The organism is Aeromicrobium sp. Leaf291 (genome assembly GCF_001423365.1).
GTDB lineage: Bacteria > Actinomycetota > Actinomycetes > Propionibacteriales > Nocardioidaceae > Aeromicrobium.
In genome coordinates this window covers 1-56979 of the sequence record NZ_LMNM01000002.1, presented here as the reverse complement: position 1 = coordinate 56979, position 56979 = coordinate 1, and the positions used below count along the sequence as shown (strand labels likewise).

Below are 56979 nucleotides of genomic sequence, written 5' to 3'. Positions count from 1 at the left end.
CGGGTCGGGCACCGAGCCCGCCTCGAGACCGAGGGCCACCCTGAGCGCCTCGTCGAGGTTCTGGCCGAAGCCGACCTCCTCGCCGAAGGACGCCGCCACGAACTGCAGCACCGGGTAGGTGCCCTCGCTCGCCTGGCGCCGGATGTAGACCGGCTGGACGTAGAGCATCGCGTCGCCGACCGGCAGCGTGAGCAGGTTGCCGTTCAGGACCGTCGCGTCGGACTGGCGGAACTGCAGCAGCGCCTGCGTCACGCCACGGTCGGAGCTGAACTGGTTGGCGATCTGGCTCGGGCCCGGCACCTGCGTGTCGGACGGTAGCTGCAGGATCTGCATCGTGCCGTAGTCGTCGCTGGTCGCCTCGGAGTTGACCGACATGAACGCCGCCAGGTTCTGCCTGCTGTTGGGCAGGTAGACGCTCGTCAACGAGAACGCGGGGTCCTCCGTGCCGGGGCGCGTCGTGGTGAGGAAGTACGGCGGCTGCTGCGCGCGCGTCTGGCCCGACGGCGTGGCCGGGTCCTCCGGCACGCGCCAGCGCTCGCCGTCCTCGTAGAAGGTCTGCGCGTCGGTCACGTGGTAGCGCTCGAGCACGTTGCGCTGGACCTTGAACAGGTCCACCGGGTAGCGCAGGTGCTCCAGCAGGCCCTCGCTGATCTCGGACTTCGGCTCCACGACACCGGGGAAGACCTTCATCCAGGTCTTGAGCACCGGGTCCTTCGCGTCCCACTGGTACAGCTTCACGGAGCCGTCGTAGGCGTCGACGACGGCCTTCACGGAGTTGCGCATGTAGTTCACGTTGTCCGTCGGCAGCGCCGCCTGCGCCGACCCCTGCGTGAGGGTGTCGTCGGTGGCCGTCCGCAGCGAGCGCCGCTCGCTGTAGGGGTAGCTGTTGCTCGTCGTGTAGGCGTCGACGATCCACACCACGCGGCCGTCGACGACGGCCGGGTAGGTGTCGCCGTCGACCGTCAGCCACGGCGCGACCTTCTCGACCCGGTCACGCGGGTGACGGTCGTAGAGGATCTTGGAGTTCTCGTTGACGCGGTTCGACAGCACGATGTTCGGCTCGGCGAACTTGAACGCGTACAGCGCCTTGCGGAACAGGTTGCCGACCGGCACGCCACCCTCGCCGTCGTACGTGTTCTGCGTGGCGTTCTCGGCTCCGTCGTCCTCGCCGGCCCCACCGCCGCGCGGGATGTCGACCTCGATCGGGTCGGCACCGTCAGGTCGTCCGACGATGGAGTACGACGGCGAGTTCTCGCCGAAGTAGATGCGCGGCGGCACCTCGGTCTCGATCTCGCCGACCGGCGGGATGTCCTTCTGCACCCACACGGGCTCGCCCTGCGCGCCACGCTGGTTGCCGCGCGCGGCGATGATGCCGTAGCCGTGGGTGTAGACCGTGTGGTCGTTGGCCCAGTTGCGCTGGGAGTCCTGCAGACCGTTCAGGAACAGCTCGCGGGCCGCGATGATGACGTCCTGCGGCGTCTCGTCGTCACCCAGCTTGTAGCGGTCGACGTCGAGCGTCTCGGGGACGGTGTAGTAGCCGCGCACCTGCTGCAGCTGCTCGAACGCCGGCGAGATGAGCGTCGGGTCGAGCAGTCGCGTGCTCACCCGCGACTCGGCCGAGGCGTTCAGCTCCTGCGGGGTGAGCGTCGTGGTGGCCGTGTAGTCCTCGGTCTCCACGTCGGCGATGTCGTAGGCCTCGCGGGTCGCCTCGATGTTGCGGGCGATGTACGGGCCCTCCTTGTCCGGCTCGGACGGGCGGACCTGGAAGGACTGCATGACGTAGGGCCACACGCCGCCGATGAGCACCGACGTGAGCAGCAGCAGACCCAGACCGACGCCCGGCAGCACCCAGGACTTGACGAAGGCCGCGGCGAAGAACAGCAGCGCGCACACGATCGCGACGCCGATGAGGATGTTGGCCGCCGGGATTCGCGCGTTCGCGTCGGTGAAGCCGATGCCGCTGAACAACCCGGAGTCGCCGACCGCGAGGTTGTAGCGGCCGAGCCAGTAGCCGAACGCGCGCAGCAGCACGCCGAAGCCGACGAGCACCGCCACGTGGACCTGCGCGGCACGGCTGAACTTCGGACCACGACCGGCGAACCGGATCCCGCCGAAGACGTAGTGCACGAACACCGTGACGAGCACGGCCACGACCACGAGCGCGAACAGGAAGGAGGACAGGAAGTTGAACCACGGCAGGTCGAAGACGAAGAAGCCGATGTCCTTGCCGAAGTGCGCGTCCTTCTCGCCGAAGGCCGTCCCGTGCCGCCACATCTGGAACGTCTCCCACCGCGACGAGGCCACCGACCCGGCGAACACGGTGAGCACGAGCGCCAGCACCACGAGGGCGGCGCGCTTCACCGGGTTGAGGGTCTGCTGGTACCGGAAGGCCGGGTCGTCACGGCGCATCGGGACCGAGTCCGGGCGCAGCCGGTACGCCAGCCAGGCGTTGGCCGCGACGACGAGCCCGAAGAACAGGCCGAACACCGCGAAGAGGCCGACGCGGTTGAGGATGATCGTGGTGAACACCCGCGAGTAGTCGACGGACGCGAACCAGAGCCGGTCGGTCCAGACCGTGGTGAAGATCGAGCCGAGGAAGAGCAGCGCGGCCAGGGTGACCAGGGTCGGCACCAGGACCTTGCGGCGTCGGTCCACGCCGCCGGGCGTCGGCTCGGGTCTCGGGCGGGGTGTTCCGAAGATGTCGCTCACGGGGCTCCAGGTCTGGGGTCCGGGGGTGGGGAAGGCGGTTCGGGGGTGGGCTCAGAGCCTACGTCAGGCACTCGCATCCAGGGTCCGGCGCAGTGCGTGCACCAGGCCCGGCACGAGGTCGGGCCCCTCGAGCAGCGGGGCGTCGTCGGGGGTGCGAGCACGCACCGCGCTGTGCCCACCTCCCTCACGGTCGACGGCCGCCACGAGCCGGACGTCCTTGCGCTCGGGATGCTGCGCCACCGCCTCGACCAGGGCGTCGGGGTCGTCGGGCAGGTCGGCCTCGGCCTCCGGGGGCAGCATGATCCGTTCGACGACGACGGCACAGCCGTCGACGGCGTCGGGCCACTCGATGCCCTCGAGCACGTCCTCGAGGGGACGACCGTCCTGCGGGAGCTCCTGCTCGATGGTCGTGAAGCCGTCGGGCGCGTCGCGCAGTGACACGGCGAGCTGCTCGGCCAGACCCGGCTCGGCCTCGACGAGGGCCGCCGTGCGCACGAGGGCGTACATGCGCGCGGGCTGGTCCCAGCCGTCCACGGCCACGTGGGCCTCGACCTCGAGGGCCACGAGGCGCAGCGGGGTCGAGGGCAGGGGCTCACCGGACGACTCCGGCGGTGGGGTCATCGACATGAGGCCACCTTCGCATCGGGATCCTCGGCGAGGGCCTCCAGGTCGGCGACGGCCTCCTTGAACGACGAGACCGAGACCAGGCGCAGGCCGTGGTCGGACCCGCGCGTCGCCTCCTCGCAGTTGCTCTTCGGCACCAGGAAGATCGTGGCGCCGGCCGCGGCCGCTCCGGCGATCTTCTGCTGCACCCCCCCGATCGGCCCGACCGTGCCGTCCGGGCTGAGGGTCCCGGTCCCGGCGATCGTGCGCCCGCCGGTGAGGGAGCCGGGGGTGAGCTGGTCGTAGATGGCGAGCGCGAACATCGTGCCGGCGCTCGGGCCGCCCACCTCGTCGCCGACGTTGTTCGAGACGTCGATCGGGAAGTCGTAGCGCGTGCCGAGGCTGACGCCGATGCGCGGGATCGCGGGATCCTTCGGGTCGGGGCGCGTGGCGAGGTCGAGGGTCCGCTCCTTGCCGTCCCTGACCACGTCCAGACGCACCGTCTCGCCGGGCTCGACCCGACCGACGGCCTCCACGACGGCCGTGGACGTCGGCGTCTCGCGGCCGTCGACGGCCGTGATCTCGTCCTCGCTCTCGAGGACACCGGCGGCCGCGCCGTCGTCGGCGACGTCGACGACCGCAGGCTCCTCGCCCACGGTGTAGCCGGCGGCGCGCAGGGCGACCACGAGCGAGCTGTCCTTCGAGCTCGTCAGCTGGGCCTGGCCCTCGCTGCGGGAGGCCTCGTCCGACTCACCGTCGGGGTAGACCACGTCGCGCGGGACGACCGCGATGTCGGGCTTGACGTACGCGCTGACGACGTCGCCGAGCGTGAGCCGGCTGTCGGCGCGGGTGACCGAGACGGTGGTGAAGTCGAGCGACCCGTCGACGGGATAGGTCTTGACGCCCTTGCCGAAGGTGAACATCTTCTCCCCGCCGATCTCGCCGAACGTGTCGAAGGCGGGACCGGGACGCAGCGTCACGTAGGGGGCCGGCAACAGGAAGGCCACGCAGGTGAGCGCCACGAGGCTGACGCCGGCGACCAGCATCGTCGCGTAGCGACGGCCGAGGCGGTGCGCGGCATCCTGCTCGGGGTCGGCGCCGGGCGCCGCGTCGTCGGGTCTCACGTCCTCGGCCACGGCCCCACCCTAGGGTTCAGCGGCAAGCGCAGCAGATCGAGACGGGCCGCGACGATCAACAGGCCCCGACCCACGTGGCGTCGCCCGCGCCGAAGGTCTGGTGCTTCCACACCGGGACCTCGGCCTTGAGCTCGTCGATGAGTCGGCGCCCAGCGGCGAAGGCCTCTGCCCGGTGCCCGGCCGAGACCGCCACCACGACGGCCAGGTCCCCGATGGCGAGGTCGCCCACCCGGTGCACGGCGGCCACCGCGACGACGTCCTCCTCGTGCGCGACGCGCTCCGCGACCTCGCGCAGCTGCTGCACGGCGCTCGGGTGCGCGGAGTACTGGAGGGCTGCCACGTCGCGACCGTCGTCGTGGTCGCGGACCGTGCCCACGAACAGCGCCACCCCGCCCGCGGCGGGATCGCGCACCGCCTCGAACACCTCGTCGAGGCTCAAGGCGGTGTCGCGGACGTCGACGAGGCGGACCGAGCTCATGGACCCACGGTAGTGCGGTCCGCCCGAGCACGCCGACGGCCCCGGACCTCGAGACCACACCGTTGCGCGAGACGTCGAGGACGTGGGCCCTCTCGATACCCTGGCGTCATGGCCGACCATCCTGACGACCGCGACGACGCCGACGAGGACCCGCGGGACCCCCAGCCCGACAGCACGCCTGGCGGGGCGTCCAGGCAGCCCCGCTTCGGCCCGGAGCCCACCGGCTCCGGCTCTCCTGATCCCGGTCCTGCCGGCCAGAACCCCTTCGCCGGAACCCCGCTCGAGCAGATCTTCGGTGCCCTCGGCGGATCGATGGGCGGTGCTCCGGGTGCGGGCGGCCCGGCGGCCGGCTTCGGCGGCCAGACCCCGGACCTGAGCGCGCTCTTCGGCCAGATGCAGCAGATGTTCAGCGGAGCGGGATCGGACGGGTCCGTTGACTTCGGCACCGCCCGCGACGTGGCGCGCAAGGCCGTGGCCGCCGCCGGCCCCGACCCGGCCCCGCACGGGGGCCAGGTGGGCGCCGTCGCCGACGCGGTGCGCCTGGCCGAGTCCTGGCTCGACCGCGTCACCGACGTCCCCGCCGCCGCCACCTCGTCCGCCGCCTGGAGCCGCGCGGAGTGGATCGAGGCCACCGGCACGTCGTGGCGTCGCCTCGTCGAGCCGATCGCCGACAACGTCGTCGGCGCGATCGGTCAGGCCATCCCCGAGGAGGCCCGCGCGATGGCCGGACCCCTCATCGGCATCCTCAACCAGGCCGGCAGCGCCATGTTCGCCCAGCAGATCGGCCAGGGGCTCGCCGGACTCGCCACCGAGGTCCTGTCGTCCACCGACATCGGTCTGCCGATGGGCCCCCGCGGCGTGGCGGCCGTGCTGCCGCACAACGTGGCGGCCTTCGGCGAGGGCCTGGAGCACTCCCCGGCCGACGTGCTGCTCCACGTCACCCTCCGTGAGTGCGCGCACCACCGTCTGTTCGCCCACGCACCGTGGCTCGAGCAGGCCCTGGTCGGCGCGATCGACGAGTTCGGCAGCGGCACCCGGATCGACGTCGAGGCCATCGAGGCTCAGGTGCGCGAGATCGATCCCACCCGGCCCGAGGCGATCGCCGAGGCCATGCAGGGTGGGCTGTTCGAGCCCAAGCGCACGCCCGGCCAGCAGCACGCCGTCGATCGGCTCGAGACCTTGCTGGCCTTCGTCGAGGGCTGGGTCGACGAGGTCGTCGCGCAGGCCGCCGCCGACATGCCGTCGGCCCCGGCCCTCGCCGAGGCCGTCCGACGTCGTCGCGCCACCGGCGGGCCGGCCGAGCAGACCTTCGCCTCCCTGGTGGGGCTCGAGCTCCGCCCCCGGCGACTGCGCGACGCGGCCAACCTCTGGGCCGCCGTCCGCGACCGTCAGGGACCGGCGGCTCGCGACGCGGCCTGGACCCACCCCGACCTCATGCCCACGGCGGCCGACCTCGACGACCCGCTGGGCTTCGCCAGCGGCGAGACGGCCGACGACGGCTTCGACGCGGCGCTCGACGAGCTGCTGTCGCAGGAGCCCGACTCCTCGCCCGACGACGAGCGGTGAGCCTGCACACCAGTGCCGTCCACACCCTCGAGGCGTGGACGGCGCCCGACGGCGACCAGGAGGCGCTCCGCCTGCGGTACCTGGAGCACCTGGCGACAGCACCCGACGGCATGCTGCGCTCGTGCCGCCCCGACCATGTGACCGTGAGCGCCCTGGTGATCACGGCCGACGCCGAGCGCGTGCTGCTCGTGCGGCACGCCAAGGCCGGGTTGTGGCTGCAGACCGGCGGTCACTGCGAGCCGGAGGACGTCGACGTCGTCGGTGCTGGCGCTCGTGAGGCACTCGAGGAGACCGGCATCGAGGGGCTGCGGCTGGATCCCGTCCCGCTCAGGCTGTCGCGCCACGCCGTGCCGTTCTGCTCCCCCGGCGGACACCACCTCGACGTGCAGCTGCTCGCCGTGGCGCCGGTCGGGGCCGAGCCCGTGGTGGCCGAGGGCGAGGACCCGGTGCGCTGGTTCGGCGTGGACGAGGCCGTGGAGCCGACCGACGCCGACACGCTCGCCCTCATCGCTGCTGCCAGGACACGCCTTCGAGGAACCCCTCGGCCTTGACCGCGTGGGGGTAGCCCTCGAGGAGCGCCCAGAACCGCCGTGAGTGGTTGGCCTCCACGAGGTGCGCGAGCTCGTGCAGGACCACGTGGTCGACGACGTAGTCGGGCATGTCCCGGACCCGGTGGGAGATGCGGATGGCCCCGGTGGACGCAGTGCACGAGCCCCAGCGCGTGCTCTGGTTCGTGACCCACCGCACCGACGTGGGTCGGGCACGGCCGTCCAGGTACCGCTCGGAGAGCTCGAGCGCCCGCGCCATGAGGGCGGCGTCGCTGCGCGGTGACCGCTCGGCTCGGGCGTCGAGGCGCGCGACGAGACGGGCCACCTCCTCGCGCTCCTGCTCGGGGGTGAGGTGCGCCGGCACGAGCACGATCGTCCGGTCGCCGTCGCGGTACGCCTGGATGGTCCGCCGACGTCGCGCACTGCGCCTGATCTCCACCTCGCCCACGTCGAGCACGGTAGGGCACGACTCCACGGACGAGGATCTTTCCGTCCACAGGACCCCGGCCGCTCGCGTGGGACTCCGCGCAGGTCAGAGGGCTGGGCCGGCGGCTCGCCACCGGTACGTGCACCGTCCGACGGCGGTCTGTCCACCGGCCGTCCACACCCCTCTCCGGCGATCCCCACACGTTCCCCACAACCTTGTCCACAGGAGTGGACAACCAGTTCCGCAGATCGGTTGACGCCGACTCCCCCGACCCCTACGTTGTCCCTCAGCCGGGCTCCCGAACACGGTCCGCAGGGGAAGGCAGACCCCCTCGGGAGCCCGGCTGCTCCATGTCCGCCTCCGCCCCCCGCGAGCCCGGTTCGAAACCCGCCCCGGCGCCACCGTCCAGGCCCGCCGGGGACTCGCCCTGGCTGCGACCCGAGGCTCCCGGACCGAGTGGCCGCTAGAGTGCGTGTGACGAGCACCACACCCACGGGAGGCAGCCATGTCGGAGACCTGGAGCGGCGAGTTCTACTGCGTCAAGTGCAAGGACAAGCGCGAGGCCACGGGCGACGTCGTCGTCAGCGAGAAGGGCACCCGGATGGCGAAGGGCACCTGCCCGGAGTGCGGCACCAAGCTGAACCGCATCCTCGGCAAGGCCTGAGCCGAACCCTGCGCCGGCTCGGCCGCGTCCGCTGTGGACGTCGGCCTCGTCAGGTCCGGGTGCGCTCGGCAGGCTGGGGCCATGCAGCTGCGGCCCGTCCTGCCTCCCGGTGGCGACGTCGTCCGTCGGGACGCCCGCACCCTCGTGGTCGGTGGGCGGCCGGGTGTCCTGGTTCCCGACCGGCCCGGACTCGTGCAGCTGCTGCGCCTGCTCGACGGGCGCGGGCTCGACGCGCTCGCCCGCCTGGCGTCGGAACGGGTGCCCGAGCTCGTCGACGACGTGACCGCCGTGGTCAACGAGCTCGTGGCGCGAGGAGCACTCGACCCGCACCCGCCCACTGCTCCCCCGGCACTCACGCTGCGCGTGCAGGCCTGGGGCGGCAGCCAGAGGGCGGCGGCTCTCGTCCGGACCGCCCTCGACGACCTCGGACTGCGCCCCGACCCGTCCGACGCGTCGGCGCTCCTCGTGCTGGTAGCGGCGGGCGAGCCGCCGCGCGGCTGGGTGGCACGCGCCGTCGAGACCGGCGTGCCGGTCCTCCCGCTCGTGCTCGGTGACGACTGGGGGCGCCTGGGTCCGCTCACGCTCGCCGGTCGCACACCGTGCCTCGGCTGCCACGACGCGGCGCGTGCCGCGTGGGACCCGGCGTGGCGTGCCACGCTCCCCCAGCTCGGCCGGCCCCTCGTCCCGGCTCCACCACCTCGTCCGGCCACGAGCCTGGTGCTCCGGGCCGCCGCACTCGCGGCCGAGCAGACCCTCGCGTGGGCCGAGCGCCGCCGGCCCGAGACGGTGGGAGCGGTGCTGCACCTCGGTGGCAGGCGGCTCGAGCACGAAGCCGTCCTCGTCCACGAGGGCTGCACGAGCCTCCTGCACCGGGCCGAGTGAGGACGATCGACCTATCCTGAGGTCGTGACCCATGACGAGGACGAGGTCGAGCCCACCGACGGTGGTTCGAGCCGACGCTCGCGCTCGTCACTGCCTGTCGGTGCCTTCACGCGTGGGGCCAGGCTCGCGGCCCTCCCCGTGGGCTTCGCGGGGCGGACGGCCCTCGGCGTCGGACGTCGCATCGGCGGTGCTCCCGCCGACGCCGTGGTCACCGAGGTGCAGCGCCGCACCGCTGAGCAGGTGTTCACCGTGCTCGGTCAGCTCAAGGGCGGGGCGATGAAGGTCGGCCAGGCCATGAGCATCTTCGAGGCCGCCCTCCCCGAGGAGATCGCCGCGCCCTACCGCGAGACCCTCACCAAGCTCCAGGACGCCGCGCCGCCGATGCCCGTGGCCGTCGTGCACCGCCAGCTCGTCGCCGAGCTGGGCGAGGACTGGCGGGAGCGGCTCGTGGAGATCGGTGACCAGCCGGCCGCGGCCGCGTCCATCGGTCAGGTGCACCGCGGGCGCTGGCACGACGGCCGCGAGGTCGCCGTCAAGATCCAGTACCCGGGTGCGGCGAAGGCACTGCGGTCGGACCTGCGCCAGCTCTCGAGGATCTCGCGGCTCCTCGGTGTCCTCGCACCGGGCATCGACGTCAAGGCCCTCCTCGCCGAGCTGGAGGAGCGGGTGGTCGAGGAGCTCGACTACCGGCTCGAGGCCACGGCGCAGCAGCGCTTCCACGAGGAGTACCGCGACGACCCCGACCTCATGGTCCCGGCCGTCGTCGACGGCACCGAGCGCGTGCTCGTGAGCGAGTGGATGGAGAGCACGAGCTCGCTCGCCGAGCTGATCCGCTCCGGCAGCCAGGCCGACCGCGACCTCTACGGTTCGCGGTACGTGCGGTTCCTGCTCGCGAGCCCCGATCGCGTGGGCATGCTGCACGCCGATCCGCACCCCGGCAACTTCCGGATCCTGCCCGACGGGCGCCTGGGGATCGTCGACTTCGGTGCGGTCGCCCACCTCCCCGACGGGCTCCCCCGCGCCCTGGGACCGCTGCTCACGGCCGCCGTCTCCGGTGATGCCGAGGCGGTGACCGACGGTCTGCGCGGCGAGGGATTCCTGCGGCCCGGCACGAAGATCGACCCCGAGGTGATGGCCGCCTACGTCGCGCCGTTCGTCGAGCCCGCCGTGGCCGAGGAGTTCACCTTCTCGCGGGCCTGGCTGCGCGACCAGGCCACCCGGGTGGGTCTCGGCGGCGAGGGCATGTCGACGTCGCTGAAGATCAACCTGCCGCCGGAGTACCTGCTGATCCACCGGGTGTGGATCGGCGGCGTCGGCGTGCTCTGCCAGCTCGGTGCCACCGCCCCGTTCCGCTCGATCCTGGAGGAGTCCGTCCCGGGGTTCGTCCCCTCCTCGTGGGCACCGCCCGAGTGACCGGGCCCGGTCGACCCGGCTCGGCCCCACCGCCCTGAGGGATCCGTTCGACCCCTCAGCCTCCGACGACCAGCGTGACGGCCAGCACGAGCATCAGGCAGGCGATCACCCCGTCGAGGATCCGCCAGGCCCTCGCGTCCCGCAGCCATCGGCCGAGGTGCCGCGCCCCGTACCCGAGGCCACCGAACCAGAGCACGCTCGCCGTCATCGCGCCGACCGCGAACCAGAGGCGGCTCCCCCCGTGGGAGGCGGCCACCGAGCCGAGGAGCACCACCGTGTCGAGGTAGACGTGCGGGTTCAGCCACGTCAGCGCGAGGGCGGTCGCCGCCACGCGGGTGGCGGAGGAGCGCACCTTCAGCGCCCCGGTGGCCCGGTCGGCGTCCGAGGACGCCGCTCCCGCGCCGACCTCGAGCGCCTCGCCGCTCGAGGACAGGGCCCGCCGTGCCGCGAGGACCGCGTACCCCGCCAGGAAGGCCGCGCCACCCCACCGCGCTGCGTCGACGAACCACGGCACGGCGTCGACCACGCGACCGAGGCCGGTCACGCCGACGCCGATGAGCACGAGGTCGGAGGCCGCGCACACGGCCACCACGAGGCCCACGTGCTCGCGGCGCAGGCCCTGGCGCAGCACGAACGCGTTCTGTGCGCCGATGGCCACGATGAGCGCGAGCCCGGTGCCGAGTCCCGCGAGAAGGCTGGTCATGACGTCCACGCTAGGGAGGATCGATCCTCAGGTACAGCGAAGAATCCTGCAGTGTCATTAGACTTGCTTCATGTGGACCGACCCCGTGGCCGCCTGGACCGTGGCGGCGGTCGTCGACGCCGGGACCTTCGACGCCGCGGCGCGTCAGCTGCACGTGACCCCGTCGGCGGTGAGCCAGCGGGTCAAGGCGCTCGAGCAGGCGCTCGGGCAGAGGCTGCTCGTCCGTAGCACTCCCGTCAGGGCGACCGATGCCGGCGAGGCCGTCCTGCGGTACGCCCGTCGTGTCGCCCTGCTGGACCAGGACGTCGCGACCGAGCTCGGTCTGACCGGCCCACGTCGACCGCACCTGGCGGTGGCCGTCAACGCCAACTCGCTGGCCACCTGGTTCCTCGATGCCCTGGCCGCGTTCACCGCCTCGCACGACGTGGAGGTCGAGCTGCACCGCGAGGACCAGAGCCGGACCGCCGGGATGCTCGAGGACGGCACGGTCGTCGCGGCGATCACCGCGCAGAGCGACCCCGTTCCCGGGTGCCGTGTCGAACCGCTCGGTGCGATCGAGTACCGCGCCATGGCCGCGCCGTCGTGGGTCCGACGCTGGGCGCCGGACGGCGTCGACGCCGCGGCCCTCCGGCAGGCCCCGCGCGTCGACTACGACCGCACCGACACGCTCCAGCGGGACTGGCTCACCACGCGTGACGTCGATGCCGATGCCACGCCGCGCCACCTGGTCCCCTCGTCGCACGACTTCACCCGCGCGGTCGCGCTCGGCCTCGGCTGGGGCTTGGTGCCGCGACAGCACGCGCGGGAGCACCCGCTCCTGGTGGACCTGGGCGGTCCGACGATGCGCACCGTCCTGTGGTGGCAACGGTGGCGCACACCCTCGGCACTGCTCGACGGGCTCACCGACGCCGTGGTGGGGACCGCTCGCTCGACCCTCGCGCTCGGCTATTCCGACGCGCTGAGCACCGCCAGCACGCCCTCGCCGTAGCGCTCGCGCTTGGTCTGGCCGATGCCGGGGATGCCCACGAGTCCGCGCTCGTCGCGCGGGCGCAGCTCCACCAGCGCGAGCAGCGTGGCGTCGGTGAACACGACGTAGGCCGGCACCTTGGCCTCGGCCGCCTGCTCGCTCCGCCACTGCTTGAGCCGGTCGAACAGGGCGCGGTCGGCCGGGTCGAGCGCCTCGAGCTCGGTGTTGGTGCGCTTCTTGGGGCGCGGGCCCACCGTGCCGCCGCGGGACGGGTGGTCCGGCGGCAGCAGAGGATCGAGGAAGCGGGTGGGCTTGCGGCCCTGACGTCCGCCGGGCTTGCGGGCCCGCGACCAGGAGATCGTCAGGTGGCGGCGTGCGCGGGTGACGCCGACGTAGAACAGTCGGCGCTCCTCGGCCACCCCCTCGGGCGTGTCGGCGTGGACGATCGGGAGCATGCCCTCGTGCATGCCGACGCAGAACACGGCATCCCACTCCAGGCCCTTCGCGGCGTGGAGGGTGGCCAGCGTGACGCCCTCGGCCGTGGGTGCGTGCGACGCCTGGGCACGTCGTTCGAGGTCGGCCAGGAGATCGGCCAACGTGGCGTCACCGCGGGCCTCGGCGAGGTCGTCGGCCATGGTGACGAGCGCGTGCAGCGACTCCCACCGGTCGCGGGTGGCGCCGCTGCCGGACGGCGCCGTCTCGGTGTGGCCCATGCTCGCCAGCACCGCGCGCACCTCGTGGCCGAGACGTCCGTGGTCCGGTGACCCGGCATCGGTGGTGGCGTCGGTGCCGTCGTCGCCGGCTCGCGCCGCACCGCGCAGCAGCGTGACCGCCTGACGGACCTCGGCACGCTGGAAGTACCCCTCGACCCCGCGCAGGGTGACGGGGATGTCGCGCTCGCCGAAGGCCTCCTCGAACGCCTCGGACTGCGCGTTGATGCGGAACAGCACCGCCATCTCGCGGTACGGCACGCCCGAGCGGTGAAGACGCACGATCTCGTCGGCCACCGACGCGGCCTCGCTCGGCTCGTCGTTGTGGCCGAGGTAGCGGACGGGCTCCGCTGGCGCGGCCTGCGACTGCAGCGGTCGGCCGTGCGCCTCGCCCGCGGCCCCCTGGAACACCGCGTTCGCGACGGCCACCACCTGCGGCGTGGAGCGGTAGTTGCGCACCAGCTGGATCCGCTCGGCGTCGGGGTAGCGCTGCGCGAAGTCCCCGAGGATGCGCGGCGAGGCGCCGGCGAACGTGTAGATCGTCTGCCGCGGGTCACCCACGACGCACACGTCGTCGCGGCCACCGAGCCACAGGTCGAGCAGCGTGGACTGCAGCGGGTTGACGTCCTGGTACTCGTCGACCACGAACCAGCGGTACTGCCGTCGGACCTGGGCGGCGATGCGCTCGTCGTCGGCGAGGATCGCCGCGGTGATGAGCAGGATGTCCTCGAAGTCGATGCGCCCCCGCTCGCGCTTGACGTCCTCGTAGGCGCTCATGACGGCCGCGACGCGGGTGGGGTCGAGGTCGGCGACCTCGCGACCCCGGCGTCGTGCGACGTCGGGGTAGTCGGTGCCACGGACGTTGCTGACCTTGGCCCACTCCACCTCGGCGGCGAGGTCGCGGATGACGGCGTTGTCGGGGCGCCGGATGCCTTCGCGGTTGGCGGCCTCGGCGACCAGACCGAACTTGGAGGCGACGATCTCGGGGAGCTCGGTGCCGTAGACCTGCGGCCAGAAGTAGCGCGCCTGGCGCAGCGCGGCCGAGTGGAAGGTGCGCGCCTGCACCCCCGGCGCCTGCAGCTGCGCGAGGCGACCCCGCATCTCGCCGGCGGCGCGGGTCGTGAAGGTCAGGGCCAGCACCTCGGTGGGCACGTACAGGCCCGTGGCCACGCCGTAGGCGATGCGGTGGGTGATGGCCCGGGTCTTGCCCGTGCCGGCACCGGCCACGATGCAGACCGGCCCCCGCAGCGCGGTGGCGGCGGCCCGCTGCTCGGGGTCGAGGTTCTCCAGGAGGTCCTCGGGGGTGGGCAACGCACGCTCCTGCGGGTCGGTCGATGGTCGGTTCGGTGTGGTCGAGCTGGTGACGTCGAGCGGGTCGCTCGCGGGAGCCGGCGACCGCGCTCGCCACAGTGGGGAGGTGGAATGTCGCGGGGCGCGAGATCGTTGACTCGACAGGACCACCCTAGACGTCACAGGAGACAACGATGACCGGCGACTTCACCCTCTACTCGACCCCGTGGTGCGGCTACTGCCACCGCCTCAAGTCGCAGCTGCAGCGCGAGGGCATCACCAACTTCGCCGAGGTCGACATCGAGGCCCAGCCCGAGGCCGCAGCGGTGGTCGAGAAGGCCAACAACGGCAACCAGACCGTGCCCACGCTGGTCTTCGCCGACGGCACCGCCCTGACCAACCCCTCCGTCGCCCAGGTCAAGGCCCAGCTCGGCGTCTGAACCACCCCTGACTGCTCCTCGAAGCTCGAGCGGGCCACGAACGGACCCCACGGCGCGCGGCAGCGCGACGAGCAGGGCCGCGCGTCAGCGCGGGGAGCGATGGTGGCGACACCCGCGAGCCCTGCGAGCGGAGTCGCGACCGTCGCGTGCCGTTGCCGGCCGCGTGGGGTGTCGGCCGGTCAGAACCAGGCAGCCGGCAACGGCCCCTGGTACCACGTCTCGATGAGCCAGCTCGAGATCGAGACGCCGCTCGGAGGCAGCAGCAGCGTGCCGGCCTCACCCTGGGCGCGCAGCTCCTCGCGCGTGACCCACTGCGCCGCGCCGAGCTCCACACCGTCGACCTCGATGTCCGTGGTGACGGCCTTGGCGAAGAACCCGAGCATCAGGCTCGCGGGGAACGGCCACGGCTGGCTCCCGCCATAGGCGACCTCGCCGACGACCACGCCGGCCTCCTCGTGGACCTCGCGCCGCACGGCGTCCTCGAGGCTCTCCCCCGGCTCCACGAAGCCCGCCAGCGTGGACCATCGCCCCTCGGGCCACGTCGCCTGGTGGCCGAGGAGGGCCCGGTCCCGGTCGTCGGTCACCAGCATGATCACGGCGGGATCCGTGCGCGGGAAGTGGTTCGTCCCGCACTGGGTGCAGTGCCGCAGGTGGCCCGCGGCCTGGACCTGCGTGGCCCCGCCACAACGGGGGCAGAAGGGGGTGGCCGCCAGCCACCGGGCCATGCCCACCGCGTGCACGGCCACCGACAGCTCGTCGGCGCCCAGCAGCGGCGCCAGCACCCGGACGCTGACCGGCACCAGGTCGGCGGGGACCCGGTCGACCACGACGGCTGCGCGGCGGACGCCGTCCTGCTCACCCAGGAAGATCCACGTGCCGTCGGGCGCCTCGTCGCGCGGGAGCCACCGCAGTGCGGGCCCGTCGACGGTGGCCACGTGCTCGCCGCCGAGCACCAGGACCTCGACGTCGGGGCCGTCCCACGCGTCGTGGGCACGCAGGTGGCCGGCACGGTCGTGGCGGGCGCGGTCGAAGGCGAACGGTGCGGGATCACTCACCCCGACAGCCTAGGTGGGGTCGGCTCGGCGGCTCACACGCCAGGCGCGAGGAGCGTCTCGAGCGCAGCGCGGTCGAGCAGCTCCTCGGGCGCGAACCGCACGACCTCACCGAGTCGCACGTAGTAGAACGCCCCGGACACGCGCGCCGGGTCGACGTCGTGCAGCTCGGCCCACGCCAACCGGTAGAGGCTGAGCTGGAGCGGGTCGGCGTCGGCCCGCCGGTTGGTCTTCCAGTCCACGACCTCGAAGCCGGGGCCCTCGGGGGTCGACGTCGAGAACACCGCGTCGATCCGCCCCACCACCTGCTGACCGCCGAGCAGCAACGAGAAGGGCGCCTCGACCCTGTGCGGCGTGCGCTGGCCGAACGGTCCGGCCTCGAACAACGCGATGACCTCGTCGAGCTCGGCGTCGTCGCTGATCTCGACGTCGCCCTGTCCGGGCAGGTCGGCGGGGTCGAGCAGCGGCTGCTGGCCGTAGTGGGCCTCGATCCACGCGTGGAACCGGGTGCCGAAGCGTGCGGCGGCCGAAGGCCGTCGAGGCATGGGCCGTGCGAGCGAGCGCGCGAACGCCGACTCGTCGTCGGCCAGGGCCAGCACGGCGGTGGCCGAGAGCGTGGGCGGCAGTGGCACCGGCCGCTCCGCCGACGCGGCCGCGTCGGCCTCGGCCAGGAGCAGGTCGATCTCCTGGGACAGCTCGGCCACCCGATCGCCCGGGACGGGGAGCTCGGCCGTCGGCTCGGCGGACGAGGCCAGCACCACCTCCACCTCGCGGGCCAGCGCGCGACGGCCGTCGACCGGTGGCGGCTCCACCGGCCAGGCGATGCCGTCGGACAGCACGAGGTGGGGGTTGGTCTCGTCGTCGGGGGGCGGATCGGCCCAGACCAGCGGCTCGACCCCGAGGCCGGCCAGGTGGTCGCGGGTGCGCACCAGGAAGTCCGACGGTCCGCGCGGCTTCTTCTGCGTGCGCCCCCACCAGTGACCGCTCACGACGACCCGCTGCTTGGCGCGCGTGTACGCCACGTAGCCCAGCCGGAGCTCCTCCCCGAGGGAGTCGGCCTTGCGTCGCGCATCGAACTCCTTGCCCGCGGCCGGGGTCCACTCCGCCAGCGGAGCGAGCGAGCCTGCGTCGCCGCGCAGCGGGTACGGCAGGACCGAGCCGTTGGTCAGCCAGCTGGACCGACCCCGTCCCGAGGGGAACACCCCGTCGCTCACGAGCGGCACGAACACCGCACCCCACTCCAGGCCCTTCGCCCGGTGGATCGTGAGCAGCTTGACGGAGTCGGACTCCGAGGGGGTCGTGACGTCCATGCCCTCGTTGAACTCGTTCTCGGCCTGGAGGTAGGCCACGAGTCCGGTCAGCGACGCGTAGCGGTCGCTCGCGGCGTAGTCGGCCACCGCGTCGAGGAAGGTGGCCAGGTTGTCGGCGGCACCCTCGACCTCTCCCGCCTCGAGCTCGATGTCGAGGTCGAGGGCACGCACGGCTCGGCGTGCCAGGTCGAGCAGCGGCTCCCCGACGTGGGACCTGACCCGGTGGACCACGCGCGCGAGGTCGGCGAACCGGTGGCGCGCACGCGGGTCGTACGGCAGGTCGCCCGGGTCGTCGAGGGCCTCGGCCAGCGCGACCACCTCGGTGGGGTCGGTGCCCTCGACCGCCCGGGCGAGCTCCTGCGCGAGGGTGCTGTCGTCGTCGCGACCCAGGGTGCGCCCGCTCAGCGAGGCGGCACGACGGCCGAGCAGCGCGAGGTCGCGCGGGCCGATGTTCCAGCGCGGCCCGGTGAGCAGGCGCAGCAGGGCCGGGTTGGCGGTGACGTCGTCGACGACCTCCAGGAGCGACAGCACGTCGAGCACCTCGGGCTGGGCCAGCAGGCCGGAGAGGCCCACGATCTCGAACGGGACGTGCGCGTCGCGCAGCGCCTTGACGATCTCGCCGTTCTCGCGGCCGACGCGGACCAGGACCGCGATGTCGCTCCAGGCCCGGCCACCCTCGTGCTCGGCGACGATCTCGGTGACCATGGAGGCGATCTCGTCGTCGACGGTGCGGTGCAGCGCGACGTCGACCCGACCGGTCGTCGTCGCGGCCGACGTGAGCGGCTGGACGACCGACGACGTGGCGTAGAAGGGGGCGGCGAGGTGGTTCGCCGCGTCGATCACCTCCGGCGGGCAGCGTCGGGTCTCGACGAGGGAGAACTGCCGTCCTCGCGACCCGTCGGCCGCCGGGAAGTCGTCGAGGAACTCCTCGAGGTTGCCGGCCGCAGCACCCCGCCAGCCGTAGATGCCCTGCGCGGGATCGCCCACGGCGGTGACGGGCAGGCCCGCGAAGAGCGCCGTGAGCAGGTCGCGCTGCGCGACCGAGGTGTCCTGGTACTCGTCGAGCAGCACGACGTCGTAGCGCTCGCGCAGCGCCTGGCCCACCTCGGGCAGCGCGGCCAGCTGCGCGCCCCAGGCCATCTGGTCGGAGAAGTCCATGACCCCGTCGTTGGCCTTGGCGGACCGGTACGCCTCGACCAGGAGGCTCAGCTCGGTGCGCTTCTGCGCCGCCGCGGCCGCGTCGCGGAGCAGGGCCGGCTTGCCGACGGCGTCGTACTCGGCGATGACGGCCGCGTCGTGGTCGCGCAGCTCGGCCGGATCCACGAGGTGCTCCGAGAGCTGGGCGTCGAGGGACATGACGTCCTGGACGAGCGTGGGCAGGTGCGTGCTCACCCTCTGGAGCGGTCGGTCGTAGGTGCTGACCACGCGTGCCGCCCGCTGGAAGCGCGAGGCGTCGGTGACGACCCGCAGGTCGGGCTCGACGCCCAGGCGGAGGCCGTGCTCGGCGATGAGGGAGCCGGCGAAGGCGTGGTAGGTCGACGCGGTGGCGTCGGCCCAGGGCTGCTGCGGGTCGTGCGGCAGGTGCTCCAGGTCGGCCCGGATGCGCTGCCCCAGCTCTGCGGCCGCCTTGTTGGTGAAGGTGAGCCCGAGGATCCGCTCGGGCGCGATGCCGACGTGACCCACGAGCCAGAGCACGCGCGCCGCCATGACGGTGGTCTTGCCCGACCCGGCGCCGGCGATGATCGCGCCCGGGCGGTCGAGCCCGGCGGTGATGGCGTCGGCCTGGGGCTGCGAGAACGGGATGCCGGTGAGCTCGCGCAGGTGGTCGATGTCGCGGACGAGCATGGTCACGACGACTCCCCCTCCTCGGCGGCAGCGCGCCGGTGCTCACGGACCAGGATCGACGCGCCGGCGTCGTGGGCGGGACAGACCCGGGTGAACTGGCAGTACCCGCAGCCGCCGGTGGCCTCGGTGGCGGCGACCTCCTCGTGGACGAGCGTGTGGACGCTGCGACGCAGCTGCTCCACCGCGAAGAACGGCGCGTCGGACGGCGCGTCAGCGGGTGGGGGAACCTGCTGCTGGACCTTGGTGGCGCCCCGGCTCTCCTGGCGCAGCTGGACCAGCTCGGCCCCGGCGGGTGGCGCGTCGCCGGCCAGGTCCCGGGTGGCGCCGTGCTGGACGACCAGCTGGTACAGGCCCAGCTGGGGGTGCTCGGCGAGCTCGTCGCGCGACGGCGAGCCCTTGCCGGTCTTGAGGTCGACGACGTGGACCCCGTCGGCGGACCTCTCGACGCGGTCCATCGAGCCCTTGAGCGCCACGGCGCGCCCCTCGACCTCGATCTCGACCTCGAACGGGTGCTCCGCCGCCAGCACGTCGCGCGGGTTGTCGCGGTGCCACTGGACGAAGCGGCCGAGCGCCTGCACCGCCTCGCCGCGTTCGCGCTCGCTGATCCACGGCGGGAGGTCGAGCTGGGCCCAGACGTCGTCGAGATGCGTGGCGAGCTCGTCGGCATCGGGCTCGCGGCCCGAACGCACGACGTCGGCGGCGATGGCGTGCACGATGGAGCCGAAGCCCTGCGCACTCGTGGTGGCCTGCGCGCCGTGGGCCTCGTGGTCGAGGAACCACCGCAGCGGGCACTGCATGAGGGCCGAGACCTGGCTGCCCGAGAGCCGCAGGGGTTGGTCGTCGGGACGCCACGGAGCGTCGGACTCGGTGCGCTCGGCCAGGCCCCACCAGGCGGACGGGTGCGCCGAACGACCGGCCGGGTGGGTGGACAGCCGAGCCAGCTGCTCGGCCACGCGTCGACGCTCGTCGGGGTCACGGGTGTGCTCGCCGATGCGGCGCAGCTCGGCCACGGCCGACCGCAGCGACAGTGCTCGGCGCGGCCGGTGCTCGGCCGGCGGAAGGGTCCGCGGGGCCGGGCGGGCGCTCGGGTCGTCGGCTGCCGACAGGTGCGCGTGCAGCTCGCCGACGAAGCGCGAGGGCTGGTCGCCCTCGTCGGAGCCGCTGGCGACCGCCGTGACCACGAGGTGCTCGCGCGCGCGACTGCACGCCACGTAGAACAGGCGGCGCTCCTCGGCCACCGCCTCGCGCACCGACGGGTACGGTCCGAGGCCATCGCGGGTCAGGCGGTCGGGCTGCAGCAGGCTGCTGCGCAACCGGGTGTCGGGCCACTCGCCGTCCTGCACCCCGGCGACGACCACGAGGTCCCACTCCAGGCCCTTGGAACGGTGCGCGGTCATGAGCTGGACCCCCGACACGAGGTCGGTCGCCCCGGTGAGCGTCCCGGCGGGGATCTGCTGGGCCTCGAGGGCGCGCACGACCTCGCGGACGCCGCGGTGCGCCTGGCGCTCCTCGGCCCGGGCCGCCTCGGCGAACAGGGCGCACAGCGCGTCGAGGTCGTGGTGCGCACGCGCCGCACCGTCGCCGCCGCCCTCGGCCTCGGCGCGCAGGCGGGCCGGCCACGACGTGCCGTCCCACAGCTCCCACAGCACCTCCTCGGCCGAGGCGCCGCCGCGCACGAGGGCGACGGCAGAGGACAGCAGTCGGGCCACGCGACGGGCGGCTTCGACGGCCGACGCCGCCGGGCCCTCGACCACCAGGGTGTCGAGCAGGTGGGGGTCGGCCAGCGCCTCGGCGAGCAGCACTCGCGACGCACGGGGCGAGCCGTTGCGGGCGGTGTCGTCGGTGCGCAGCACCCGACCGAGCCGACGCAGCGCGGCGGCGTCGAGACCGCCGAGAGGTCCGGTGAGCAGCGCCGTGGCGGCCTCGGGGTCGAGGGCGTCGTGGTCGATGAGGGCCTGGGCGGCGTGCAGGCCGGCCAGCAGGGCACGCACCGCCGGCTCCACGGCCAGCGGGAGCTCGTCGCCCGCCACGTCGACGGGGACGCCTGCGGCGCTGAGCGCCCGGTGCAGCCGGTCGAGGTGCGGGGCCGACCGCACCAGGACGGCCATGCGCTCCCACGGCACCGGCGGCTCGGCCGCCAGGTGGGCCTCGCGCAGCAGCAGTGCTACGTGCTCGGCCTCGGCCGTGGCCGACGTGAAGGTGCGCACCTGCACCTCGCCCGTGCGCGACGGGTCGGTGGCCGGCGACCGCAGGGCCTCGAAGCGGTCGGCGTCGAGCGCTCCGAACACCCCACGGTTCTCGACGACCGACCTGACGGCGTCGGCGATCGCCGCGCCGTAGCGGTTGGTGCGGGCCAGGGTGAGCGCCGGGGCCGGCCCGCGGACGGTGGCGAACCGCTCCCCGAAGTCGAGCGTGCCGCGCACGTCGGCCCCACGGAAGCCGTAGATGGACTGGTAGGGGTCACCGACCACCACGAGGTCGCGGCCGTCGCCGGCCAGGCGCCGGAGCAGCTCGACCTGCAGGGGGTCGGTGTCCTGGAACTCGTCGACCACCACGAGCCGGAGCCGACGCCGCCAGCGGTCGCGGCACTCCGGGTCGCCCAGCAGACGGACCGCGTGGTGCACGAGGTCGGTGTGGTCGATGGTGCCCTCGAGAGCGGCCACACCCGTGACCTCGTCGAAGAACAGCGACGCGGCCACCCAGTCGGGTCGGCCCGCCGCACTGCCGATGTCGTGCAGGTCGACCGCGTCGAGTCCCTGCGCCCGCGCCGCGGCGAACAGGCGCTGGAGCTCGGTGCTCATGCCGCGCGTGCGCAGCGCCTGGCGCAGCGGGACCGGCCAGCTCTCGGGGTCGGTGCCGTCGAGCAGCTCGGCCAGCCGGGCGTCGTGCTCGGGTGCGCTGAGCAGGGTGACCGGCCGACGGAACTCCTCGAGGTCCTGCTCGGCCCGCACGAGGGCGTAGCAGAACGCGTGGAAGGTCATGGCCGAGGTGGCGGAGGTGGTGCGGGCCAGCCGGCGCCCGATGCGGGCCCGGATCTCCTGCGCGGCGGCGCGGCTGAAGGTGAGGACGAGCACCTCGTCGGCGCGGACCGCACCGGACTCCACGCGCTGGGCCACGAGCTCGACCAGCGTCGTGGTCTTGCCGCTGCCGGGGCCGGCGAGCACCTGGAGCGGCCCGCCGGTCGTGGCGACGTGGTCGAGCACGGCCTGCTGGCTGGGGTCGAGCACCACGGCGGGACCTGCCGACGCCGGGCCCCCGGCGCGCTGCAGGCGGTACTCGGTCGTGGTCACACCACCATCTGAGCAGAGACCACCGACACGCTCAGACCGTGCCCTCCGGATCGACGTCGGTCCACAGCGCCTCGACCATGTGCACCCGGCCGTTGCGCACGGGCGTCCCCTCGTCGGCCCAGTGCGCCTGCGCCTCGATCATGAGCGGCGGCACCATGGTGCCGTCGGCGCGTGGGACTCGCCACCAGCAGACGGCGTGGCCGTGCGCCGACATGATCCGCCCGACGTAGCGCGGCCCGTAGCCGCCCGCGAGCAGCTCCGCGACGCGCCCGTACGGCAGCACGCGACCCGGCGGGATCAGCTCCACCAGGCTCAGCACGCGCTCGACGTAGGCCTCGTCCATGGGTCGATCATCGCCGACGTCGGGTCACGATCGGCCTGCGGCTTCGTCGGTGCGGCTGGGGCTCGACCTGCTGCTGCGTCGCTCGAGGTGGGTCATCGGCTGCTGCTGCGTCGCTCGAGGTGGGACTTCGGTTGCTGCGTTGCTCCAGCTGGGTCGTGCCTTGCGGCTGCGTCGCTGTGGCTGCGAGTCGACGTGCGCTCCGAAAGGGCCTCGACCGGCGGATGGGTCCGGGCTCGGGTCGGGCTCTCGGAGCGCGGCTCGGGGGGACGCAAGGTTCTGCGTTCGTGCGTGAGGGGTCTAAGGATGCTGCGTTCGTGGTCGGATCCCGTCGTGAACGCAGCATCGTTCGGGGTTCTGCGCGCGAAGGCAGAATCTTGCGTCCGCGGGGCCGGTTCGCGCGTCGGATGGGCAGGGATTCTCCTTTTGCGTCGGACGGTCCACGAGAAGGGAGAATCCCTGCCCGTACGGGCCCCTTTTCGTCGCCACGATGCTTCCTTCGCGTGGCACGGTCCACGCGAAGGAAGAACCGTGCGTGGATCCCGCGCAGAGGGAGAATCGTGGCCGCGCCCCGCAGACCCAACCGGGTCGAGACCCACCGCTGCGGTCGAGGCCCTCTCGGAGACCGACTCCACTCGAAGCCGTAGAGGCGCAGCACCGACGCCACTGGAAGCCCCAGCAGCGCAGCACCGGACCCGCTCGAAGCCGCCCGCACCTACCCGACGCCGGCGTCGGGCCCCCCGACGCGACGAAGCCGCGAGGCGAGCACCCGAAGGCGCCCGCCCCGCGGCTTCGCCACGGGTCCAGCAGGTCAGTAGGTCGGCTGGCTCGGGTCGATCTGGTTGACCCAGGCCACGACGCCGCCGCCGACGTGCACCGCATCCTTGTAGCCGGCACCCTTCAGCACGGCCAGCGCCTCGGCCGACCGCACGCCTGACTTGCAGTGGAGCACGACCTGCTTGTCGTCGGGCAGCTCGGAGAACGCCTTGCCGTTGAGGAAGTCCCCCTTCGGGATGAGGACCGAGCCCGGGATGTGGTTGATGTCGCGCTCGACCGGCTCGCGCACGTCGACGAGCACGAAGTCGCGGCCACCGTCGGCGCGCTCCTTCAGCCAGCCGTCGAGCGTGCCCACGGAGATCGTCGAGTCCGCTGCCGCATCGGCCGCCTCGTCGCTGATCGCACCGCAGAACGCCTCGTAGTCGCTCAGCAGCTCGGTGGGCAGCACGCCGTTCGGGTCGCGCTGGACCTTGAGCGTCGTGTACCGCATCTCGAGCGCGTCGTAGACCATGAGGCGACCGATGAGCGGGTCGCCGATGCCGGTGATCAGCTTGATGGCCTCGGTGACCATGATCGAGCCGATCGACGCGCACAGGACTCCGAGCACTCCGCCCTCGGCGCACGACGGGACCATGCCCGGCGGCGGCGGCTCGGGGTAGAGGTCGCGGTACTGCGGACCCTCCTGGGCCCAGAACACCGACACCTGGCCCTCGAAGCGGTAGATCGACCCCCACACGTAGGGCTTGCCGAGGATGACCGCGGCGTCGTTGACCAGGTAGCGCGTGGCGAAGTTGTCGGTGCCGTCGACGATCAGGTCGTACTGGGCGAAGATGTCGAGCACGTTGTCGGTGTCGAGCCGCTCCTGGTGCACGACGGTCTTCACGTACGGGTTGACCTCGGCCACCGACTCCGCGGCACTCACGGCCTTGGGCCGGTCGATGTCGGACTGGCCGTGGATCACCTGACGCTGCAGGTTCGACTCGTCGACCACGTCGTCGTCGATGATGCCGAGCGTGCCGACGCCGGCAGCGGCCAGGTAGAGCAGGGCAGGGCTGCCGAGACCGCCGGCTCCGATGACCAGCACCTTGGCGTTCTTGAGCCGCTTCTGCCCGTCCATCCCGACGTCGGGGATGATCAGGTGCCGGCTGTAGCGGCGGACCTCGTCGATGGTGAGTTCGTCGGCGGGTTCCACGATGGGGGCGACCACGGCTGCTCCTCGCAGGGACGGTGATGGGGGTACTCCCGGCTCAACGCCGGGCGTGTCCTCCATTGTTCCCCCGCCGACGTCGACCGCAGGGTGCCGTCCGCCCCCTGGGACGCGCCGTCGTCGCGGCGACGCGCGGAGCGCCCCGACGGGCCCGCGTGGCACGGGGCACTAGGCTGACCGGGTGAGCGAGACCCCCACCCTGCGCCCGCGCGCCGGCCGACTGCCGCGACGCGCCCGACGCGCCCAGCTCCTGGAGGTCGCCCTCGAGGTCTTCGTCGAGCAGGGGTACCACGCCGCGTCGATGGACGAGATCGCCGAGCGTGCCGGAGTGTCCAAGCCGGTCGTGTACCAGCACTTCCCCGGCAAGCTCGACCTCTACCTGGCCCTGCTCGAGAGTTCGTGCGACGAGGTTGTCGACGAGGTCAAGCAGGCGCTCGCCTCCACGCAGGACAACCGTCGTCGCGTCGAGGCCACGATGGAGCTCTGGTACCAGTACGTCGCCGACCAGGGTGCCGCCTTCCGGCTCGTGTTCGAGTCCGACCTCACCAACGACCCCGACGTCCGCGAGCAGGTCGACCGGGTCGTGCGCGAGTCGGCCGTCGCGATCGCCGAGGTGATCCGCGAGGACACCGGCCTGCCGCAGGAGGCCGCGTACCTGCTCGCCGTCAGCCTCGTGGGCATGGGCCACGTCGGCGCCCGCAACTGGCTCTCGGAGTCGTCGGCACTGTCCCAGGAGGACGCCGTGCGGCTCGTCGCCGGGCTCGCCTGGCGCGGCATCGGCGGCTTCCCCCGAGAGACCAACGACCCCGCCTGACGCGGCACGGCCCACTCGGGCCCCACCTCGTCCGGCACCACACCCGCACCACACCAGACATCACGAGAGGACCGACCATGGAGGTCAAGATCGGCGTGCAGAACGCCGCCCGCGAGCTGTCCGTCGAGACCGACGAGGCGCCCGAGTCGGTGCTCGCCAAGCTCGACACCGCCCTGAAGGACGAGACGGTCTTCAGCCTCACCGACGAGAAGGACCGCACCGTCGCGGTCCCGGCCGATAAGGTCGCCTACCTGTACTTCACCGCCGACACCGGCCGCAAGGTCGGCTTCGGTGCGGTCACGCAGGAGACCACCTGACGGACCGGGGGCGCGCATGAGCTTCGAAGGCTTCCCCGTCGCGGCGCTCGACTTCTACGACGACCTCGAGGTCGACAACACGAAGGCGTTCTGGGAGGAGCACCGCCACGTCTACGACGCGGCGGTCAAGCAGCCCATGACCGCGCTCATGGCCGAGCTGGCCGACGAGTTCGTCCCTGACGGCGAGAGCGCGAAGATCTTCCGCCCGTTCCGCGACGTGCGGTTCTCGAACGACAAGACTCCCTACAAGACGCACCAGGGTGCGTTCGTGCCCGTGGCGCCCGCGACCGGGTACTACGTCCAGGTCGGCGCGCCCGGTGTGCGCACCGGAGTCGGGTTCTACCACGCCACGCCCGCACGGCTCGCCTCGTTCCGCGAGGCCGTCGACCACGAGACCTTCGGGACCGGGCTCCAGCACATCGTCGCGCGACTGGAGGGCCGGGGCTGGACGGTCGGCGGCGACGCCGTCAAGACCGCGCCGCGCGGCTGGTCGGCCGACCACCCGCGCATCGACCTGCTGCGCCACCGCACGCTCACCCTCGGGCGCGACCACGGCTTCGAGCCGTACGTGCACACCGCCGAGCTGCTCGAGCACGTGCGCGAGGACTGGCGCGCCGGACGGACGTTCCTCGACTGGATCCTCACCCACGTCCGCGGCTGAGCGGTCGTCCGCTCAGGCGGCCAGGCCGAGGCGCGCCATGCGTTCGGTGTGCGCCTCGGTGATCCGGGTGAACATGCGCGAGATCGCGGTGAGGTCCAGCCCGGGCGTCTCGATGCCGCCGACGAGCACGGCGCTCAGCGCGTCGCGCTCGGCGACGAGCGTCTGGGCTTGGCGCAGGGCCTCCCCCATGAGCCGACGTCCCCAGAGCGCGAGGCGGCCGCCGACCCGGGGGTCGGCCTCGATCGCGGCGCGCACCTGGTCGACGACGAACTCCGAGTGCCCGGTGCCGCTGAGCGTGTCGACCACGATCTCGCGCGTCACCGGGTCGAGGTAGGCGGCGATCTCGCGGTAGAAGTCGGCGGCGAGCCCGTCGCCGACGTAGGCCTTCACGAGGCCCTCGACGAAGTCGGCCGGACGCGTCTTGCGGTGGAAGTCACCGAACGTGGCCTCGAACGGCTCCATCGCGGCGAACGGGTCCTCGCCCATCTCGACGAGGCGGTCGCGCAGGACCTCGAAGTGGTCGAACTCCGCCGCGGCCATCGTGGCCACCTCGACCTTGCTGCTCAGGTCGGGCGCCATCTGGGCGTCGGCGACGAGTCGCTCGCACGCGCTCAGCTCGCCGAAGGCGAGCACGCCGAGCAGCTCCACGACGCCGCGGCGGTAGTCCGGATCGTCCAGGGCCGAGGGCGCGGGGGCCTCCGGAGGGGGGCCCGAGCGGCCTGACTTCGCGTTCTTCGCCATGCGCCGCAGCGTAGCGCGCTGGGGACCCGCCGCCGCCTGTGTGCCGCCGCAGGGGCCGAGACGGGTAGACTGGCCGTGCCCTTGGGGCCGTATCTCCGTCGTGAGGTCTCGGACGCACTGTCGTCGCCGACACACGACACGTATCGAGATCCCTCTCTGTTCCCTCACGAAGACGAGTACCTGTGACCACGTTCACCGATCTGGGCGTCATGCCCGAGATCGCCGACGCGCTCGACGCGGTCGGCATCAGCAGCCCGTTCCCCATCCAGGAGATGACCCTCTCCGTGGCCCTCATGGGCACCGACCTCATCGGTCAGGCCCGTACCGGCACCGGCAAGACGTTGGCGTTCGCCATCCCGGTCATCCAGCGCACCGTCGCGCCGCACGACGCCGACTACGACCAGCTGGCAGCCCCCGGCAAGCCCCAGGCCCTGGTCGTGGCCCCGACGCGAGAGCTCGCGCTCCAGGTCGCCAACGACTTCAAGACGGCCTCGGCCAAGCGCGGTACCCGCAACATCACCATCTACGGTGGCGTCCCCTACGAGGGCCAGCTCGACGCGCTCGAGAAGGGCGTCGACATCGTCGTCGGCACGCCCGGCCGCATCCTCGACCTCGCCAACCGCGGCGCGCTCGACCTCTCGCACGTCAAGTCGCTCGTGCTCGACGAGGCCGACGAGATGCTCGACCTCGGCTTCCTGCCCGACGTCGAGTCGATCCTGGCCAAGACGCCCGAGACCCGCCAGACGATGCTGTTCTCGGCGACCATGCCGGGCGCCATCGTGTCGCTCGCGCGCAAGCACATGCGCCACCCCATGAACATCAGGGCGGAGTCCCCGGAGGAGAACGACACCGTTCCCGCCACCGCGCAGTTCGTGTGGCAGGCGCACGAGCTCGACAAGGCCGAGGTCATCGCCCGCATCCTGCAGGCCGAGGACGTCCAGCGCGTCATCATCTTCACCCGCACCAAGCGCACCGCCCAGCGTGTGGCCGACGACCTCATCGATCGCGGCTTCCCGGCTTCGCCCCTGCACGGCGACATGGCCCAGGGCGCCCGGGAGAAGGCGCTGCAGGGCTTCCGCGACCACAAGGTCGACGTGCTCGTGGCCACCGACGTCGCCGCACGCGGCATCGACGTGGCGAACATCAGCCACGTCATCAACTACAACTGCCCCGAGGACCACAAGACGTACGTGCACCGCATCGGGCGCACGGGTCGCGCCGGCGCCTCGGGCATCGCCGTCACCTTCGTCGACTGGGCCGACCTGTCGCGCTGGAAGCTGATCAACGCCGAGCTGGACCTGCCGTTCGCCGAGCCGCAGGAGACGTACTCCACGTCGGACCACCTGTTCCACGACCTGGGCATCGACCGCTCGGTCAAGGGCCGGCTCAAGCCGCCGTCGCCCAAGGAGCCCCGCAAGGACGGCGACCGTGGTCGCGGCGGCCAGGGCGGTCGCGGCCAGGGTGGACGCAGCCAGGGCGGGGACCGCAACCGCGGCTCGGACCGCCGACGCTCCGACGATCGCCAGCAGAACGGTTCCGGCCAGAACCGTCCGGCCCAGGATCGACCGGTGCAGAACGCCCCGGCCTCCGGCGACACCGGCCAGGGTGGCGAGGGCAAGGAGGGTGGCGCGAGCCGCAACCGTCGCCGTCGTCGCACCCGCAGCGGCCAGCGCGTCGAGGGTCAGGGCTCCGGCGCCCAGGGCGGCACCGAGGCGACGGCCGCCGCGCCGCGCTCGTCCGACTGACGCACGACCCGACGCGAAGGGGCCCCACGCACGGCGTGGGGCCCCTTCGGCGTTCTCGAGCGGTCAGAGCAGGCTCTTGGCCACCTCGCGGTAGGCCTCGGCCCCCTTGTGGTTCGTGTGCACGCTGAGGATCGACCGCCCGATGGCCGGAGCCTCGGCGAACCGGATCGACTTCGGGATCGGCGGGCTCAGCACCGGCAGCTCGAACTGCTCCTCGATGGAGGCGAGCACGGCACGGGCGTGGTTGGTGCGGCCGTCGAACATCGTGGGCAGCACGCCGGCGACCTCGAGCTCGGAGTTGATGAACTGCTTGACGTCGTGGACGGTGTCGAGCAGCTGCAGCACGCCGCGGTGCGAGAGGGTCTCGGCCTGCAGCGGGATGACGACCTTCTGCGACGCCGACAGCGCGCCCACCGTGAGCACGCCGAGAGTGGGCGGGCAGTCGATGACGACGAGGTCGTAGTCGTCGGCGACCTTGTCGAGCGCCACCCGCAGCCGCTGCTCGCGGCCGGTCCGGCTCACCAGGGCCTCCTCGGCCTGCGTCACCGTGACGTTGCTGGGAAGCAGGTGCATGCCGTCCTCGGTGACCACGATGGCGTCGGCCGGCTTGGCCTTGCCCAGGAGCACCTCGCCGACGGTCACGTCGAGGTCCTCGGGGTCGATGCCGAGGGAGAACGTGAGTCCGCCCTGCGGGTCGAGGTCGACGAGGAGGACTCGTTTGCCGAGCTCGGCGAACGCCGCGCCCAGCGATGCCACGGTGGTCGTCTTGCCGACGCCACCCTTCTGGTTCACCACGGAGATCGTCGTCGTCACGGGGTCATCATGCCACCCGTCGGGGCCCTGCGACCCCAGCGTCCTGACCCGTGGTCACGTGGCATGCTGACGGTATGACCCGAGCCCTCGTCACCGGTGCCACCGCAGGCATCGGCCTCGCCTTCACCCGTGCCCTCGCCGCTCGCGGCCACGACGTCGTGCTGCTCGCCCGCGACGGCGACCGGCTCGAGCAGGTGGCCGCCGAGGTCCGCACGAAGCACGGGGTCCGGGCCGACGTCGTCGTGGCCGACCTGACCACGCCCGAGGGCCTCTCCGCGGCCGAGGACGCGCTCGCCAGCAGCACCTCGCCCGTGGACCTGCTGGTCAACAACGCCGGCGCCTCGCTGCCCGGCTGGTTCGGCACCACCGACATCGCCGACGAGGACCGTCAGCTCGACCTGCTCGTGCGCGCCCCCATGCACCTCATGGACGTGGCCATCAAGGCCATGGCGGGGCGGGGACAGGGCAGGATCGTCAACGTCTCGAGCGTGGCCGCGTTCACGCCACGCGGAACCTACTCGGCCCACAAGGTCTGGCTGGTCAACCTGTCGCGCTGGGCGGACTGGCAGTACGCCGACGCCGGGGTCCGCGTCATGGCCCTGTGCCCGGGCTTCGTGCGCACCGAGTTCCACCAGCGGGCGGACATGGACGTCTCGGGCGTCCCGCGGTGGATGTGGCTCAACGCCGACAAGCTCGTGAAGGCGGCGCTGTCGGACCTCGACAAGGGCAAGTCGCTGTCGGTCCCGAGCCTGCGCTACAAGGTGCTCGCCACGATCTCGCGGTACGCCCCCACCTCGATCGTCGCCCGGATCGCCAAGCGCGGTCGATGAGCACGCCCCGCACGCTGGAGCTCCCGCCGGGGGTCGAGGCGTCCGTCGTCCGCACCGCACGCGGGGAGGTCGCCGTGCACCGGGTCCGAGCCGACGGCAGCGGCACGCGGGGGCACGTGCTGATGGTCCCGGGGTGGACCGGCAGCAAGGAGGACTTCACGCCGATGCTGCCGCTGCTGGCCGACGCCGGGTTCGACGCGACGGCGTACGACCAGCGCGGCCAGTACGAGACCGTGGCCGACGAGGCGGACGACTTCAGCCTCGCGGGCCTGGCCGCCGACGCAGCGGCGCTCGCCGCCGAGGTCTCGTCCGGCCCGTCGCACCTGCTGGGCCACTCCTTCGGCGGCCTGGTGGCGCAGACCGCCGCGGCGGACCACGTGCGCGCCTGGACGAGCCTGAGCCTGCTGTGCACCGGACCCGCCGCGCTGGGATCCACACCCGGACGTCCCCTCGAGCGTCTCGTGGCCGAGCTGGACGGCTCGGCCACGATGGCCGAGGTGTTCCGTGCGCTGAAGGGCCCCGCGCTGGGCGTGAACCCGCCGGCCGTCGAGGCGTTCCTCCTCGACCGCTTCGAGCGGAACTCCCGAGCGGGCCTGCGGGCGTTCACCCAGCACCTGGTCGACGCCCCGGACCGCGTCGCCGACGTGGCCGCCACCGGCCTGCCGGTGTGGGTGGGTCGTGGTGCGGGTGACGACGCGTGGCCGCATGCTGTGCAGGACGACATGGCAGCCCGGCTCGGCACCACCGTCCACGTGGTGGCCGGTGCCGACCACTCCCCTGCCGTCGAGAACCCCGTCGGCCTGGCGGCCGCGTGGCTGCCCTTCCTGGAGGAGACGTCATGACCGACGAGCCCGTCACGCGTGGATTCGTGGGACGCCGGCGCCCCGCGCAGTCCGACCGCCTCCCTCCCGGGCAGTACGACACCGGGCGGCTGTGGCCGGTGCTGTCGGCCGAGCCGACCCCCGCCGTCGACCGGGACCGCTGGGAGCTCACGGTCGACGGAGCCGTGCTGGAGTCGCACACGTGGGACTGGGCCGCACTACGGGCCCTGCCGCACGCGACGACGACGGTCGACATCCACTGCGTGACGACCTGGTCGCGGTTCGACACCCCGTTCACCGGGGTGAGCGTCGAGACCCTCCTCGACGTGTGCGGGGTCGCCACCGGCGCCACGCACGTGGTGGCGCACTCGCGCACCGGCTACACGACGAACCTCCCGCTCGACGACGTGCGCGCGGACCGCGCCTGGGTGGTCTGGGACGCAGACGGCTCTCCTCTCACCCCGGAGCACGGCGGACCGGTGCGGCTGCTCGTCCCGCACCTGTACTTCTGGAAGTCCGCCAAGTGGCTGACCCGCCTCGAGCTGCTCGACCACGACGAACCGGGCTTCTGGGAGCGCGGCGGCTACCACGACCGTGGCGACCCGTGGCGCGAGCAGCGCTACCAGGGCGATCCGTGACGGCCGAGACACCCTCGGTGTCGGGCGACGTGACCGGCTGGCAGCTGGCGACCGTGCGCACGGTGGACCATCCGACCCAGGGCTTCGTCCGGCTGCGCCTGGAGCTGCCGGAGCCGGCCTCTCATCGCGCCGGGCAGCACTACGTCGTGCGCCTGCGCGCCGAGGACGGCTACACCGCGCAGCGGAGCTACTCGACGGCCTCGGCGCCGGGTGACCCGCTCGTGGAGCTCATGGTCGAGCGGATGGACGACGGCGAGGTCTCGGGCTTCCTGCACGACGACGTGCGCGTGGGCGACACGTTCGAGGTGCGGGGACCGATCGGCCGCTGGTTCACGTGGGAGGGCTCCACGCCGGCCCTGGCGTTCGCGGGCGGCTCCGGGGTGGTGCCGATGGTCTCGATGCTGCGCCACGCGATCGGCACCGGTGCTGCGGAGGCGTTGCGGGTCGTCGTGGTGGCGAAGTCCCTCGCCGTGCTGCCCTACGCCGACGAGCTCCGCGCCTCGGGGGCGTTCGTGGCGCTCACGCGCGAGAACCTGGGGTCGCGCGTGGCTGCTCCCCCGTACCCGGACGAGGTGGCGCCGCTTCTCGACGGCGTCGAGGCGGCGTACGTGTGCGGGTCCGTCGGCTTCGTCGGCTATGCGACCCGCCTGCTGCAGGAGCAGGCCTTCCCCGCCGACGCGATCCGCGTCGAGCAGTTCGGCGAGACGGGCTAGACCGTCCCTAGCGACCGCGCAGCACGCTGCGGACGGCGCGTCGGGCGATCGGTCCGAGCCCGTCGAGCAGCTCGGCCACGGGACGCAGGCGCGCGAGGGGGTCCTCGACCGCCGCGGCGTCGTGGGTCCGCGTCGGCTCCATCAGCTCGATGCCGACGAACGCCGACGACGCGAGGTCCGTGAGCACGTCGGCGTCGAAGAGCTCGCCGACGGGCGACGTCTCCAGCAGGCGCTGCAGCGCGGGGCGAACGGCAGCCGACCACAGTCCGATGGCCTCGCCGGCCGCTGCCGCGAGCGCCGGGTTCCCGTGCGAGGCGGCGAGCACCTGCGCCAGCACCGCGACGTTGCCCGCCTCACGCTCGTCGGCCCGGACCCGGTCGGCGACGTCGAGGAGCGCGCCGAAGCTGGTCACGGTGGCCAACGCGTCGCGGTAGCGGTCGACCCGCTCGGCGGTCGTGACCCGGCACGCCTCGGCGACGAGCCCGTCGACGGTGCCGAAGTGGTAGAACACCAGCGCCTGGTTGACCCCGCCGGTCGTCGCGATCGTGCGCGCCGACAGCTTCGCGATCCCCTGCTCACGGATCGTCTGCATCGTGGCGTCGACGAGGCGTCGACGCGTCTGCAGCGTGCGGGGGTCGTCGCTCACGTCACGAGCCTATCGGCGAGCGACGCCCGGGTCGGCGCCGCGCCGCGCGCCCCCGACGACGGTTCACACCCGGGTCTGCTCGCGGTACGGGCGCACGGCAGCCGGGACGGTCGAGGCGTCGACGAACGTGGTCGTGAAGCGGCCGTGGTAGCCGAACACCGGACCGACCACGTCGTGGCGCACCTCCACCCGGATGCGGTAGCACTGCTCGCTCTCGTCCCAGTGCTCACGCACCACCGCGCGGCCGCACACGAGCGGGTGCATCCGCAGGCTCACCGGGCCCTCGTGCAGCCGCATCACCGAGCTCTCGATGCGCAGACCGCCCCCACCCGGCACGGCGTCGTCCACCGCGAGGGCGAGGTCGGCCGCGACGTGCTGGTGGGTCCCGAGGTAGTCGACGACGACGTCGCGCCCTGGGCCCCGCGAGGAGTCGAGCACCATCGTGGCGTCGAAGCGTCGACGCCGTCCCGGTGCCACCTCGAACGTGCGGACGAACGTGACCGTCTCGCGACCGTGGTCGTCGAGGTAGGGGTAGTTCTCGATCGTGAAGGGGATGCCGCGGCCGGTCTCGGGGAAGAGCAGGTTCCGGCGGGCTCCGAGGCGCAGGAACGGGGCCACGACCGGCCGTCCGCGCCACACCTCGTCCATGACGCCGCGCCCCACGCACGCCCGTCGGTCGCTCGCGTTCACGCCGAACCGCTCCTGCATGCGCGGGTGCAGCCGGTGGAAGTCCGACCCCATGGCGCGGGCGAAGATCGAGACGTCCGGACTGGTCGCCGGCGCCGGGGTGGCGGCGACGGGCCGGAGCCGCGTGACGGTCATGCGAGGACCTCCTCGGTCCGGGTCGTGGCCGGGTGCCAGGACCAGGTCGTGCGGCGGGCGGACGGTCGCCACGGCAGCGGCGGAGCGGCCCAGGCGAGCGCACCGCCGACCAGGGTGGCGACGAGGGCGGGCACGGCTCCCAAGGACAGGCCCAGGAGGCCGACGAGCGTAACCAGGGCGAGGCGGGCGCCGATGTCGAGCAGCGCGACGGCCGCCGAGACCTCGGGTGCGATCCCGCGATCGGCCCAGAGCCGCAGCCTGTCGAAGGACCATGCCGTGCCCCAGGCCATGAGGGGGCGGAAGACGCGGTCGACGCTGCCGCCGCGCGCCCGGTAGTCGTAGCCGGTCTCGAACGACGTGCCGGCGGGTCCGTGGTCCCCGAGCAGCGGGCGGTACCGCCAGTAGCCGGACCCGACCACGATCGGCGACAGCGGGTTCGGGCACGCGAAGGTGAGGGCCGACGTCGCGCCACCGTCGGCGGAGCGTCGCTCCCCCGCGTGCGTCCCGGTGCCACGGACCCCGAACCGCCGATAGGTGAACTCCCCCGGCACCGTCGGCTCGATGCGGCCGAAGCGCACGTCCCACCGCGAGTGCTGCGCCGGGTCCTGCGTGAGCGCCCACAGGCGATCGACGTCGGAGCGGGTCACCACGGCCACGTGGATGCCGTGGCGTGGAGTGCGGGGTGGGGTCATCGTTCCTCCTGGGTCTTGAGCAGTCGCTCAAGACAACGATGACACATTTTGAGCAGATGCTCAAGTGGCCGTGATGCTGCGCCCGACCGTGCGCTGTGCAGGCTCGGCGGCGGGTGCGCGTGCTCGCTGCTGCGTCGCCGCGACCCCGAGCGGCGCCGACCTCCGAAAGGGCCTCGACCGGAGCGGGCCGCCGGGCTCGACCGAGCTCGCGGGCCGCGGGGCGCAAGGCGCGCAGCCTTCTGCCTTGGTGAGCGCCGGTCCGAACGATGCTGCGTTCGTGTCCGGACCCCGACCCGAACGCAGCGTCCTGCGTCCGGCGGAGGAGGTCGAAGGGCTCAGCCCAGCAGGCGCTCGTACTCCGCGGGGTCGGTGAGGTTGGCGCCGAGGTGGAAGGCCGAGCTCTTGCCCGTGCCGTGGTAGTCGCTGGAGCCGGTGACCACGAGGTCCAGACCCCTGGCGATGTCGCGCAGACCGCGACGCGACCACTCGTCGTGGTCGACGTGGTCGGCCTCGATGCCGTCCAAGCCCGCCGCGGCGAGCTCCTCGAACGCGGCCGACGTGAGCACGCGGTCGCTCCCCCGCGACCACGGGTGCGCCACGACGGCGCTGCCGCCGGCCGCCTTCAGCAGCCTGATCGTCTCGAGCAGCGGCGCGGCGTAGCGCCCGACGTACGCCTTCCCGCGACTGTTCAGCCACCCCTGGAACGCCTCGTCACGGTGGCCGATGTAGCCCTTGGCGACCATCGCGTCGGCCACGTGGGGACGCCCCGAGGCCGCAGCCGACCCCGACTGCAGCGCGACGTCGGCCTCGGTGATCTCGATGCCGTGCTCGGCCAGCCTGGCCAGGATCCGCGGGAGCCTCTGGTCGCGGCCGTCGAGCACCCGGTGCAGCTCCTCCACCAGCGGGGGGTGGTCCGGGTCGAAGCCGTAGCCCAGCAGGTGCACGCTCTCGCCCTGGAACGTCGTCGAGATCTCGATGCCGGGGACCACGACGACGTCGAGACCGTCGCCGGCCGCGAGCGCCTCCTGCCATCCGGTGGTCGCGTCGTGGTCGGTCAGCGCGACGACGTCGAGCCCGGCCTGCGCGGCGTTCCGCACCAGCTCCGTGGGCGAGTCCGTGCCGTCCGAGCGGTGGGAGTGGGTGTGGAGATCGATCCTCACGATGGCCAGACTAGGGCGTGGCCGTGACGTTCCAGCGCTGGACCACCGGCTGGCCCCGGTCGTCGCCCAGCACGGAGTAGGTGGCGGTGTCGAGGTCGAAGATCCGACCGTCCGGCACCGGCAGGCCCAGCCAGCGTGCGGCGAGCACCCGCAGGCTGTGCCCGTGGGCGAAGACCAGGGCACGCCCCTCGGTGGCCCGCACCCGCGCCACCACGCGGTCGAGACGTCCAGCCACGTCATCGGCGCTCTCCCCGCCCGGCACGGGGTGGCTCCAGATGGTCCAGCCCGGCACCTGCTCGCGGATCTGCGGCGTGGTCAGCCCCTCGTAGTCGCCGTAGTCCCACTCCGCCAGGTCACCCTCGACCGTGGCCTCGCCGAACCCGGCGAGCGCTGCCGTGCGGCGCGCCCGCAGACGAGGGCTCGTGAGCACGAGGTCGAAGTGCTCGTCCGCCAGGACCGGGGCCAGGGCTCGTGCCGTGGCCTCGCCTGCAGGAGTGAGCGGCAGGTCCGTCGTGCCCGTGTGCTTGCCGACGGCGCTCCACTCGGTCTCCCCGTGCCGGACGAGGAAGAGCGTGGCGCCCATCAGCGCGGGACCAGGACCCACAGGTCGAGGTCGAGCAGCACGCCGTCGGCGTACTTCCCGTCCTCGCCGCGCAGGGTGGTGCTCTCGTCGCGGCCCTTCGTCGCCACCAGGCGCAGGCGGAGGGCTCCGACACCCGTCCCCTCCCAGGCGGCGGGCGTGGCCTTGTCGAGCACCTCCGACCACGCGTACACGGTGTCACCCGCGAACGCCGGGGCCACGTGGGAGCCGGCGTTGATCGCCGCCACCAGCTGCGCGTTGGCGAGCCCGTTGAACGAGAGCGCACGGGCCATCGAGATCACGTGCCCGCCGTAGACGAGCCGCTTGCCGTCGGGGCGGGCCTCGGTGTTGAAGTGGACCTTGGCGGTGTTCTGCCACAGGCGCGTGGCCATCATGTGCTCGGCCTCGCTCAGGGTCACGCCGTCGACGTGGTCGATCGTCTCGCCCACCGTGTAGTCGTCGAAGCGGTGCGGCTCGCCGGCGGCCGACGTGTCGTAGTGGGTGAGGTCGAGCCCGGCCGGGAGCACCAGGTCGTCGGGGGCGACGGCGTCGGCCACTGCCGGGACGACCGTCTCGGGGGCCGGCGCGTCAGCGTCCCGCTTGTGCACCATGACCCAGCGCACCCAGTCGAGCGCGACCTCGCCCCGCTGGTTGGTGGCCGTGGACCGCACGTAGACGACACCGGTGCGACCGTTGGAGTTCTGCTTGAGGCCGATGACCTCCGAGCTGGTCCGCAGCGTGTCGCCGGTGACCACGGGCCGATGGAACCGGCACTCGGCGTACCCGAGGTTCGCCACGGCGTTGAGCGAGACGTCGGGGACCGTCTTGCCGAAGGCCACGTGGAAGGCGACGAGGTCCTCGACCGGGTGCGGAGCCAGGCCGACCGAGGCGGCGAACTCCGCCGACGACGGGATCGCGAACCGCGTCGGGTAGATCGCACCGTAGAGGGCGCGGTCGCCGTCGGTGATCGTCCGCGGGGTGGCGTGCTCGATCACCTGCCCGACGCTGAAGTCCTCGAAGAAGTTGCCGGGGTTGGTCTTGGTCATGGCTCTCCTGGTTCGCGTCCCGTCGGCCTCGACGAGACGTGGGACGTCGCGGCGCTCGTGCCGCGGTGGGTCAGACGAACGGGTTGGGGCGGGCACCCGGGAGGTCGGCGATGAGCTCCTGCGCCTTGGCCCGGTGCTTGTGCTCGACCATCACCTCGTACTTGGTGGCGACGACGCTGCTGACCGAGCTGAAGTCCCTCCGGCCCCGGGTGGCCGCGTAGCCGAGCAGGGCCCACACGACGCCGAAGACGATCCCGATGCCGAGACCGCCGACGACGGTCTGCAGCCACGTGCTCTCCTCGCTGAAGATGCCGAGCAGGAGGCCCACGAGCACACCCAGCCAACCGCCGGAGGCCGCTCCGGCGCCGGCGACGCGGCTGGTCGTCAACCGCCCGGTCACCCGCTCGACCTGCTTGAGGTCGGTGCCGACCACCAGCAGGTTCTGGACCGGGAACTCCTTGTCGGAGAGGTGGTCGACGACCTTCTGGGCGGTGGCGTAGTCGTCGTAGACACCGAGCGACTGGGGGAACTCGAGCGAGAAGAGTCCCTGGTTCACGGGAGGCATGCGGTCAGTCTAGGCCGCGGCCCACCGCGCGCCCCGTGGTCGCCGTCTGGTGGTCACGACCAGCTCGAGCGCAGCAACGTCACCACGTCGAGCGGCGTGGTGCCGTACGCCGAGACCAGGGCGGCCGTCCCGACGTCCGAGCCGGCCGCGACCACGGTCGACGGGCCGAACCACCGCGCCCAGGCCTGCTCGAACGCTCGCCGACGTCCGGCGTTGCGGCCGAGCTCGGCGGGGACCCCGAACCAGGTCCGGGCGACGGGACGGGCGCGGCCGAGCAGCACCCGCCAGCCGGCCCCGGCGGTCGGCGAGGGTGCCTGGTGCCGCGCAATGAGCCACCGTGGGGCGACGACCGGACCCAGGAGCTCCTCGACCAGGTCGACGAACAGCGACGACGTCGACGCGTCCGCGTCGAGCTCGAACCGGTAGGTGCCCGTGGCGTCGACCACGGCCCGCACCCCGACCGCACCGGGGCCGCCGAGCCCGGCGGACGCCATGGCGTCGGCCACCACCCACGCATGCGCGGCGAGCCCGGGGTCACGCGACGCCTCCCGCGCCGCGTCCCACGGCGACCACCGCGCTGACCGACCGGTCCCGACGACACCTGCCTCGCCCATCCGCGCCCAGGGCGGCGTGGGGGCGTCCACGGTCCGCGGTGGCTCGGTCTCCCTCGACGGCCCCTCCTCCCGGACCCGGATGGCTCGCCGCACCTCGTCGCGGTACGCCTCCCCCACCCGCCAGCGTGCGCGGATCACGTCGCGCTCGGCCGTCCGCTGGGCCATGTCCAAGGTGACCACCGGGAAGAGGTCGGTCTCCGGCGGCGCGAACGGCGAGAACCGTGCGTCCACGTGGGCGACCCCGGAGACGACCTGGCCGTCGTCGTCCACGCCGAAGTAGCCGTCGTGCTTGCGGACGAAGCGGCGCCAGTCGGAGTCACCACCGGGGTGGTCGGGTGCCACGCAGACCACGCTCCACGTCGTGGCGACCTTGCCGGGCCACGTCGGGTCGACGCGCAGGGCGCGGCCCCGGGTCTGCGTCACGGCCGACGTGGTCGACGCCGTCGACAGGTCGACGAGGGTCGAGACCCGGGGTGCGTCCCACCCCTCGCCGAGCAACGCTCGGGTGCCCACGAGCACGTCGCAGTGCCCCGCCTGGAAGGCACGGGTCACGAGCGGCACCCACCGTCGGCTCGACCACGCGCCCACCAGCCGGTGGAACCGGCCCTCGAGGCCGGGCAGCGGCTCCGTGGCCAGGTCGAGGCCCGGGTCCAGCCCACGGAGCACCTCGGCCAGCCGGCCAGCGTGCTCCGCGCCGGCCGCGACGGTGCGCCCGGTGAGCAGCACCGGCTCGAAGCCCGCGTCGAGCAGGGCGTCCATGACCTCCAGCGCCGAACCGTGCTCGGCCGGCGCGTCGCGCAGCACGAGCGACGACGTCGGTGAGGCGCGCTCGTGGTCGCACACCACCACGGCCCGCAACCGGTCGCCGAGGGCGGACCGCTCGGCCAGCAGCACCTCGGCCGCGGCGCGCATCTTGTTGGCACTGCGCGACAGCACGCGGTCCACCGCGGACCCGGCCCCGCTCACCCCGCGGCGGGTGACCCGGAACCCGATCCCCGGCATCGCCTTGCGCAGGTCCTCGATGACCGAGCGGTCCTGGTCGAGCTCGCTGCGGGCCAGGCAGCCACGCACCCAGTCGTCGACGAGCCGCGCCCAGTCGTCGGCCGTCAGGTCGGTGCGGTGCTGCTCGCGCAGCACCGCACCCTCGGGCAGGTCGAGCAGCCCGGCGGCGACGAGTCGCAGCACCGAGGTCGCCAGCTCGGGCTCGTCGCGCTCGAGAAGGGCCCACGGGACGGGGAGCTCCCCGATCCTCCGGTCGAACCAGACCAGCAGGGGCACGGACCCGTACCCGGGGCTCAGCAGCTCGGTGGTCAGCTCGGCGAACCTCGTCGCCGAGGACGCGAGCCACGTCTCCTCCTCGTCCGAGGGGCGGGTCAGCCAGGCCAGCTCCGCGAACGGTGCGAGGACACCCTCGCGGACGGCCGCAGGGATCGACGCCTGGTAGACCACGTCACCGAACAGCTCGTCGACCTGCTCGGCCTGGCGACGGCTCAGGACGCCGGGCGGGGTGGCCGTGAGGCCGAGCACGAGCACGTCCTCCAGGGGGTCGAGCACCTCGCGGAGCAGGGCTCCCCAGACCTCGAGCAGGTGGTGGCACTCGTCGAGCAGCACCGTGAGGGGTCCGGCGTCCCGCAGCGCGGCGACGAGCGCCCGTCCGTTGTCGTGCAGGCGGTCGACGAGACTGCCCTCGTCCCCGTCCTCGTCCTCGCCCTCGTCGGGCGAGAACGAGGCGAGCGACTGGTAGGTGAGCACCGTGACGTCGGCCGTGAGGTCCCGCTCGGCACTCGCGGGCCCTCGTCCGTACCGCCCCCAGGTGGCGATCCACTGTGCCTGGATGGCGGTGTTGGGAACGAGGACGACGGCGCGCCGGCCCTCCTCGGCGAGGCGTGCGGCCACCAGCTCGGTGCCGAGGACCGTCTTGCCGGCCCCGGGCGGGAGCGACACCCAGTACCGACGTCGACCGGCCGCCCGCGCCCGCTCCACCGCGGCCAGGGCCTCGGCCTGGAAGCGCCGCAGGACGAAGGGGTCGGGCATGGCGTCCTCTGCGGGTCGGGAAGGTGGTCGCGATCTGCCAGCGTAGGAGCCGGGCCGCCCCCTCGCCCGACCGCTCAGGCCACGGGCACGTGACGACCCAGGAACGCCAGCTCGTCGCGCACCGTCGTCTCGAACTCCTCGCCCACGTAGATGTCGAAGTGGCCGGTGTCGCGGCGCACCACCTCGCCGTGCGGCGCGCGTGCGACGTGCCGCAGCGTGGCCCTCGCCGGCGCCACCGTGTCGCGCTCGCAGACCACGAAGAGGGCCGGACAGCCAAGACGGCGGGCACGGGCCCCGGGGCGCCCGGTGGCGATCGAGAGGGCCACGCGCGCCGCGACCTCGTTGCGGAAGGTCGAGCCGTCCTCGACCAGCGCGAGGTAGCCGGGAACGGCGTCCGGCGCGGTCATGAGGGCGACGGTGCCCGGCTCCCCCGCGAGGGGGATGGTCCGAGGGGGACGACGGAACCACGAGCCGACCAGGTCGCGAAGCGCCCTGGCCGTGACCCGCAGGGACGTCAGCGGGCGCACAGCGAGGCTCGACGCCAGGCCGTCGGTGTACGGGCACTGCGACACCACGGCAGCCAGGCGCGGATCCTGCGCGCCCACGGCGATGACGTGCCCACCGGAGAACGAGGACCCCCACAGCACGACCCGGTCGGGGTCGACGCCCGGCAGCGTCCGCGCGAACGCGACCGCCGCCGCCCAGTCCTGGCGTTGACGCCGGACCGAGAGCAGCTGGCGCGGCTCGCCGCCGCTCGCACCGAAGTGCCGGTAGTCGAACACCAGGCACACGTATCCCGCCTCGGCGAAGCGCTCGGCGAACGCGTCGAGCCGCATCTCCCGCACGCCGCCCAGGCCGTGGGCCATGACGACCACCGGACGGCCGGGGTCGCCGGCGGGTCGGTACACCCAGGCCGCGCAGGACGTCCCGTGCGACGTGAACGTGACGTCCTCGCGCTGCGTCATCGGTCCGTCGCCCCGGTCAGAGCTTGTAGTCCTTGAGGAGCGCCCGGCCGATGATCATCTTCTGGATGTCGGACGTGCCCTCGCCGATCAGCATGAACTTGACCTCGCGCATGAGGCGCTCGATCTCGTACTCCTTGGAGTAGCCGTAGCCGCCGTGGATGCGGAAGGAGTCCTCGACGACCTCGTTGGCGTACTCGCTGGCAAGCATCTTGGCCATGCCGGCCTCGACGTCCATGCGCTTGCCGGTGTCCTTCAGGCGGGCCGAGCGGACCATCATGGCGTGGATCGTCTCGACCTTGGTGGCCATCTCGGCCAGGCGGAACAGCACGGCCTGGTGGTCGGCGATCTGCTTGCCGAAGGTCTTGCGCTGCTGGGCGTAGGCGATCGCGAGCTCGAAGCCCCGGATCGCGAGGCCGCAGGCGCGGGCGGCGACGTTGACGCGCCCGACCTCGACACCGTCCATCATCTGGAAGAAGCCCTTGCCGGGCTCGCCGCCGAGGATCTGGTCGGCCGAGATCTTGTGGTCCTCGAGGATCAGCTCGGTCGTCTCGACGCCCTTGTAGCCCATCTTCGCGATCTTGCCGGGCACCGTGACGCCCTGGGCCGTCTCGCCGAAGCCCGGCTCCTTCTCGACCAGGAACGTGGTCATGTTCTTGTAGACCGAGTCCGCACCCTCGTCGGTCTTGCACAACGTCGCCACGAGCGTGGACGTGCCGCCGTTGGTCAGCCACATCTTCTGGCCGGTGATCGAGTACGAGCCGTCGTCGGCCTTCGTGGCCTTGGTCGAGATCGCCGAGACGTCGGACCCCAGGCCCGGCTCGGACATGCTGAACGCGCCGCGGACCTCGCCGGTGGCCATCTTCGGCAGGTACTTCTTCTTCTGCTCCTCCGTGCCGTGCTGGATCAGCAGGTAGGCGACGATGAAGTGGGTGTTGATGACGCCCGAGACGCTCATCCAGCCGCGGGCGATCTCCTCGACCACGAGCGCGTACGTCAGCAGCGACTCCCCCAGCCCGTCGTACTCCTCGGGGATCGTCAGGCCGAAGACGCCGAGCTCCTTGAGTCCCTCGATGATCTCGGTCGGGTACTCGTCGGCGTGCTCGAGCTCCTGGGCGACGGGGATGATCTTCTCGTCGACGAACTCGCGGATCGTCGAGAGGATCGCGGTCTGCTCCTCGGTGAGGCCCTCGGTGCTGGCAAGACGTCCCATGCGTGCTCCTGAGTCTGGTGGGGTGACGTCCTGACCATACCGATCGGTAACGTCGCGCACCGCCCGACCTCGGGTGACCCACGGCACGTCGCCGCTGCGCGTCCCGCTCAGGCGACCGGTTCGACGGGGGTGCGTCGGGAGCGCACCACGACCACCAGACCCACCACGACGAGCCCCAGCCCGAGGTACACCCCGGCCGGAGGCGCCTGCCCGAGGAAGGCTGCGGCGAGGAGCGCCGCCGCGGGGACCTCGAGCAGCAGGAGCAGGGAGATGACGGTCGGGCTCATGACGACGAGCAGGTGGTTCAGCACCGAGTGCCCCAGCAGCTGGGCGCACACGGTGACGGAGGCGAGCAGCACCCACACGCGGGCGTCGTAGCCGACGAAGGAGGCGCCGGTGGCGACGCAGCCGACGGCCAGGACGAGTGCGCACACCCCGTAGCAGAGCGTCGTGTAGTGGGTCGTGGTCAGGCGCCGCCGGGCGCCCTCCCCCGCCACGAGGTAGAGCGCGGCACCGAGTCCGCCCACGATCGCGAGCAGGTCGCCCAGCAGGGCTCGCGACGACACGGTGAAGTCGACGCCCGAGACGACGAGCACTCCGACCGAGGCCACCGTGCAGCCGACGACGACCCGGCGCCCGGGCCGCACCCCCCGCAGCCGGTCGATGGCCACCACCCACACCAGCTGGGTGCACGTCAGCGCCGTCGCGGCCGCCACCGTCGTGAGCTTGAGCGCACCCACCCAGGCGGCGAAGTGCACCGCGAGCATCAGGCCGGCGAAGACCGTCCCGCGCAGGTCACGCCACCGCAGGCCCGCCAGGTCGGCGCGCCGACGCACCGCGAACGGCGCGAGCACGGCCGTCGCCGCGGCGTTGCGCCAGAAGGCGATGACCAGGGCGGGTGCAGCCGTCGCTGCCATCAGCGGTCCGGAGGCGCTGACGCCCAGCAGGGCGACGACCGCGAGGAACCAGGTCACGGGCGGACCCGTGACCGGTCACTCGCCAGGAGGGACCTCGGAGTCGCCCGCGCCGCTGCGGCGACGCAGTGCGGCGAGCAGGGCGAGGGCGACCACGACGAGGGCCGCGACGCCGGCGGCGATGATCCACCACGCGGGTCCGCCGTCGGACGACTCCTCGGCCGCCTTGTCGTTGGCGGTCTCCTTCGGGTCCTCGAGGTAGGTCGGCTCGCCCGACTCCTCACCCACGACGCTCGTCGTGAGAGTCACCGCGATCTCGCCGATCTCCTCGGTCGAGGCGGCGGACATCGGCAGGACGGTGATCGAGCAGTAGAAGTCGCCGTCGACCTGCGTCGCCTTGGGAGCCTCGCTCGTCGACTCGCGGTTGCGGTACACGACGGGCGGCGACGCCGCGTGCAGGGCCACGGCCTCGTCGCCGCGCCACTGCTTGCGACCGGTCTGCGACGAGAAGTCGTCCGCGACGGTCTTGAGAGGTCCGTACACCCGCACCTGGGTGTTCACGCCGACACCACGTCCGAAGGCGTCGGCCGCCTGGGTGGACGTACCGAGCGTCGCGTCGCACACCGCCGACTGACCCCAGCCCACGTCGGGGACGCGGTAGAACAGCGTCTCCCCGGCCAGGACCGAGTCCTCGTACGTGCCAGGCGCGGTCGGGGGCGCCGACGAGAAGTTCGGCCCGCCGATCACGGACACCGGGCTGCCGCTCGGGGCGTCACCCTCGATGGCGTCGGAGAATCCGCTCGCCTTGCCGAACGGGGCCGGCAGTGCGTCGGGGTCCTCGATACCGGGCTCGGTGCGCAGCAGGATCTCCAGCCCCTGGACCTCGTCGTTGTTCGAGCCCACCTGCGCGACGTACGGTCCCTCGCTGCAGTCCTGCCGGTCGGCGGCGGACAGCGAGTAGGCGGCCACGATGGGTGCGCCACCGTTGCCCGCGCCCTGCGAGGCCTCGCGCACCCCTCGCCCGCACGCCTGGCCATCGGCGCCCACGATCTTGAGGTCGACCTGGGAGACACCGGAGAAGCCCTTGGTCGGCAGGGTGGCCGCACTCACGTGGATCGTCCCCTTGCCCGGGTCGGGAAGGGCGTAGTTCTCGACGCCGGAGTCGCCGATCGTGTCGAGCCACTGGCCGTCCTCGATCTCGGCGGCGTCCTCGGGGGACGTGCCACCCTCGACCGGGAGGCCGGCCGCCTCGTAGCCGCGAGCCGCGCGGATGGACGTGCGCGTCAGCGTCTCCTGGAGCTCGGACAGGTCCCTCACGTCGTAGTAGGTGCCTCCACCGGCCGACGCGACGCAGGTGAGCTGCTCGCGCGACTTGGCGTCGACCTGCAGGCCCACGACGTCGACGTAGAAGTCGGCGCCCTTCTTCTTGAGGTCGGCCGCCACCTTGCACGGATCACCCTGGCAGTTCTCCTCGCCGTCCGAGACGAGGACGATGCTGCGCGGGCCCTCCTTCGGCAGGTCGGCGTAGGCCTTCTCGAGCGAGTACGCGATCGGGGTGTTGCCGAGCGGCTTGAGCTTCTCGACGCCTGCGCGCAGGGCATCCTTGTCGACCGGCTCCACGGGGACGAGCAGCTCGCTGTCCTCGCAGGAGCCGGGACCGTCGCTGATCTCCGAGCCGTAGACGCGAAGGCCGACGTTCGCGTCGTCGGGAAGGTCGTCGATCACGCCGTTGAGGCCCTTCTTGGCCTCCTCCATGCGGGTGCTTCCGCTGCCGCCGGCCTCCTTCATGGATCCCGAGCCGTCGAGGACGAGGATCAGCGAGCCTCCGCCCTGGCCGAGCACCGACTCGTCGTCGGCCGCCGAGGCGGTGGGTGCGACCCCCAGGAGGAAGGTGGCACCGAGCGTGACGCTCGCACCGATGGACAGTGTCGTGGAGATCCCCCGCAGCATGGCCAGGAGTCTAGAGCAAGGTCCAGGACCGGCCGCACTGTGAGACAGGTGACGATTTCTTGGAAAAGCGTGACACTTGACCCGCTGCACCGTTGGATTTCGCAACGGGGACGTATCCGGATACCGTACGTTCGTCCTTCAGGCCATGTGGCCCGAGGGACGACAAGACCATGGTGGGGGAGCCAATGAGAAGTCGCGTCGTGCTGGTGACCCGGCTGGGTTCGTCCCTGGGTCTGTCGGGTGAGCACGACGGCCTGACCGTCGCCGACATCCGTCATCCCGATGCCGTCGAGACGACCATCGCCGGAGTCCACCGAGCTGGCGAGCTGCCGATCGTCACCTGCGCCGTCGCCGACTACGAGGAGGTGCGGACCCTCGTCTCCTACGCCTCGGTGCGGTACCCGGGGCTGCGGACCTGCATCGAGCCGCTCCCCGGCGGACCGCTCGCGGTGGGCGTGCTCTCCTCGCTGGTCGACGACATCGACGACGCCGAGGACGGTCTGGCCTGGCAGCTGAACGCCATCGACCTGCTGCGTGCCCAGGCGTGGTCGGCCACCTGGCTGCCGTCGGTGGCCAAGAGCCGCAACCCCAACCCCTCGCTGTGGCACCACGCGATGTCCTGGCTCCCTGGCTCGGGCTTCCTGACCGTGCACCACCCGACACCCAGGATCGTGCGGGCCCCCAAGGCGCCGATCTCCGGGCTGGACCCCCTCCCCGAGACCGCACTCCTGCACTCCAGGGCCACCCAGGACACCTGGGTCGTGGACGCGGTCCGCCAGGCTCTGCAGCCCCAGAGCACGAGCGAGATGAGCTCGGTCCGCGACCAGGTCGACGCCCACGGCACCGAGCGCGCCGTCGAGCTCGTCGCGATCCCGCTCGCCTACCACTCCGACTCCCGCCCCGTCGACGTCGTCGACTGCCTCGGGTGCGGTCTGCGCCACGCGCGACCGACCTGTCCCGTGTGCGGGATGAGCACCGACGCCCCCGAGCTGAACGACCCGGCTCCCACTCCCCTGCCCGAGTTCGACCCGGAGACCCCCGTCCCGGCCCCGAGCGGATCGTCCGCCCCCGAAGGAGACCGTGAGTGAACCCCCGTCAACGCCGTGGCGTGCTGATCATGCTCGCCGCCGCACTGGCCGCCGTCGCGCTGTTCTTCGTGGCGATCCAGTACATCGGCTCCGTGAACTCGCAGGTCGCGCCGAAGATCACCGTCTACCGGGCGGCGGACGACCTGTCCGCCTACGCCGTGATCGAGGAGGACGACCTCGAGTCCGTCGAGGTGCCGGAGAAGTGGGTCTCCGAGCAGGCCACCCGCAACCCCGAGGACGTCGTCGGTCGCCGGGTCGCGTTCAACCTCGCCCAGGGCACCTACATCGGTGACGACATGATCCTGCCGACGTCGGCGCTCAACGAGAACGAGCGAGAGATCGCCCTCACCGTCGACGCGAAGACCGGCGTCGCCGGTCGCGTCCGGGCCGGCGACTTCGTCGACGTCTACGCCGTGTTCGGCGAGGACGCCGGCACCGGCACCTCCCGCGTGCTCGTGCGCAACGTCCGGGTCGTGTCCGTGCGGGGTGCGGAGACCCGGACCCAGACCACCGACCGTGACGAGCTCACCGAGCAGCAGGTCATCCCGGTCACGCTCGCCCTGGAGCCGACGGCCGCCCTCTCCGTGACGTACGCGGACTCCTTCGCGCAGGTCGTGCGACTGGTGGGTCTGCCGCCGGGCACGAACACCAGCAACCGCTCCGACGAGCGCGAGAAGGTCGACGCCGACGATCTCGACATCCCCAAGGGAGAGAACTGATGGCTCGCACCGTCCTCATCGCGGCACCCGACCAGACGGCCGGGTACGAGCTGCGCGCCCAGGTCGAGGAGCTCGACGGGTTCACGATCGTCGACGTGGCCGAGTCGACCGTCCGGCTCCAGGAGCTGGTCACCCAGCGCGACCCCGAGATCGTCCTCATCCACGAGCAGGTCGGTCCCGTCCCGGTCCTCCAGGTGTTCCGCGAGATCGCTGCGCGTCGCCCCGGCACCGCGCTGCTGCTGCTGAGCGAGGAATTCACGCCCGAGGTGTTCTCGGCCGCCATGGACGCCGGAGCACGCGGCGTGCTGCGCTACCCGGTCTCCCACGAGGAGCTCGAGAGCCGGCTGACGTCGGCGGGCGAGTGGGTGCAGCAGATGCGCCGGCACCTCGTGAGCGACTCCAACGACTCCGACCTCGGCTCCCGCGGCCGGCTCGTGACCGTCCACGGCTCCAAGGGCGGCGTCGGCACCACCACGCTCGCCGTGCACCTCGCCCACGACTCCGTCACCCGGGTCCCCGGCCGCAGCGTCTGCCTGGTCGACCTCAACCTCGACACCGGCGACGTGGGTGACTTCCTCGGCATCGAGCACCGGCTCGACGTGTCCGACCTCGCGAAGGTCGCCGACGACCTCTCGGCGCAGACCATCGGCTCGGCGGTCCACCGCAAGCCGTCGGGTCTGGCCACGGTGCTCGGCCCGGCCCAGATCGAGGACATCGGACTCGTCGGCGACCGCGAGACGGTGCTGATCCTGGCCGCCCTGCGTCGCCAGTTCGACCTCGTCGTCGTCGACTGCGGTGCCGCCGTCAACCCGGCCAGCGCCGCCGCCGTCGAGCTCGCCGACACGGCCCTGCTGGTCACCACCCCGGACCTGCTGGCCCTGCGCGGCGTCCACCGCACGGTCGAGAAGTGGAGCCGGGTCGGCGCCCGCGACGTCGACCGGGTCAAGATCGTCCTCAACCGCACGAGCAAGGACAGCGACATCCAGCCCGAGGCGGCGTCCCGTCTGCTGCCCGCGCCCCCGCTGTCCACCACGCTGCCCGAGGCGTTCACCGTCCTCCAGCGCGGCCTCAACCACCAGGACCCGGCGGAGATCCAGTCCAAGGTGTGGTGGAAGCGCATCGAGGACCTCGCCGACGACATCGGCACGGTGCCCTCCTCGACCACCTCCGCCGCCACGACCCAGCGCCGGACGCTGTTCAAGCGCAAGGGCGAGGACGCCGCGCCGGCGCCCACCGCCGAGGCCGGTCAGGCCACCGTCGAGTTCGCCGGCGTGATCTTCATCGTGCTCTTCCTCATGCTGCTCATCTGGCAGATCGGGCTCTGGGGCATCTCCGCGGCCTACACGAGCCACGCCTCGGACGAGGCCGCGCGTGAGGCCGGCATCGGCGCGAGCCTCAGCCAGATCGAGGACAAGGCCCTCGACAACGTCCCGGGATGGTTCCGCGACAACATGACGGTGCGTCTCCTCGACGGAAGCAGCGCGGTGCAGGTCCGCTCGAAGATGCCGCTCCTGCTGCCCGGCGTCACCGTGAACAAGCTGGTCTTCACGTCCGAGACACCCGTGGTCAGGGAGGACAACTGATGTTCGGCCATCACAACCGCACCCAGCGACGCTCGGAGCGCGGCACCTCGACCCTCGAGGTCGTGGGCGTCGTGCCCCTCGTCGTCATCGTCATCATGCTGCTGGCCCAGGTGGCGCTCTCGCTCTACGCCATCACCACGGCCCAGACGGCCGTCCGCCAGGCGGCGCGCGCCGAGTCCCAGGGATCCGGCACCGCCACGACGGTCCTCAACGAGTCCCTGCCTGGCTGGCTCGAGGTCGGCCCCGGTGACGTGCAGACCTTCGGCCCCGGCCACGGTGTCCGAGCCCGTTTCGACGTGCCCGACCTCGTGCCCTTCTTCGACCTCTCCTTCACCCGAGAGAGCGTCATGCCGTGAAGCGTCAGACCTTCGGCACCAGCTCCGTGGCGTCGTCCGGCGCGGACGTCGACCGCACCATCACGGCGATGACGGACGAGGCCGACGACGTGCTCGTGGCCGACTTCCGCGAGAAGCTGCTCGACGAGATCGACCTCAACGAGCTCTCCAAGCTCGACCTGCCGCAGCGACGCGCCCGTCTCGAGCGGGTCATGACGCACCTCGTCGCCTCCCGCGGCCCCCTCCTCTCGAGCCGCGAGCGGACCTCGCTCATCCGACGCGTCGTCGCCGAGGCCCTCGGGCTCGGCGTGCTGGAGCCCCTCCTGGCCGACGACGCCGTCACCGAGATCATGGTCAACGGCCCCGACCAGATCTTCATCGAGCGCCTGGGTCGGATCGAGCTCGCGAAGGAGCGCTTCGTCAGCAACGAGCAGCTGCTCCAGACGATCGACCGCATCGTGTCCACGGTCAACCGTCGTGTCGACGAGTCGAGCCCGATGGTCGACGCACGTCTGCGCACCGGCGAGCGCGTCAACGTGATCCTGCCCCCGCTGGCCCTCGACGGCCCCGTGGTCACGATCCGCAAGTTCCCGCGGCCGTTCTCGATGGACCAGCTCGTCTCCATCGGCACGCTCGACGAGCGCACCGCCGACCTCCTGGCCGCGTGCGTGCGAGCCAAGCTCAACGTGCTCGTCTCGGGCGGCACCGGCTCGGGCAAGACGACGCTGCTGAACTCGCTGTCGTCGTTCATCCCCGAGCGGGAGCGCATCGTCACGATCGAGGACGCCGCCGAGCTCTCCCTCCAGCAGACCCACGTCATCCGCCTGGAGTCGCGCCCCGCCAACGTCGAGGGCAAGGGCTCGGTCACGATCCGCGACCTGGTGCGCAACGCCCTGCGCATGCGGCCCGACCGCATCATCGTCGGCGAGGTCCGTGGCGGCGAGACCATGGACATGCTCTCGGCCATGAACACCGGCCACGAGGGATCGCTCACCACGATCCACTCCAACAGCCCGGACGAGGCCCTGAGCCGCGCCGAGACGCTCGCCAGCATGAGCGACCTGGACCTGCCGTTCCAGGCCGTCCAGGAGCAGGTCAACAACGCGCTCGACCTCATCATCCAGCTGGACCGCGCCGCCGACGGCACCCGTCGCATCACCCGCGTCGCCCTGCTCTCGTCGAAGGGTCGCGAGCCGTACAAGCTCCACACCCTGAGCGAGTACGTGCCCGAGCCGATCGAGGCCGGCAAGGTCTCCCGCGGCGAGCACGTGTTCCGTCCCCTCCCGCTGGCGTTCGTGCGTCGGCTCCAGCTCGCCGGCGAAGCAGTGCCCGACGGCGCGACGTCACCCGCCCTGGACTGACCATGGCGCTGACGATCCTGCTCGCCTTCGCGACCACCTGCCTCGTCATCGGGGCCCTCTACCAGTTCTGGCTGGACGTCCGGGCCCAGGCGAGCCTGGCCCTCGCCGTCAACCCCCGGGTCGTGGAGGACATGACCCTGGCGCGGCGATCGAGGGTCGACAAGCTCATCCTGCGCACGCGGATCGGGCCCTGGACGCAGGAGGCCATCAACCTGCTGGGTTGGAACGTCAAGCCTCGGCACCTGCTGCTCATCATCGCCGCGCTCTGCGCCACGATCGTCGTGGCCCTCGGCGTCACGCTGTCCTGGCTGCTCGCCCCCGTCGGGGTGGTCGTCGGGGCGCTCCTGGTGCGCGGACGCGTGCGGAAGCTGCGCGAGAAGCACACCGAGGACTTCATCGCCCAGATGCCCGAGCTGGCCCGCACCCTCTCCAACGCCGCCTCGGCCGGGCTCTCCATCCGGACCGCCGTGGCCCTCGCCGCCGACGAGCTCGCCGAGCCGGCGCACTCCGAGCTCAAGACGGTCTCCGACGAGATCCAGCTCGGCGTCCCGCTCGACACCGCCCTGTCGAACCTGGAGGGCCGCCTGCCCTCCCGTGAGCTGGGGATCCTCGTGAGCTCGCTCGTCGTCGGCGCCCGCTCCGGTGGTGGTCTGGTGACCGCCCTGCGCGACATCGCCGAGACGCTGGACACCCGCAAGGAGGTCCGGCGCGAGATCAAGACGCTCTACACCCAGACGATCGCCACGGCCTACGCCGTCCTCGGCGTGAGCGGGCTCGCCGTCTTCCTGCTCGAGGGCATCAACCCCGGCACCGTCGACGAGATGATCACCAACCCGCTCGGGCAGGGCGCGATCATCTTCGCCGTGGCCGTGTACTCCGGCTGCATCTGGGCGGTCCGCAAGATGACGAGGGTGGATCTCTGATGTCGCCGCTGCTGTTCGGACTGCTGATCACCGGCTGCTTCGTCGTCTTCGCGCTCGGGTGGCGCATGGCGCGCGCCGACGCCCTCGAGGCGTGGGACGTCGCGGACATCGCCCTGCTGCGCGACGCCAACCGTCGCAAGCGCCAGGTGAGCCCCCTCGACCGGTTCGCCCGACGGCTCGCGCCCCAGCTGGCCCTGCTGCTCGGACCTCGCACCGTGGCCTCCATCCGCCGTCGCATCGACCTGGCGGGGCGACCAGACGGCATGACCGTCGACACGTTCCTCCAGCTGCTCACCAAGTACGCGATGTTCCTCGGCGCGGTCTCGCTCGTCTTCGTGATGCTGGGCAGCTTCGTCCAGGCGATCATCGCGCTCTTCGCGATCCCGCTGCTCCCCTTCGGACGGCTGTCGCGCCACCAGCGTCAACGTCGAGAGGCGATCGACGACGGTCTCCCCGACTTCCTCGACGTCCTCGCGGTCACCGTCGGCGCCGGCATCGCCTTCCGCTCGGCGCTCGACCGGGTCAGTGCGCGGTTCACCGGTCCCCTGCGCGACGAGATGGCCTTCACGCTCCACCAGCTCGACGTCGGCGTGCCGCGTCGGCAGGCGTTCTCCAACCTGCGCGACCGCTGCGACTCCGAGTCGATGTCGTCGTTCGTGTCGGCTTTCCTGCAGGCCGAGGAGCTCGGTGCGCCCCTGGCCGAGTCGCTCAACGGCATCGCGCGCGACAGCCGCCGCGACGCCGCCCAGCGGTCCCGCCAGAAGGCCGCCAAGACGGTTCCGCGGGTGACGCTGCTCGTCTCCATGGCGATGGTGCCGCCGACGATCGTCATCATCGCGGTCGGCATGTACCTGGGTGCCGACGTCGACCTCGGCGGTGTGCTCGGTGGGTGACGGCCCCCGACGCCCTCGTGCGTCGGTGCCCGAGGCGCACCTCGTCGCCAAGGTCGTGCAGTTCGCCTTCCTCCTCCGCCTGACGTCGCTGCTCATCGTGGTGATCACCCCGGGCGACGCAGTGACCAGCACCGTCGGCCTGACGGCCATCGGCTTCATCACCCTCAGCAGCACCGCAGGCCTGTACGCGACCGACCTGCTCACGCGCAAGGTCATGGCGCACCCGATCCTGCTCGTCCTCGACGTCCTCGTGGCCACCGCGCTCGCCCTGCTGCTGGGTGCGCAGAGTCCTCTGCTGGTCTACACGTTCTCCACGTCGGTGCTCATCGGCATCCTGCTCCCCCGGCGCATGGCCACGCTCGTGCTCGCCATCCAGGTGAGCTCCATCGTGCTGATCGCGATCGAGCAGGACACCCAGACCGAGTTCATCGGCATCCTGATCGTCCCGATCTGCTCGGCCACCCTGGGCGCGATGGGCATCCTGACCCGCTTCCTGCTGCAGTCGGCCGAGCGCGAGCAGGTGAACGCGCGCCGCCTGTCGGCCGACGCCGCGATCGAGCGGGAGCGCGCCCGCCTGGCCCGCGACATGCACGACTCGGTGGCCAAGGCCCTGCACGGGATCGCCCTCGCGGCCGCCGCCCTCCCGGCGTGGGCCGCCAAGGGTCCGGACCAGCTCACGGAGAAGGCCACCCAGCTGCAGCAGGCCGCGGAGTCGGCCGCCCAGGACGCGCGCTCGATCCTCGTGGACCTGCGCACCGAGACCGACGACCGCACCCTCGCCCAGCAGCTGCGGACCATGGCCGACAGCCTCACGCAGGGCGGCGTGCAGACCATCCTCACCGTGGGTGGCGTCGCCGACTGCGACCACAGCGTCAAGCGCGAGCTCGTGGCGATCGCCGGCGAGTCCGTCGAGAACATCCATCGTCACTCGGGGGCCGAGAACGTCGCGATCACCTGCTCGGGCGATCCGGACTCGATCGTCATCTCCATCCGCGACGACGGTCGTGGCTTCGACCCCGACCTCACGCCGACCGGCCACTACGGCCTCGTCGGCATGCGGGAGCGCGCCGAGCACGTCGGCGGCACCCTCGACCTCGTCACGGCACCAGGGCGAGGCACCACGGTCACCGTGCGCACGCCACGTGCCGCGAAGGGACCGGGATGAACGACCGTCAGCGAGTGAACACCGAGCACGCCGGGGCACCTCTGCCCTACCGTGCTCCTACAAGGGGGGTGGCTCCATGAGCACCGACATCAAGGTCCTCATCGTCGACGACAACGCCGTCGTGCGGATGGGTCTGCGCAACGTCCTGGAGGCCCAGGACGGCATCGCGGTCGTGGGCGAGGCGGCCGACGGCAACGAGGGCGTCACGCTCAACGAACGACTCGACCCCGACGTCGTGCTGTGCGACGTCCGGATGCCGGGCCTCGACGGCGTCGGCGCCGCCGCCGCCATGTCACCGACGAGCCACGTCGTGATGCTCACGTACGCCGACGACCTCGACGTGATCCGCAGTGCGATGGCCGCCGGGGCCCGCGGCTACCTGGTCCACGGCGCCCACCAGCCCGACGAGATCGTGGCCGCCGTGGTCAGCGCCTCCCGTGGCTCGTCCGTCCTCGGACCAGCCGCCACCGAGGCGCTGCTGAGCGCCGCCGGCCAGGCGCCGCCCCCGCGCGACACGAGCCAGTGGCACCTGACCGGCCGCGAGACCGAGATCATGGAGCACGTGGCACGCGGCCTGTCGAACCGCGAGATCGCGCGGTCCTGCTTCCTCGCCGAGAAGACGGTGAAGAACCACCTCAACAACATCTTCCCCAAGCTCGGGGTGACGACCAGGGCCGAGGCGATCAGCCTCTGGCTCGGCGCCTCGGACGGACCGGGCGGCGCGGTGTGAACCAGGAGTCGAGGGGACCTGCACCGGTGGGACCAGGATGGGTCCGGGGACCCATGTCCGACGACGCCGCCGCACCTATGCTGGACGAGTCGCTGCGCCCCCGCGCCGACAGCTCCCCCCTCCGTCCTGACGACCCTGCAGGAGTCACCGTGCTCGACCACGCCCGCCGACGTCCGGCCCGTGCTCGCGACGAGCGTGGTGCGGCCGCGCTGTCCCTGCTCGTGGTGGCGATGCTGCTCGGTCTGGCGATCTTCACCGCGATGGCGCTTCCCCTCACCAACGCCTCCGACGCGAAGGCCAAGAGCCGCAGCGCCGCCGATGCCGCTGCCCTGGCCGGGGTCGAGGCCTTCAAGGAGGACCTCGTCGAGGCGCTCAGGAACCTGCAGGCCTTCCCGGCCGGTGGTCTCCTCGCGGTCGTGCAGAGCGTCGACCTCGGAGGTGGCCAGAGCGCCGCCATCGAGTACGCCCAGCGCAACGACGGCACCCTGGTCACCTACATCCCGCGGCCGGCGGTGTCGGGCCTGCTCTCCTTCGAGACCTTCGCCAAGGTCCGAGGCCGCTCCATCGACGGTGAGCAGAACTACAGCGAGGCTCGCGCCAAGCTCGACCTCCCCGGTTGCGACCTCACCGAGTCCCTGCCCGACATCGAGCTCTCGTCCTACGAGGTGACCCCCTCGGTCGCGCGCGCCGACGACGGTGACGACGAGGACGAGGAAGAAGAGGAGGAGGAGCCGAAGCCGAGCTTCTCCCTCGAGTGCGACGGCGTCACGATCTTCAAGGACGTGACCGACCTCGGCGACCTCGGCTCCGGCGGCCTCAACCCGCTGATCGACCTCATCGACCGGTCGAACGCCCGCCTCATCGAGTGATCCCGATGTTCTTGCTCGCGACGCACCGGCGGTCCGAACGAGGGCAGGGCTCCCTGGAGACGGTCGGCGTCGTCGTCCTGGCCTCCATCCTCGTCGCCGCCACGACCGGCGTCGTCGTCCAGTCCAGCCCCGCGCTCCGGTCCGAGGTCGGCTACCGCGTCTGCCAGATCACCTCCCTGGGCGGAGGCGGCTGCGAGGACCCGGGCGACGAGATCCCCGGCGACGACGGTGCCGACCCCGACTCCCCCTGGGGCAACGAGAACGCCCGCCCGGACGGCAAGCCGGCGGTGGACGAGTCACGGCTGCCCGACGAGCCGTGCGTCGTCTCCTCGACCAGCGGATCCATCTCGGCGACCGGCTCCTTCGTGGTCTCGGCCACCGGCGAGCAGGGCATGACCATCGAGACGCTGTCCGACGGCACCTACCGGGTCTCGGTGCACGACGCCGGCTCGCTCGGGTACGGCGTCGGCATCGGGGTCGACGGCAACGTGGTCGTCGACGGCGTGCAGCAGGGTTCCACCGCCTACGCCGGGGCCGACATCGCGCTCGCCGGCCTCGCCAGCCAGACCTACTACGCCGGCAGCGAGCAGGAGCTGCAGGACCTCCTCGTGCGCGTCGCGGGCGAGCAGGCCCTCGACCAGGTCGCGCCGCGCATCCCGGGCCCGGCCGACATCCCGTTCGTCCAGGACATCCCCGTGATCGGAGAGCTGGAGGCCCTCGACAACCCCGTGCGGTGGGCGGTCGACCAGCTGGCCGGTCCGCCGCCGGAGCCCGACGAGCAGTACGTGCAGCTCGGACTGGAAGGCGACGCGAGCGCGGCGCTCGCCGGAATCGTCTACAGCACAGGCGCCGAGCTCGACATGGGCGTCTTCGCCGGCGCCCGCACGACCCCGGAGGGCTACGTCCTCACGTCGGTGGTGGAGGCCAACGGATCCGCGTGGGCGTCGGCCTTCGGCGGCGAGGCCCAGGCCATGGCCGGCGGCACTCTCGTGCGGGAGATCCACCTCGGACCCGACGGCACGCCACTCGGCATCACCATGACCCTCACCGGCGGCGCCAACGCACAGTCCGGCGACGTCGGGCCTGCGACCGACACCCAGGACAGCTACGTCGCCACTGCCTACGTCCCCTTCACCGGTGACGTCGCGACCGACGCGGGCATCTACCTGTCGGCCGCCAACATGTACCAGGCGCCCCAGTTCCTGCAGTCCGCCATGGAGACCGGCACCGTCAGCCTCGACCAGTACGAGGTCGACCCGAACACCTACGGCGCCAACGTCTCCATCGACATCCCGGGCGCCGAGGGTGGCCTGGGCGTCAACGGCGACCTCACGAACTCCACGATGGTGTCCTCCAGCTACTGGGACGGCAGCGGGTTCGTCGACCGCGGCTGCTGACGCACCTGTCACCTCCCGGGTCACGGTTCGGGCGGATCTGGGTCCGGTCCGGGTCTTCGGGCCCATGAACCGGGTCTGTCGGGCGGCATAGGTTTCTGGTGTCAGCAGGACGCAGCACCCGCCGACACCACGACCACCACTCCCCCTCATCCCTCAGGAGACACCATGTACACCAAGGCTCTCGCTCTCTACAGCACCGTCCTCGCCACCGTCCACGCTCCCCGCGAGGAGAAGGGCCAGGGCACCCTGGAGTACGTCGGCATCGTCG

Annotated in this window: 52 protein-coding genes (1 of these 52 only partly in view); 26 read left to right on the top strand and 26 right to left on the bottom strand. The window is 72.3% G+C overall.

Going from position 1 to position 56979, the window contains the following annotated elements; translation table 11 throughout:
* The 4 genes from ASF35_RS10030 to ASF35_RS10015 all read right to left on the bottom strand — a co-directional run.
* Window positions 1-2709, bottom strand: partial view of a UPF0182 family protein gene (locus tag ASF35_RS10030; RefSeq protein ID WP_055966677.1) — the 5' portion only. It extends 219 nt beyond the left edge of the window; only the first 2709 of its 2928 coding nucleotides appear in the window; its start codon is at window positions 2707-2709; its stop codon lies off the left edge, out of view.
* Window positions 2710-2772: 63 nt separating this feature from the next.
* Window positions 2773-3336: a PPA1309 family protein gene (locus ASF35_RS10025; RefSeq protein ID WP_200914528.1), complete on the bottom strand. Its 564-nt coding sequence runs from the start codon at window positions 3334-3336 to the stop codon at window positions 2773-2775.
* Complete coding sequence (locus tag ASF35_RS10020; RefSeq protein WP_055966672.1) at window positions 3327-4448, bottom strand: PDZ domain-containing protein; 1122 nt, start codon at window positions 4446-4448, stop codon at window positions 3327-3329. Before ASF35_RS10020 ends, ASF35_RS10025 begins: the two co-directional genes overlap by 10 nt.
* 55 nt (window positions 4449-4503) lie before the next feature.
* Window positions 4504-4926, bottom strand: a complete 423-nt coding sequence (locus ASF35_RS10015) for a molybdenum cofactor biosynthesis protein MoaE (RefSeq protein ID WP_055966669.1) — start codon at window positions 4924-4926, stop codon at window positions 4504-4506.
* A 108-nt stretch (window positions 4927-5034) separates the two neighbouring features.
* Between ASF35_RS10015 and ASF35_RS10010 the strand changes: the two genes are divergently transcribed.
* Both ASF35_RS10010 and ASF35_RS10005 read left to right on the top strand, forming a co-directional pair.
* On the top strand, window positions 5035-6492 hold the full coding sequence (locus ASF35_RS10010; RefSeq protein WP_055966664.1) for a zinc-dependent metalloprotease: 1458 nt from the start codon (window positions 5035-5037) through the stop codon (window positions 6490-6492).
* Window positions 6489-7043, top strand: a complete 555-nt coding sequence (locus tag ASF35_RS10005; RefSeq protein WP_055966662.1) for an NUDIX hydrolase — start codon at window positions 6489-6491, stop codon at window positions 7041-7043. Before ASF35_RS10010 ends, ASF35_RS10005 begins: the two co-directional genes overlap by 4 nt.
* On the opposite strand, the gene ASF35_RS10000 is transcribed toward ASF35_RS10005, so the two are convergent.
* Window positions 6997-7488: a YgjP-like metallopeptidase domain-containing protein gene (locus tag ASF35_RS10000; RefSeq protein WP_235499138.1), complete on the bottom strand. Its 492-nt coding sequence runs from the start codon at window positions 7486-7488 to the stop codon at window positions 6997-6999. The two genes, ASF35_RS10005 and ASF35_RS10000, sit on opposite strands and share 47 nt — an antisense overlap.
* A 484-nt stretch (window positions 7489-7972) precedes the next feature.
* Between ASF35_RS10000 and ASF35_RS18340 the strand changes: the two genes are divergently transcribed.
* From ASF35_RS18340 to ASF35_RS09990, 3 genes are all read left to right on the top strand, one after another.
* Window positions 7973-8131 carry a DUF5679 domain-containing protein gene (locus tag ASF35_RS18340; RefSeq protein WP_164468777.1) on the top strand — a complete coding sequence of 53 codons (159 nt, stop codon included), beginning with the start codon at window positions 7973-7975 and terminating at the stop codon, window positions 8129-8131.
* Between the two features lie 81 nt (window positions 8132-8212).
* On the top strand, window positions 8213-9013 hold the full coding sequence (locus tag ASF35_RS09995) for a hypothetical protein (protein ID WP_055966649.1): 801 nt from the start codon (window positions 8213-8215) through the stop codon (window positions 9011-9013).
* A 24-nt stretch (window positions 9014-9037) separates the two neighbouring features.
* A complete protein-coding gene (locus ASF35_RS09990) occupies window positions 9038-10426 on the top strand; it encodes an AarF/ABC1/UbiB kinase family protein (RefSeq protein ID WP_082480753.1) in 1389 nt (462 codons plus the stop codon).
* Between the two features lie 55 nt (window positions 10427-10481).
* Here ASF35_RS09990 and ASF35_RS09985 read toward each other — a convergent pair whose 3' ends face one another.
* A complete protein-coding gene (locus tag ASF35_RS09985; RefSeq protein ID WP_055968463.1) occupies window positions 10482-11129 on the bottom strand; it encodes a LysE/ArgO family amino acid transporter in 648 nt (215 codons plus the stop codon).
* Between the two features lie 70 nt (window positions 11130-11199).
* On the opposite strand from ASF35_RS09985, the gene ASF35_RS09980 reads away from it, so the two are divergent.
* Window positions 11200-12117, top strand: coding sequence for a LysR family transcriptional regulator ArgP (locus tag ASF35_RS09980; protein ID WP_055966645.1), 918 nt, complete (start codon window positions 11200-11202; stop codon window positions 12115-12117).
* On the opposite strand, the gene ASF35_RS09975 is transcribed toward ASF35_RS09980, so the two are convergent.
* Complete coding sequence (locus tag ASF35_RS09975) at window positions 12075-14117, bottom strand: ATP-dependent DNA helicase UvrD2 (protein ID WP_055966642.1); 2043 nt, start codon at window positions 14115-14117, stop codon at window positions 12075-12077. The genes ASF35_RS09980 and ASF35_RS09975 overlap by 43 nt on opposite strands.
* A gap of 173 nt (window positions 14118-14290) precedes the next feature.
* Between ASF35_RS09975 and ASF35_RS09970 the strand changes: the two genes are divergently transcribed.
* A complete protein-coding gene (locus tag ASF35_RS09970) occupies window positions 14291-14536 on the top strand; it encodes a mycoredoxin (protein WP_055966639.1) in 246 nt (81 codons plus the stop codon).
* Between the two features lie 179 nt (window positions 14537-14715).
* Here the strand turns inward: ASF35_RS09970 and nudC are convergent, their stop codons facing one another.
* From nudC to moeZ, 5 genes are all read right to left on the bottom strand, one after another.
* Window positions 14716-15591, bottom strand: coding sequence for an NAD(+) diphosphatase (gene nudC, locus ASF35_RS09965; protein WP_055966635.1), 876 nt, complete (start codon window positions 15589-15591; stop codon window positions 14716-14718).
* A 32-nt stretch (window positions 15592-15623) separates the two neighbouring features.
* On the bottom strand, window positions 15624-18743 hold the full coding sequence (locus tag ASF35_RS09960) for an ATP-dependent DNA helicase (RefSeq protein WP_055968461.1): 3120 nt from the start codon (window positions 18741-18743) through the stop codon (window positions 15624-15626).
* A 2-nt stretch (window positions 18744-18745) separates the two neighbouring features.
* A complete protein-coding gene (locus ASF35_RS09955; RefSeq protein WP_055966629.1) occupies window positions 18746-22033 on the bottom strand; it encodes an ATP-dependent DNA helicase in 3288 nt (1095 codons plus the stop codon).
* A gap of 31 nt (window positions 22034-22064) precedes the next feature.
* Window positions 22065-22376: an MGMT family protein gene (locus ASF35_RS09950; RefSeq protein ID WP_055966626.1), complete on the bottom strand. Its 312-nt coding sequence runs from the start codon at window positions 22374-22376 to the stop codon at window positions 22065-22067.
* 808 nt (window positions 22377-23184) lie between these two features.
* The gene (gene moeZ / locus ASF35_RS09945) at window positions 23185-24357 is read right to left on the bottom strand and encodes an adenylyltransferase/sulfurtransferase MoeZ (RefSeq protein WP_055966622.1); all 1173 of its coding nucleotides are present in this window, start codon (window positions 24355-24357) and stop codon (window positions 23185-23187) included.
* 181 nt (window positions 24358-24538) lie between these two features.
* Between moeZ and ASF35_RS09940 the strand changes: the two genes are divergently transcribed.
* The 3 genes from ASF35_RS09940 (at window position 24539) to ASF35_RS09930 (ending at window position 26149) form a co-directional block, all read left to right on the top strand.
* A complete protein-coding gene (locus ASF35_RS09940; RefSeq protein ID WP_055966618.1) occupies window positions 24539-25171 on the top strand; it encodes a TetR/AcrR family transcriptional regulator in 633 nt (210 codons plus the stop codon).
* Between the two features lie 77 nt (window positions 25172-25248).
* A complete protein-coding gene (locus tag ASF35_RS09935) occupies window positions 25249-25488 on the top strand; it encodes a DUF3107 domain-containing protein (protein WP_055966615.1) in 240 nt (79 codons plus the stop codon).
* A gap of 16 nt (window positions 25489-25504) precedes the next feature.
* A complete protein-coding gene (locus ASF35_RS09930; RefSeq protein ID WP_055966611.1) occupies window positions 25505-26149 on the top strand; it encodes a DUF2461 domain-containing protein in 645 nt (214 codons plus the stop codon).
* A gap of 12 nt (window positions 26150-26161) precedes the next feature.
* On the opposite strand, the gene ASF35_RS09925 is transcribed toward ASF35_RS09930, so the two are convergent.
* Complete coding sequence (locus tag ASF35_RS09925) at window positions 26162-26890, bottom strand: ferritin-like fold-containing protein (protein WP_055966608.1); 729 nt, start codon at window positions 26888-26890, stop codon at window positions 26162-26164.
* A 182-nt stretch (window positions 26891-27072) separates the two neighbouring features.
* Here ASF35_RS09925 and ASF35_RS09920 point away from each other — a divergent pair, with 182 nt between their 5' ends.
* A complete protein-coding gene (locus tag ASF35_RS09920) occupies window positions 27073-28635 on the top strand; it encodes a DEAD/DEAH box helicase (protein ID WP_369797010.1) in 1563 nt (520 codons plus the stop codon).
* A 63-nt stretch (window positions 28636-28698) separates the two neighbouring features.
* Here ASF35_RS09920 and ASF35_RS09915 read toward each other — a convergent pair whose 3' ends face one another.
* Window positions 28699-29448 (bottom strand): ParA family protein, encoded by a 750-nt coding sequence (locus tag ASF35_RS09915; protein WP_055966605.1) that lies wholly within the window; start codon window positions 29446-29448, stop codon window positions 28699-28701.
* Between the two features lie 74 nt (window positions 29449-29522).
* Here ASF35_RS09915 and ASF35_RS09910 point away from each other — a divergent pair, with 74 nt between their 5' ends.
* From ASF35_RS09910 to ASF35_RS09895, 4 genes are read left to right on the top strand one after another with little or no spacing between them, the layout of a single operon-like run.
* Complete coding sequence (locus ASF35_RS09910) at window positions 29523-30278, top strand: SDR family oxidoreductase (protein WP_055966602.1); 756 nt, start codon at window positions 29523-29525, stop codon at window positions 30276-30278.
* Window positions 30275-31120, top strand: a complete 846-nt coding sequence (locus ASF35_RS09905; RefSeq protein WP_055966599.1) for an alpha/beta fold hydrolase — start codon at window positions 30275-30277, stop codon at window positions 31118-31120. Before ASF35_RS09910 ends, ASF35_RS09905 begins: the two co-directional genes overlap by 4 nt.
* A complete protein-coding gene (locus ASF35_RS09900) occupies window positions 31117-31737 on the top strand; it encodes a sulfite oxidase-like oxidoreductase (RefSeq protein ID WP_055966596.1) in 621 nt (206 codons plus the stop codon). Before ASF35_RS09905 ends, ASF35_RS09900 begins: the two co-directional genes overlap by 4 nt.
* Complete coding sequence (locus tag ASF35_RS09895) at window positions 31734-32450, top strand: FAD-binding oxidoreductase (protein ID WP_235499137.1); 717 nt, start codon at window positions 31734-31736, stop codon at window positions 32448-32450. The genes ASF35_RS09900 and ASF35_RS09895 overlap by 4 nt, the downstream gene beginning before the upstream one ends.
* A gap of 7 nt (window positions 32451-32457) precedes the next feature.
* Here the strand turns inward: ASF35_RS09895 and ASF35_RS09890 are convergent, their stop codons facing one another.
* The 12 genes from ASF35_RS09890 to ASF35_RS09835 form a co-directional block, all read right to left on the bottom strand.
* On the bottom strand, window positions 32458-33096 hold the full coding sequence (locus tag ASF35_RS09890) for a TetR/AcrR family transcriptional regulator (protein ID WP_082481854.1): 639 nt from the start codon (window positions 33094-33096) through the stop codon (window positions 32458-32460).
* Window positions 33097-33159: 63 nt separating this feature from the next.
* Complete coding sequence (locus ASF35_RS09885) at window positions 33160-33918, bottom strand: DUF4166 domain-containing protein (protein ID WP_082495466.1); 759 nt, start codon at window positions 33916-33918, stop codon at window positions 33160-33162.
* Complete coding sequence (locus ASF35_RS09880) at window positions 33915-34610, bottom strand: hypothetical protein (protein WP_082495465.1); 696 nt, start codon at window positions 34608-34610, stop codon at window positions 33915-33917. The genes ASF35_RS09885 and ASF35_RS09880 overlap by 4 nt, the downstream gene beginning before the upstream one ends.
* Window positions 34611-34945: 335 nt before the next feature.
* Entirely contained in the window at window positions 34946-35770 is an 825-nt protein-coding gene (locus ASF35_RS09875; protein ID WP_055966590.1) for a PHP domain-containing protein, read from the bottom strand.
* A gap of 10 nt (window positions 35771-35780) precedes the next feature.
* Window positions 35781-36353 carry a histidine phosphatase family protein gene (locus tag ASF35_RS09870; RefSeq protein ID WP_055966587.1) on the bottom strand — a complete coding sequence of 191 codons (573 nt, stop codon included), beginning with the start codon at window positions 36351-36353 and terminating at the stop codon, window positions 35781-35783.
* A complete protein-coding gene (locus ASF35_RS09865) occupies window positions 36353-37396 on the bottom strand; it encodes a MaoC family dehydratase (RefSeq protein ID WP_055966584.1) in 1044 nt (347 codons plus the stop codon). Before ASF35_RS09865 ends, ASF35_RS09870 begins: the two co-directional genes overlap by 1 nt.
* A gap of 70 nt (window positions 37397-37466) precedes the next feature.
* The gene (locus tag ASF35_RS09860) at window positions 37467-37961 is read right to left on the bottom strand and encodes a general stress protein (protein ID WP_055966582.1); all 495 of its coding nucleotides are present in this window, start codon (window positions 37959-37961) and stop codon (window positions 37467-37469) included.
* A gap of 53 nt (window positions 37962-38014) precedes the next feature.
* Window positions 38015-40609 (bottom strand): DEAD/DEAH box helicase family protein, encoded by a 2595-nt coding sequence (locus tag ASF35_RS09855; RefSeq protein ID WP_055966579.1) that lies wholly within the window; start codon window positions 40607-40609, stop codon window positions 38015-38017.
* Window positions 40610-40683: 74 nt separating this feature from the next.
* On the bottom strand, window positions 40684-41574 hold the full coding sequence (locus tag ASF35_RS09850) for an alpha/beta hydrolase (protein ID WP_055966577.1): 891 nt from the start codon (window positions 41572-41574) through the stop codon (window positions 40684-40686).
* 16 nt (window positions 41575-41590) lie between these two features.
* Window positions 41591-42784 (bottom strand): acyl-CoA dehydrogenase family protein, encoded by a 1194-nt coding sequence (locus tag ASF35_RS09845; RefSeq protein WP_055966574.1) that lies wholly within the window; start codon window positions 42782-42784, stop codon window positions 41591-41593.
* A 107-nt stretch (window positions 42785-42891) separates the two neighbouring features.
* On the bottom strand, window positions 42892-43758 hold the full coding sequence (locus ASF35_RS09840; protein ID WP_200931753.1) for a DMT family transporter: 867 nt from the start codon (window positions 43756-43758) through the stop codon (window positions 42892-42894).
* Window positions 43759-43776: 18 nt separating this feature from the next.
* Window positions 43777-45648 (bottom strand): VWA domain-containing protein, encoded by a 1872-nt coding sequence (locus ASF35_RS09835; RefSeq protein ID WP_055966571.1) that lies wholly within the window; start codon window positions 45646-45648, stop codon window positions 43777-43779.
* A 185-nt stretch (window positions 45649-45833) separates the two neighbouring features.
* Here ASF35_RS09835 and ASF35_RS09830 point away from each other — a divergent pair, with 185 nt between their 5' ends.
* The 11 genes from ASF35_RS09830 to ASF35_RS09780 all read left to right on the top strand — a co-directional run bounded on the left by ASF35_RS09830 (window position 45834) and on the right by ASF35_RS09780 (window position 56711).
* Window positions 45834-46736: a hypothetical protein gene (locus tag ASF35_RS09830; protein WP_156364738.1), complete on the top strand. Its 903-nt coding sequence runs from the start codon at window positions 45834-45836 to the stop codon at window positions 46734-46736.
* Window positions 46733-47455: a Flp pilus assembly protein CpaB gene (gene cpaB, locus ASF35_RS09825; protein ID WP_055966565.1), complete on the top strand. Its 723-nt coding sequence runs from the start codon at window positions 46733-46735 to the stop codon at window positions 47453-47455. The genes ASF35_RS09830 and cpaB overlap by 4 nt, the downstream gene beginning before the upstream one ends.
* Window positions 47455-49038 carry an AAA family ATPase gene (locus tag ASF35_RS09820; RefSeq protein WP_055966561.1) on the top strand — a complete coding sequence of 528 codons (1584 nt, stop codon included), beginning with the start codon at window positions 47455-47457 and terminating at the stop codon, window positions 49036-49038. The genes cpaB and ASF35_RS09820 overlap by 1 nt, the downstream gene beginning before the upstream one ends.
* Window positions 49038-49394, top strand: a complete 357-nt coding sequence (locus tag ASF35_RS09815; protein WP_055966558.1) for a TadE/TadG family type IV pilus assembly protein — start codon at window positions 49038-49040, stop codon at window positions 49392-49394. Before ASF35_RS09820 ends, ASF35_RS09815 begins: the two co-directional genes overlap by 1 nt.
* Window positions 49391-50734: a CpaF family protein gene (locus ASF35_RS09810; RefSeq protein ID WP_235492920.1), complete on the top strand. Its 1344-nt coding sequence runs from the start codon at window positions 49391-49393 to the stop codon at window positions 50732-50734. The genes ASF35_RS09815 and ASF35_RS09810 overlap by 4 nt, the downstream gene beginning before the upstream one ends.
* Before the next feature lie 2 nt (window positions 50735-50736).
* Window positions 50737-51657 carry a type II secretion system F family protein gene (locus ASF35_RS09805; RefSeq protein ID WP_055966555.1) on the top strand — a complete coding sequence of 307 codons (921 nt, stop codon included), beginning with the start codon at window positions 50737-50739 and terminating at the stop codon, window positions 51655-51657.
* Window positions 51657-52550 carry a type II secretion system F family protein gene (locus ASF35_RS09800; RefSeq protein WP_055966552.1) on the top strand — a complete coding sequence of 298 codons (894 nt, stop codon included), beginning with the start codon at window positions 51657-51659 and terminating at the stop codon, window positions 52548-52550. Before ASF35_RS09805 ends, ASF35_RS09800 begins: the two co-directional genes overlap by 1 nt.
* Before the next feature lie 25 nt (window positions 52551-52575).
* Window positions 52576-53715 carry a sensor histidine kinase gene (locus tag ASF35_RS09795; RefSeq protein ID WP_156364737.1) on the top strand — a complete coding sequence of 380 codons (1140 nt, stop codon included), beginning with the start codon at window positions 52576-52578 and terminating at the stop codon, window positions 53713-53715.
* Window positions 53716-53791: 76 nt separating this feature from the next.
* On the top strand, window positions 53792-54445 hold the full coding sequence (locus ASF35_RS09790) for a response regulator transcription factor (RefSeq protein ID WP_055966545.1): 654 nt from the start codon (window positions 53792-53794) through the stop codon (window positions 54443-54445).
* Between the two features lie 53 nt (window positions 54446-54498).
* Window positions 54499-55314 (top strand): hypothetical protein, encoded by an 816-nt coding sequence (locus ASF35_RS09785; protein ID WP_156364736.1) that lies wholly within the window; start codon window positions 54499-54501, stop codon window positions 55312-55314.
* Between the two features lie 5 nt (window positions 55315-55319).
* Window positions 55320-56711, top strand: a complete 1392-nt coding sequence (locus ASF35_RS09780) for a hypothetical protein (RefSeq protein ID WP_156366923.1) — start codon at window positions 55320-55322, stop codon at window positions 56709-56711.
* The last annotated feature ends 268 nt before the right edge of the window (window positions 56712-56979 follow it).

Excerpts from the sequence above, each read along its gene's own strand:
- ASF35_RS10025 (WP_200914528.1), bottom strand. The coding sequence starts at position 3,336 with ATGTCGATGACCCCACCGCCGGAGTCGTCCGGTGAGCCCCTGCCCTCG.
- ASF35_RS10015 (WP_055966669.1), bottom strand. The coding sequence starts at position 4,926 with ATGAGCTCGGTCCGCCTCGTCGACGTCCGCGACACCGCCTTGAGCCTC.
- ASF35_RS10010 (WP_055966664.1), top strand. The coding sequence starts at position 5,035 with ATGGCCGACCATCCTGACGACCGCGACGACGCCGACGAGGACCCGCGG.
- ASF35_RS18340 (WP_164468777.1), top strand. The coding sequence starts at position 7,973 with ATGTCGGAGACCTGGAGCGGCGAGTTCTACTGCGTCAAGTGCAAGGAC.
- ASF35_RS09995 (WP_055966649.1), top strand. The coding sequence starts at position 8,213 with ATGCAGCTGCGGCCCGTCCTGCCTCCCGGTGGCGACGTCGTCCGTCGG.
- ASF35_RS09985 (WP_055968463.1), bottom strand. The coding sequence starts at position 11,129 with ATGACCAGCCTTCTCGCGGGACTCGGCACCGGGCTCGCGCTCATCGTG.
- ASF35_RS09980 (WP_055966645.1), top strand. The coding sequence starts at position 11,200 with ATGTGGACCGACCCCGTGGCCGCCTGGACCGTGGCGGCGGTCGTCGAC.
- ASF35_RS09970 (WP_055966639.1), top strand. The coding sequence starts at position 14,291 with ATGACCGGCGACTTCACCCTCTACTCGACCCCGTGGTGCGGCTACTGC.
- ASF35_RS09960 (WP_055968461.1), bottom strand. The coding sequence starts at position 18,743 with ATGCTCGTCCGCGACATCGACCACCTGCGCGAGCTCACCGGCATCCCG.
- ASF35_RS09950 (WP_055966626.1), bottom strand. The coding sequence starts at position 22,376 with ATGGACGAGGCCTACGTCGAGCGCGTGCTGAGCCTGGTGGAGCTGATC.
- ASF35_RS09935 (WP_055966615.1), top strand. The coding sequence starts at position 25,249 with ATGGAGGTCAAGATCGGCGTGCAGAACGCCGCCCGCGAGCTGTCCGTC.
- ASF35_RS09930 (WP_055966611.1), top strand. The coding sequence starts at position 25,505 with ATGAGCTTCGAAGGCTTCCCCGTCGCGGCGCTCGACTTCTACGACGAC.
- ASF35_RS09925 (WP_055966608.1), bottom strand. The coding sequence starts at position 26,890 with ATGGCGAAGAACGCGAAGTCAGGCCGCTCGGGCCCCCCTCCGGAGGCC.
- ASF35_RS09910 (WP_055966602.1), top strand. The coding sequence starts at position 29,523 with ATGACCCGAGCCCTCGTCACCGGTGCCACCGCAGGCATCGGCCTCGCC.
- ASF35_RS09905 (WP_055966599.1), top strand. The coding sequence starts at position 30,275 with ATGAGCACGCCCCGCACGCTGGAGCTCCCGCCGGGGGTCGAGGCGTCC.
- ASF35_RS09900 (WP_055966596.1), top strand. The coding sequence starts at position 31,117 with ATGACCGACGAGCCCGTCACGCGTGGATTCGTGGGACGCCGGCGCCCC.
- ASF35_RS09885 (WP_082495466.1), bottom strand. The coding sequence starts at position 33,918 with ATGACCGTCACGCGGCTCCGGCCCGTCGCCGCCACCCCGGCGCCGGCG.
- ASF35_RS09880 (WP_082495465.1), bottom strand. The coding sequence starts at position 34,610 with ATGACCCCACCCCGCACTCCACGCCACGGCATCCACGTGGCCGTGGTG.
- ASF35_RS09870 (WP_055966587.1), bottom strand. The coding sequence starts at position 36,353 with ATGGGCGCCACGCTCTTCCTCGTCCGGCACGGGGAGACCGAGTGGAGC.
- ASF35_RS09865 (WP_055966584.1), bottom strand. The coding sequence starts at position 37,396 with ATGACCAAGACCAACCCCGGCAACTTCTTCGAGGACTTCAGCGTCGGG.
- ASF35_RS09860 (WP_055966582.1), bottom strand. The coding sequence starts at position 37,961 with ATGCCTCCCGTGAACCAGGGACTCTTCTCGCTCGAGTTCCCCCAGTCG.
- ASF35_RS09855 (WP_055966579.1), bottom strand. The coding sequence starts at position 40,609 with ATGCCCGACCCCTTCGTCCTGCGGCGCTTCCAGGCCGAGGCCCTGGCC.
- ASF35_RS09850 (WP_055966577.1), bottom strand. The coding sequence starts at position 41,574 with ATGACGCAGCGCGAGGACGTCACGTTCACGTCGCACGGGACGTCCTGC.
- ASF35_RS09845 (WP_055966574.1), bottom strand. The coding sequence starts at position 42,784 with ATGGGACGTCTTGCCAGCACCGAGGGCCTCACCGAGGAGCAGACCGCG.
- ASF35_RS09835 (WP_055966571.1), bottom strand. The coding sequence starts at position 45,648 with ATGCTGCGGGGGATCTCCACGACACTGTCCATCGGTGCGAGCGTCACG.
- ASF35_RS09830 (WP_156364738.1), top strand. The coding sequence starts at position 45,834 with ATGAGAAGTCGCGTCGTGCTGGTGACCCGGCTGGGTTCGTCCCTGGGT.
- ASF35_RS09820 (WP_055966561.1), top strand. The coding sequence starts at position 47,455 with ATGGCTCGCACCGTCCTCATCGCGGCACCCGACCAGACGGCCGGGTAC.
- ASF35_RS09815 (WP_055966558.1), top strand. The coding sequence starts at position 49,038 with ATGTTCGGCCATCACAACCGCACCCAGCGACGCTCGGAGCGCGGCACC.
- ASF35_RS09805 (WP_055966555.1), top strand. The coding sequence starts at position 50,737 with ATGGCGCTGACGATCCTGCTCGCCTTCGCGACCACCTGCCTCGTCATC.
- ASF35_RS09800 (WP_055966552.1), top strand. The coding sequence starts at position 51,657 with ATGTCGCCGCTGCTGTTCGGACTGCTGATCACCGGCTGCTTCGTCGTC.
- ASF35_RS09790 (WP_055966545.1), top strand. The coding sequence starts at position 53,792 with ATGAGCACCGACATCAAGGTCCTCATCGTCGACGACAACGCCGTCGTG.
- ASF35_RS09785 (WP_156364736.1), top strand. The coding sequence starts at position 54,499 with ATGTCCGACGACGCCGCCGCACCTATGCTGGACGAGTCGCTGCGCCCC.
- ASF35_RS09780 (WP_156366923.1), top strand. The coding sequence starts at position 55,320 with ATGTTCTTGCTCGCGACGCACCGGCGGTCCGAACGAGGGCAGGGCTCC.